47 protein-coding genes and 4 pseudogenes (1 of these 51 only partly in view) are annotated in these 56205 nt (G+C 68.5%); 30 read left to right on the top strand and 21 right to left on the bottom strand.

Going from position 1 to position 56205, the window contains the following annotated elements:
* A protein-coding gene (locus AB8P05_RS28820) for a peptidoglycan-binding domain-containing protein (RefSeq protein ID WP_472761854.1) crosses the window boundary here: on the bottom strand, positions 1 to 810 show its 5' portion. It extends 144 nt beyond the left edge of the window; only the first 810 of its 954 coding nucleotides appear in the window; the start codon lies at positions 808 to 810; its stop codon lies off the left edge, out of view.
* Positions 811 to 1107: 297 nt separating this feature from the next.
* Between AB8P05_RS28820 and AB8P05_RS28815 the strand changes: the two genes are divergently transcribed.
* Entirely contained in the window at positions 1108 to 1329 is a 222-nt protein-coding gene (locus AB8P05_RS28815; protein ID WP_455175922.1) for a hypothetical protein, read from the top strand.
* A 19-nt stretch (positions 1330 to 1348) separates the two neighbouring features.
* Here AB8P05_RS28815 and AB8P05_RS28810 read toward each other — a convergent pair whose 3' ends face one another.
* Both AB8P05_RS28810 and AB8P05_RS28805 read right to left on the bottom strand, forming a co-directional pair.
* Positions 1349 to 1762 (bottom strand): hypothetical protein, encoded by a 414-nt coding sequence (locus AB8P05_RS28810; RefSeq protein ID WP_472761853.1) that lies wholly within the window; start codon positions 1760 to 1762, stop codon positions 1349 to 1351.
* A 22-nt stretch (positions 1763 to 1784) separates the two neighbouring features.
* Positions 1785 to 3241, bottom strand: a pseudogene (locus AB8P05_RS28805) (GH1 family beta-glucosidase).
* A gap of 198 nt (positions 3242 to 3439) precedes the next feature.
* Here AB8P05_RS28805 and AB8P05_RS28800 point away from each other — a divergent pair.
* The 5 genes from AB8P05_RS28800 (at position 3440) to AB8P05_RS28780 (ending at position 7045) form a co-directional block, all read left to right on the top strand.
* The gene (locus tag AB8P05_RS28800; RefSeq protein WP_472761852.1) at positions 3440 to 3634 is read left to right on the top strand and encodes a twin transmembrane helix small protein; all 195 of its coding nucleotides are present in this window, start codon (positions 3440 to 3442) and stop codon (positions 3632 to 3634) included.
* 8 nt (positions 3635 to 3642) lie between these two features.
* On the top strand, positions 3643 to 4212 hold the full coding sequence (locus tag AB8P05_RS28795) for a cob(I)yrinic acid a,c-diamide adenosyltransferase (protein ID WP_455175919.1): 570 nt from the start codon (positions 3643 to 3645) through the stop codon (positions 4210 to 4212).
* A 151-nt stretch (positions 4213 to 4363) separates the two neighbouring features.
* Entirely contained in the window at positions 4364 to 5113 is a 750-nt protein-coding gene (locus tag AB8P05_RS28790; RefSeq protein ID WP_472761851.1) for an electron transfer flavoprotein subunit beta/FixA family protein, read from the top strand.
* Between the two features lie 16 nt (positions 5114 to 5129).
* Complete coding sequence (locus AB8P05_RS28785) at positions 5130 to 6068, top strand: electron transfer flavoprotein subunit alpha/FixB family protein (protein WP_472761850.1); 939 nt, start codon at positions 5130 to 5132, stop codon at positions 6066 to 6068.
* A gap of 98 nt (positions 6069 to 6166) precedes the next feature.
* Positions 6167 to 7045, top strand: a complete 879-nt coding sequence (locus tag AB8P05_RS28780) for a 3-hydroxybutyryl-CoA dehydrogenase (RefSeq protein ID WP_455175916.1) — start codon at positions 6167 to 6169, stop codon at positions 7043 to 7045.
* A 93-nt stretch (positions 7046 to 7138) separates the two neighbouring features.
* Here the strand turns inward: AB8P05_RS28780 and AB8P05_RS28775 are convergent, their stop codons facing one another.
* Positions 7139 to 7762 carry a glutathione S-transferase family protein gene (locus AB8P05_RS28775; RefSeq protein ID WP_472761849.1) on the bottom strand — a complete coding sequence of 208 codons (624 nt, stop codon included), beginning with the start codon at positions 7760 to 7762 and terminating at the stop codon, positions 7139 to 7141.
* A gap of 233 nt (positions 7763 to 7995) precedes the next feature.
* Here AB8P05_RS28775 and AB8P05_RS28770 point away from each other — a divergent pair, with 233 nt between their 5' ends.
* Positions 7996 to 8523, top strand: coding sequence for a BON domain-containing protein (locus AB8P05_RS28770; protein ID WP_472761848.1), 528 nt, complete (start codon positions 7996 to 7998; stop codon positions 8521 to 8523).
* Between the two features lie 178 nt (positions 8524 to 8701).
* Positions 8702 to 8911, top strand: a complete 210-nt coding sequence (locus AB8P05_RS28765) for a hypothetical protein (RefSeq protein WP_455175913.1) — start codon at positions 8702 to 8704, stop codon at positions 8909 to 8911.
* A gap of 44 nt (positions 8912 to 8955) precedes the next feature.
* On the opposite strand, the gene AB8P05_RS28760 is transcribed toward AB8P05_RS28765, so the two are convergent.
* Entirely contained in the window at positions 8956 to 9255 is a 300-nt protein-coding gene (locus tag AB8P05_RS28760) for a hypothetical protein (protein ID WP_455175912.1), read from the bottom strand.
* Positions 9256 to 9559: 304 nt separating this feature from the next.
* On the opposite strand from AB8P05_RS28760, the gene AB8P05_RS28755 reads away from it, so the two are divergent.
* From AB8P05_RS28755 to AB8P05_RS28740, 4 genes are all read left to right on the top strand, one after another.
* Entirely contained in the window at positions 9560 to 10822 is a 1263-nt protein-coding gene (locus AB8P05_RS28755; protein ID WP_472761847.1) for an allantoate amidohydrolase, read from the top strand.
* Between the two features lie 13 nt (positions 10823 to 10835).
* Positions 10836 to 12074 carry an ArgE/DapE family deacylase gene (locus AB8P05_RS28750; protein ID WP_472761846.1) on the top strand — a complete coding sequence of 413 codons (1239 nt, stop codon included), beginning with the start codon at positions 10836 to 10838 and terminating at the stop codon, positions 12072 to 12074.
* Between the two features lie 85 nt (positions 12075 to 12159).
* Positions 12160 to 12429, top strand: coding sequence for a type II toxin-antitoxin system prevent-host-death family antitoxin (locus AB8P05_RS28745; RefSeq protein ID WP_472761845.1), 270 nt, complete (start codon positions 12160 to 12162; stop codon positions 12427 to 12429).
* Positions 12430 to 12434: 5 nt separating this feature from the next.
* Complete coding sequence (locus AB8P05_RS28740; protein WP_472761844.1) at positions 12435 to 12872, top strand: growth inhibitor PemK; 438 nt, start codon at positions 12435 to 12437, stop codon at positions 12870 to 12872.
* Between the two features lie 10 nt (positions 12873 to 12882).
* Here AB8P05_RS28740 and AB8P05_RS28735 read toward each other — a convergent pair whose 3' ends face one another.
* Genes AB8P05_RS28735 through AB8P05_RS28710 form a run of 6 tightly spaced genes read right to left on the bottom strand, consistent with a single transcriptional unit; the run spans position 12883 to position 20456 of the window.
* The gene (locus AB8P05_RS28735) at positions 12883 to 14661 is read right to left on the bottom strand and encodes an alpha/beta fold hydrolase (protein WP_472761843.1); all 1779 of its coding nucleotides are present in this window, start codon (positions 14659 to 14661) and stop codon (positions 12883 to 12885) included.
* Entirely contained in the window at positions 14658 to 17132 is a 2475-nt protein-coding gene (locus AB8P05_RS28730; RefSeq protein WP_472761842.1) for a glycoside hydrolase family 2 protein, read from the bottom strand. The genes AB8P05_RS28735 and AB8P05_RS28730 overlap by 4 nt, the downstream gene beginning before the upstream one ends.
* A 6-nt stretch (positions 17133 to 17138) precedes the next feature.
* Positions 17139 to 18086, bottom strand: coding sequence for a DUF1839 family protein (locus AB8P05_RS28725; RefSeq protein ID WP_472761841.1), 948 nt, complete (start codon positions 18084 to 18086; stop codon positions 17139 to 17141).
* A gap of 8 nt (positions 18087 to 18094) precedes the next feature.
* The gene (locus AB8P05_RS28720) at positions 18095 to 19021 is read right to left on the bottom strand and encodes an amino acid--[acyl-carrier-protein] ligase (RefSeq protein ID WP_472761840.1); all 927 of its coding nucleotides are present in this window, start codon (positions 19019 to 19021) and stop codon (positions 18095 to 18097) included.
* Positions 19018 to 20211, bottom strand: a complete 1194-nt coding sequence (locus tag AB8P05_RS28715; protein WP_472761839.1) for an acyl-CoA dehydrogenase family protein — start codon at positions 20209 to 20211, stop codon at positions 19018 to 19020. The genes AB8P05_RS28720 and AB8P05_RS28715 overlap by 4 nt, the downstream gene beginning before the upstream one ends.
* Positions 20208 to 20456 carry an acyl carrier protein gene (locus tag AB8P05_RS28710; protein WP_472761838.1) on the bottom strand — a complete coding sequence of 83 codons (249 nt, stop codon included), beginning with the start codon at positions 20454 to 20456 and terminating at the stop codon, positions 20208 to 20210. Before AB8P05_RS28710 ends, AB8P05_RS28715 begins: the two co-directional genes overlap by 4 nt.
* Positions 20457 to 20889: 433 nt before the next feature.
* Between AB8P05_RS28710 and AB8P05_RS28705 the strand changes: the two are divergent.
* A pseudogene (locus tag AB8P05_RS28705) lies at positions 20890 to 23634 on the top strand (methyl-accepting chemotaxis protein); the annotation flags it as partial.
* Between the two features lie 201 nt (positions 23635 to 23835).
* Here AB8P05_RS28705 and AB8P05_RS28700 read toward each other — a convergent pair.
* From AB8P05_RS28700 to AB8P05_RS28690, 3 genes are all read right to left on the bottom strand, one after another.
* Complete coding sequence (locus AB8P05_RS28700) at positions 23836 to 24549, bottom strand: Crp/Fnr family transcriptional regulator (protein WP_472761837.1); 714 nt, start codon at positions 24547 to 24549, stop codon at positions 23836 to 23838.
* Between the two features lie 111 nt (positions 24550 to 24660).
* Complete coding sequence (locus tag AB8P05_RS28695; RefSeq protein ID WP_472761836.1) at positions 24661 to 26484, bottom strand: ABC transporter ATP-binding protein/permease; 1824 nt, start codon at positions 26482 to 26484, stop codon at positions 24661 to 24663.
* 101 nt (positions 26485 to 26585) lie between these two features.
* Positions 26586 to 27950 carry a GH1 family beta-glucosidase gene (locus tag AB8P05_RS28690; RefSeq protein WP_472761835.1) on the bottom strand — a complete coding sequence of 455 codons (1365 nt, stop codon included), beginning with the start codon at positions 27948 to 27950 and terminating at the stop codon, positions 26586 to 26588.
* A 209-nt stretch (positions 27951 to 28159) separates the two neighbouring features.
* On the opposite strand from AB8P05_RS28690, the gene AB8P05_RS28685 reads away from it, so the two are divergent.
* The gene (locus AB8P05_RS28685) at positions 28160 to 29443 is read left to right on the top strand and encodes a family 4 glycosyl hydrolase (protein WP_472761834.1); all 1284 of its coding nucleotides are present in this window, start codon (positions 28160 to 28162) and stop codon (positions 29441 to 29443) included.
* Between the two features lie 3 nt (positions 29444 to 29446).
* Here the strand turns inward: AB8P05_RS28685 and AB8P05_RS28680 are convergent, their stop codons facing one another.
* Complete coding sequence (locus AB8P05_RS28680; protein ID WP_472761833.1) at positions 29447 to 30598, bottom strand: MFS transporter; 1152 nt, start codon at positions 30596 to 30598, stop codon at positions 29447 to 29449.
* 268 nt (positions 30599 to 30866) lie between these two features.
* On the opposite strand from AB8P05_RS28680, the pseudogene AB8P05_RS28675 reads away from it, so the two are divergent.
* Positions 30867 to 32836: pseudogene (locus AB8P05_RS28675) on the top strand (PhoX family protein).
* 120 nt (positions 32837 to 32956) lie between these two features.
* Here AB8P05_RS28675 and putA read toward each other — a convergent pair.
* The 3 genes from putA to AB8P05_RS28660 all read right to left on the bottom strand — a co-directional run bounded on the left by putA (position 32957) and on the right by AB8P05_RS28660 (position 38449).
* A complete protein-coding gene (gene putA, locus AB8P05_RS28670) occupies positions 32957 to 36679 on the bottom strand; it encodes a trifunctional transcriptional regulator/proline dehydrogenase/L-glutamate gamma-semialdehyde dehydrogenase (protein WP_472761832.1) in 3723 nt (1240 codons plus the stop codon).
* A 371-nt stretch (positions 36680 to 37050) separates the two neighbouring features.
* A complete protein-coding gene (locus AB8P05_RS28665) occupies positions 37051 to 37665 on the bottom strand; it encodes a metal-dependent hydrolase (RefSeq protein WP_455175897.1) in 615 nt (204 codons plus the stop codon).
* Positions 37666 to 37861: 196 nt separating this feature from the next.
* A complete protein-coding gene (locus AB8P05_RS28660; RefSeq protein ID WP_472761831.1) occupies positions 37862 to 38449 on the bottom strand; it encodes a DUF1003 domain-containing protein in 588 nt (195 codons plus the stop codon).
* 160 nt (positions 38450 to 38609) lie between these two features.
* Here AB8P05_RS28660 and AB8P05_RS28655 point away from each other — a divergent pair, with 160 nt between their 5' ends.
* The 7 genes from AB8P05_RS28655 to AB8P05_RS28625 all read left to right on the top strand — a co-directional run bounded on the left by AB8P05_RS28655 (position 38610) and on the right by AB8P05_RS28625 (position 45215).
* Positions 38610 to 38909, top strand: a complete 300-nt coding sequence (locus AB8P05_RS28655) for a hypothetical protein (protein WP_455175895.1) — start codon at positions 38610 to 38612, stop codon at positions 38907 to 38909.
* Positions 38910 to 39308: 399 nt separating this feature from the next.
* Positions 39309 to 40649 carry a glycosyltransferase family 87 protein gene (locus AB8P05_RS28650; protein WP_472761830.1) on the top strand — a complete coding sequence of 447 codons (1341 nt, stop codon included), beginning with the start codon at positions 39309 to 39311 and terminating at the stop codon, positions 40647 to 40649.
* Positions 40650 to 40748: 99 nt separating this feature from the next.
* The gene (locus AB8P05_RS28645) at positions 40749 to 41366 is read left to right on the top strand and encodes a hemerythrin domain-containing protein (RefSeq protein WP_472761829.1); all 618 of its coding nucleotides are present in this window, start codon (positions 40749 to 40751) and stop codon (positions 41364 to 41366) included.
* Positions 41367 to 41467: 101 nt separating this feature from the next.
* Positions 41468 to 42640, top strand: coding sequence for a zinc-dependent alcohol dehydrogenase (locus tag AB8P05_RS28640; protein ID WP_472761828.1), 1173 nt, complete (start codon positions 41468 to 41470; stop codon positions 42638 to 42640).
* A 9-nt stretch (positions 42641 to 42649) separates the two neighbouring features.
* Positions 42650 to 43204: a cyclase dehydrase gene (locus AB8P05_RS28635; RefSeq protein ID WP_472761827.1), complete on the top strand. Its 555-nt coding sequence runs from the start codon at positions 42650 to 42652 to the stop codon at positions 43202 to 43204.
* Positions 43205 to 43209: 5 nt separating this feature from the next.
* On the top strand, positions 43210 to 44715 hold the full coding sequence (locus AB8P05_RS28630) for a nitrilase-related carbon-nitrogen hydrolase (protein ID WP_472761826.1): 1506 nt from the start codon (positions 43210 to 43212) through the stop codon (positions 44713 to 44715).
* Positions 44712 to 45215, top strand: coding sequence for a DprA-like winged helix domain-containing protein (locus AB8P05_RS28625; protein ID WP_472761825.1), 504 nt, complete (start codon positions 44712 to 44714; stop codon positions 45213 to 45215). Before AB8P05_RS28630 ends, AB8P05_RS28625 begins: the two co-directional genes overlap by 4 nt.
* Before the next feature lie 31 nt (positions 45216 to 45246).
* Here the strand turns inward: AB8P05_RS28625 and AB8P05_RS28620 are convergent, their stop codons facing one another.
* Positions 45247 to 45666 (bottom strand): hypothetical protein, encoded by a 420-nt coding sequence (locus AB8P05_RS28620; protein WP_472761824.1) that lies wholly within the window; start codon positions 45664 to 45666, stop codon positions 45247 to 45249.
* 233 nt (positions 45667 to 45899) lie between these two features.
* Between AB8P05_RS28620 and AB8P05_RS28615 the strand changes: the two genes are divergently transcribed.
* Positions 45900 to 46994: a mechanosensitive ion channel family protein gene (locus tag AB8P05_RS28615; RefSeq protein ID WP_472761823.1), complete on the top strand. Its 1095-nt coding sequence runs from the start codon at positions 45900 to 45902 to the stop codon at positions 46992 to 46994.
* Between the two features lie 33 nt (positions 46995 to 47027).
* Here AB8P05_RS28615 and AB8P05_RS28610 read toward each other — a convergent pair whose 3' ends face one another.
* Positions 47028 to 48338: an MFS transporter gene (locus AB8P05_RS28610; protein WP_472761822.1), complete on the bottom strand. Its 1311-nt coding sequence runs from the start codon at positions 48336 to 48338 to the stop codon at positions 47028 to 47030.
* A 182-nt stretch (positions 48339 to 48520) separates the two neighbouring features.
* On the opposite strand from AB8P05_RS28610, the gene cyoA reads away from it, so the two are divergent.
* The 7 genes from cyoA to AB8P05_RS28575 all read left to right on the top strand — a co-directional run bounded on the left by cyoA (position 48521) and on the right by AB8P05_RS28575 (position 55435).
* Complete coding sequence (gene cyoA, locus AB8P05_RS28605) at positions 48521 to 49630, top strand: ubiquinol oxidase subunit II (protein WP_472761821.1); 1110 nt, start codon at positions 48521 to 48523, stop codon at positions 49628 to 49630.
* A 14-nt stretch (positions 49631 to 49644) separates the two neighbouring features.
* Positions 49645 to 51642, top strand: coding sequence for a cytochrome o ubiquinol oxidase subunit I (cyoB, locus tag AB8P05_RS28600; protein WP_472761820.1), 1998 nt, complete (start codon positions 49645 to 49647; stop codon positions 51640 to 51642).
* A 24-nt stretch (positions 51643 to 51666) separates the two neighbouring features.
* A complete protein-coding gene (gene cyoC / locus AB8P05_RS28595) occupies positions 51667 to 52305 on the top strand; it encodes a cytochrome o ubiquinol oxidase subunit III (protein ID WP_044553647.1) in 639 nt (212 codons plus the stop codon).
* The gene (gene cyoD / locus AB8P05_RS28590; RefSeq protein WP_472761819.1) at positions 52302 to 52733 is read left to right on the top strand and encodes a cytochrome o ubiquinol oxidase subunit IV; all 432 of its coding nucleotides are present in this window, start codon (positions 52302 to 52304) and stop codon (positions 52731 to 52733) included. The genes cyoC and cyoD overlap by 4 nt, the downstream gene beginning before the upstream one ends.
* On the top strand, positions 52730 to 53500 hold the full coding sequence (locus AB8P05_RS28585) for an SURF1 family protein (protein ID WP_472761818.1): 771 nt from the start codon (positions 52730 to 52732) through the stop codon (positions 53498 to 53500). Before cyoD ends, AB8P05_RS28585 begins: the two co-directional genes overlap by 4 nt.
* Positions 53501 to 53604: 104 nt before the next feature.
* Entirely contained in the window at positions 53605 to 54882 is a 1278-nt protein-coding gene (locus tag AB8P05_RS28580; protein WP_455175881.1) for an ATP-binding protein, read from the top strand.
* Positions 54869 to 55435: a response regulator transcription factor gene (locus AB8P05_RS28575; protein ID WP_455175880.1), complete on the top strand. Its 567-nt coding sequence runs from the start codon at positions 54869 to 54871 to the stop codon at positions 55433 to 55435. Before AB8P05_RS28580 ends, AB8P05_RS28575 begins: the two co-directional genes overlap by 14 nt.
* Positions 55436 to 55454: 19 nt before the next feature.
* On the opposite strand, the pseudogene AB8P05_RS28570 reads toward AB8P05_RS28575, so the two are convergent.
* Positions 55455 to 56204: pseudogene (locus AB8P05_RS28570) on the bottom strand (CgeB family protein); the annotation flags it as partial.
* Position 56205 lies beyond the last annotated feature (1 nt).

Below are 56205 nucleotides of genomic sequence, written 5' to 3'. Positions count from 1 at the left end.
TCCGCTGCGCCACCAGGCAAAGCCGACGCCGCCCAGCGTCACTGCAAGCAGCCCGGCGACGCCGGCGCGCGCGGCGTTCGACTGCCAGACCGACGTGCCGCCGCCAACCGCCGCCGGTTCCTCCAGCGCAGCCGGCTTGCCGTCCGGCGTCGTCGCGGAAACGGCTCCCCGGGGAGCAGCCTGCGGAACCGGCCCTTCGGAGGCGCCGGCCGAGGGACGCGGCGCACTCTGGGGTGCCGCACCGGACGCCACCGCAGCGGGAGCGGCCGCCGGCACCGAGGGGCGCGGAGCCGCCGCCGGCGCGTGGCCGGCGGCCGTGGAGGATGACGTGGAGGATGACGGGCTGGACGGCGCCGACACCGGCGCGCCGCCGAACTGGGCCATGCCGCCGACGCTCTCGTTGCCGGATTCGACCCGGCCGGTGGGGGCGGCGCGCGGCGCCACTTCCTTCTCGTGGCGGGTCTGGCCGACCTGGCTCTTGGACAGGCTGCCCATGGTGGGGGCGGCCTTCTTCTCGCGCTCGCCCATCATCTTGTTGATGGTGGCCTGGTCGAGGTTGCCGGTGGCCGGCAGCCCGACGGATTTCTGATAGGCGCTGAGCGAGGAACGGGTCTCCGGCGTCATCTGGCCCTTGGCCCGGCCGCCGATGTTGTAGCCCTTGTCCTTCAGGAAGGTCTGCGCCCACTGGATATCGGCCGTCGATGCCTCCGCCCGTGCCGAACCGGGCGTCCCCACCGCGAGAACCGACACCACCACCGCCACAGCCGCCACCGCGGCGCCACCACGCACCCGCCGCGAAATCCCAGACATCGCCTTATCCCTCCGTCCGTGACGCCAGACCGATTTCAGAGCCACGACACTTCCCCGCGAATCGGGGACCTGGATCGTGTTACCAGATTGCGACGCTTTTCCGGCGGCGATTTTTGTGCGTCTGCGTTGTCCGCCGCGCAGCGTTGCCGAAAAGGCGCGTTCCCGGAAATGGTGTGCGAAAATGGATCGGAAAAGGCCGGACGTGGTAGCGTCAATTCGGGGGCAGCAATGGAGCATAGAGGCGCCATGACCGGGTTCGGGAACGCATTTCCTTGGGGCGGGCCGGCGATCGCAGCCATGCTCCTACTGTCGGGCTGCAGCAGCCCGCCGGCCTACCGCGAGTGGACCGCCAGCCCCGACGTGCCGACCATCGCCTATGACGAGTGCACCGAGCAGGTGGACCACACCATGCGCCTGCGCGGCTATCCCCTGCGCCCGCTGCCGGAAACGCCGCAATACGGCTACCGCAAGGAGATCTTCGCCCTGTGCATGCGCCGCAAGGGCTACGCGACGGAGTGAAGCGTCAGCGCCCGCCCCTTCATCTCCCACCAGCGAAATGCAGGTAGGCCAGGGCACCGGCCAGCGTGCCGATCAGGATCACCGCCAGATAGACCCGCAGCGGCAATGCCACCGGCTCCGCCGCCTTGCGCCTGTCGGCCGTCCGGCGGGGAGCCGCTGAAACCGGCTTCGGCACCGGGCGCGCCCGTCCACCCCTGGTGGGGTCGTACAGCTCGATCAGCGTCCAGTTGAACTCCATGCCCTCATAGGCGGAGTCGGCGTTGTAGTCGAGCTGGATCAGCCGGAAATAGGCCCGCGGGTTGATGCCCACCATCTGGTCGAAGCGTGCCTTGGCATGGGCAAGCTCCTCTCCCACCTCCAGCGTCTTCCATCCCTTGCCGCGCGCCTTCTGGATGGCAAATCGGGTCGGCTGGGGCGGGCGCGGGGTCGGCATGGGCCGCAGTCTATCGCCGCACTCAGCGCAGCGGAACCGCGTTGTTGCGGATGACCGAGGCGTACCAGTCGTAGCTGGCCTTCGGCTTGCGCTCCATCGTCTTGCGGTCGACCTGGACCAGTCCGAACTTGCGGCGGTAGCCCTCCGCCCATTCGAAATTGTCCAGCAGCGTCCAAGCCATATAGCCCTTCAGGTTGCAGCCCTCGTCGATCGCCTTGGCCGCGGCCAGCAGATGGTCGCGCAGATAGGCGATGCGGTCGCGGTCCTCCACCCGGCCGTTCGGGCCGACGGTGTCGGGATAATCGGCGCCGTTCTCCGCCACATAGACGGGCGGGTTGCCGTATTTCTCCTGCAGCTCGGCCAGGATCTCGGTCAGCCCGTCCGGCTCCACCGGCCAGTCCATGCCGGTCTTGCGCGTCCCTTCGGGCGCCGAGCCGTAGCCGGTGCCGAACAGCCCCTGCGGATCAGGCTGCTGGTGCATGCGGCTGTAATAGTTGATGCCTAGGAAGTCGACCGGCTGCTTGATGCGCTCCAGGTCGCCAGGCTTGGCGATGCGGGTGAACTCGGCCTCCAGCTGCGCCGGGAATCGGCCCTTGAACAGCGGGTCCAGGCAGGAGCGGTTCCACACCGCGTCCCACATCAGCGACGCCGGATAGTTCGAATCGAGTCCCCCCACCGGCCAGGACGGCTGCAGCGACAGCACGGTGCCGAGCTGCCAGTTCTTTCCGCCCACCTGCCGCAGCGCGGCCAGCGCCGTTCCCTGGGCGAGGTTCTGGTGGTGGATCGCCTTCAGGCAGTTGTCGCGGCCGGTCAGCCCCGGCGCATGGCCGCCGGTGCCGTGGCCGAAGATGGCGACCACCGACGGCTCGTTCAGCATCACCCAATGCTTGGCGCGGTCGCCCAGCCGGGCGGTGACCGCCAGCGCATAATCGGCGAACCAGCCGGCGATGTCGCGGTTGGTCCAGCCGCCCCGGTCCTGCAGGGCCTGGGGCAGGTCCCAATGGAACAGGCAGGGCCAGGGCTGGATGCCCTTCGCCAGCAGCGCGTCGGTCAGCCGGTCGTAGAAGTCGAGTCCCTTCGGATTCACCGCCCCGGTGCCCTGCGGCATCACCCGCGGCCAGGCGATGGAGAAGCGGTAGGCCTTCATCCCGGCCCGCGCCATCAGTTCCACATCCTCGGGCATCCGGTGGTAATGGTCGCAGGCGACGTCGCCGGTGTCGCCGTTGGCGATCGCCCGTAGGAATGGCTGAAGGTATCCCAGACGCTGGGACCGCGCCCGTCCTCCGCCACCGCCCCTTCGATCTGGTAACTGGAGGTGGAGACTCCCCACAGGAACCCGTCGGGGAAGGCAACCGACCTGGGGGCGACATCCGGGGCCGCCTGCACGCTCTCGCGGGTCAGTGCCGCCATCGCGCCGGTGCCGGCCGCCGCGGCCGCCGTCACCTTCAGGGCCGTCTTCAGGAAACTCCGCCGCCGCATTCCCGCCTCTCCGCTCCGCCACCCGACCGGGCCTTGGCCGTTGCCATGGCCGCCCGTCGCAGCGCACTGTATGCAGTCCAACGGCTTTGGCAACCGGGTGATAACCCGCAGCGGCGATTCTTCCGGGGGACCGCATCCACGACATCGCATTGACGAGCAGCCATAGGCGCGGGGCGAATCGCGGTCTATATTGGCGCCATGCACGATCTCTTCCCCATCCTGATGGTCCTGGCGATGCTGGCCGTGGTCGGCTCGCTGTTCGTCGGCCTCTTCTTCATGGCCCGCGGCGGCAAGGGCGACCCGCGCCGCTCCAACAAGGCGATGCGCCTGCGCGTGATCCTGCAGGGTGCCGCATTGCTGCTGTTCGTCATCGCCATCCTGATCAAAGGCTGACGGTTCCCATGGTAAAGCTGACCAAGATCTACACGCGCGGCGGCGACGCCGGCGAAACCTCGCTCGGCGACGGCAGCCGGGTGCCGAAGCACGACCGCCGCGTCGCCGCCTACGGCACGGTGGACGAGGCGAACGCCGTCATCGGCATGGCGCGCCTCCACACCCATGACTGGCCGGAAGCCGACGCGATGCTCGGCCGCATCCAGAACGACCTGTTCGACCTGGGCGCCGACCTCTGCACGCCGGAGGAGGAGGCGCCGAAATACCCGCCGCTGCGCATCGTCCAGGCCCAGGTCGACCGGCTGGAGGCGGAGATCGACGCGATGAACGCCGGTCTGGCGCCGCTGACCTCCTTCATCCTGCCCGGCGGCTCTCCCGCCGCGGCCCACCTGCATCTGGCGCGCACCGTGGTGCGCCGGGCGGAGCGGCTGATGACCGATCTGGCGCGCCACGAACCGGTGACGCATGCGGCGCTGAAATACGTCAACCGGCTGTCGGACCACCTGTTCGTCCTGAGCCGGGTGGTGAACCGCAACGGGGCGGACGACGTTCTGTGGGTTCCCGGCGCGAACCGCTGAGGAAGAGCCGCGGAATCCGGCGAAAGCCGCCGCCCGCGCGTCGGGCGCGTCATTGACAGTGGTAATGCCAGATCCTATGGTCCGTTCGCAACCACAGCAATTTTCGCGGTGTTCGCCGTAATGGGCGCGCGCTCAGCAGCCAGGGTGAGTTATGAAAGTCCTCGTCCCCGTTAAGCGAGTGGTCGACTACAACGTGAAGATCCGCGTCAAGGCGGATGGCAGCGGCGTCGAGACCGCCAACGTGAAGATGAGCATGAACCCCTTCGACGAGATCGCCGTCGAAGAGGCGGTGCGCCTGAAGGAGGCCGGCAAGGCGACCGAGATCGTCGTCGTGTCCGTCGGCCCGACCCAGGCGCAGGAGACCCTGCGCACCGCTCTCGCCATGGGTGCCGACCGCGCCATCCTGGTGCAGACCGACGTGACCACCGAACCGCTGGCCGTCGCCAAGGTGCTGAAGGCCCTGGTCGAGAAGGAGGCCCCCGGCCTCGTCATCCTCGGCAAGCAGGCGATCGACGACGACTGCAACCAGACCGGCCAGATGCTGGCGGCACTGCTCGGCTGGGGCCAGGGCACCTTCGCCTCGAAGGTCGTCGCCGGCGACGGCACGGTCGCGGTCACCCGCGAGATCGACGGCGGCCTGGAGACGGTGGAGCTGAAGCTGCCGGCGGTGGTCACGGCCGACCTGCGCCTCAACGAGCCGCGCTATGCGTCGCTGCCCAACATCATGAAGGCGAAGAAGAAGCCGCTGGAGACCGTCACCCCGGACAGCCTGGGCGTCGATGTCGCCCCGCGCCTGACCACGCTGAAGGTCGCCGAGCCGCCGAAGCGTCAGGCCGGCATCAAGGTGCCGGACGTCGCCACGCTGGTCGACAAGCTCAAGAACGAAGCGCGCGTGATCTGAGGGGGATGATCTGACCATGGCCAACATTCTCGTCATCGCGGAACACGACAACGCGTCGCTGAAGCCCGCCACCCTGAACGCCGTCACCGCCGCCTCGAAGATCGGTGGCGACATCCATGTCCTGGTCGCCGGCAAGGGCGCCCAGGCCGCCGCCGAGGCGGCATCCAAGGTAGCCGGCGTCGCCAAGGTGCTGCTGGCCGACGATGCGGCTTACGAGCACCAGCTGCCGGAAGACGTCGCGCCGCTGGTGGTCGCCACCGCCAAGAGCGGCTACGGCCATGTGCTGGCCGGCGCCACCTCGGTCGGCAAGAACCTGCTGCCGCGCGTCGCGGCGCTGCTGGACGTCGCCGCCATCTCCGACATCACCGCCGTGGTGTCGGCCGATACCTTCGAGCGGCCGATCTACGCCGGCAACGCGATTGCCACCGTGCAGTCGGCCGATGCAGTGAAGGTCATCACCGTCCGCACCACCGCCTTCGAGACCGCAGCATCCGAAGGCGGTTCGGCCTCGGTCGAGCAGGTCGCGGGTGCCGGTGCCGCCGGCCTGTCGAGCTTCGTCTCGGCCGAGCTGACCAAGTCGGAGCGTCCGGAGCTGACCGCCGCCCGCGTGGTGGTGTCGGGCGGCCGCGGCATGCAGTCGGGCGAGAATTTCCCGATGCTGGAGGCTCTGGCCGACAAGCTGGGCGCCGCGGTCGGCGCCAGCCGCGCCGCCGTGGACGCGGGCTTCGTGCCGAACGATTATCAGGTCGGGCAAACCGGCAAGATCGTGGCGCCCGAGCTGTACATCGCCGTCGGCATCTCCGGTGCGATCCAGCACCTCGCCGGCATGAAGGACAGCAAGGTGATCGTCGCGATCAACAAGGATGAGGAAGCGCCCATCTTCCAGGTCGCCGATTACGGCCTCGTCGCGGACCTGTTCAAGGCCGTGCCGGAGCTGACGGACAAACTTGGATAAGGCGCGCTGATCCGGGCCGCCATCGGGAGGGAACCGGCCTTGACCGGCGCTCCCCCGATGGCGGCCCTTCTACCCACATCCTTCGCGGGACAGCCCCCATGACCACGATCAAGAAGATTGGCATCATCGGCGCCGGCCAGATGGGCAGCGGTATCGCCCAGGTCTGTGCCCAGGCCGGCTATGATGTCGTCCTGTCCGACATCAGCGACGCGGTCCTGGAAAAGGCGCTCGCCAACATCGGCCGGAATTTCGACCGCCAGATCCAGAAGGGCAAGCTGCAGGAGGCGGAGAAGACCGCCGCCCTCGGCCGCATCGTCACCGGCACCGACCTGTCGGTGTTCGGCGACTCCGATCTGGTGATCGAGGCGGCGACCGAGAACGAGGCGCTGAAGCGCGACCTGCTGAAGAAGCTGGTCCCGCATCTGAAGCCGGAGGCGCTGATCGCGACGAACACCTCGTCGATCTCGATCACCCGTCTGGCCGCGGCGACCGACCGTCCGGCCAAGTTCATGGGCATGCACTTCATGAACCCGGTGCCGGTGATGCAGCTGGTCGAGCTGATCCGTGGCATCGCGACCGACGAGCCGACCTTCAACGCCATCAAGGAACTGACGCTCGCCATCGGCAAGACCGCCGCGGTGGCCGAGGATTTCCCCGCCTTCATCGTCAACCGCATCCTGCTGCCGATGATCAACGAGGCCGTCTACACCCTCTATGAGGGCGTCGGCGGCGTCGAGGCCATCGACACCGCGCTGAAGCTGGGCGCCAATCACCCGATGGGGCCGCTGGAACTGGCCGACTTCATCGGCCTGGACACCTGTCTGGCGGTGATGCAGGTGCTGTACGAGGGTCTTGCCGACAGCAAGTACCGCCCCTGCCCGCTGCTGGTGAAGTATGTCGAAGCCGGCTGGATCGGCAAGAAGTACGGCCGCGGCTTCTACGACTACTCGCAGACGCCGCCGGTGCCGACGCGCTGACGGCAGCGACGATCGCTTGGAGAAAGCCCGTCCTGGGAAACCAGGGCGGGCTTTTTCACGACCGGAACCGGCGGCAGTCACCCTGGCCGGCTGTTACTGGAAATATCTGCCGCCTTTGGCGAGGGCGCGCTGCCAGGCCGGGCGAGCATGCATGGCGTCCACGAAGGCGGCCAGCTTCGGCCAGCGGCCGCGGTTGCCCTTCAGCATCGCCAGTTCGATCGGGAAGCTGAGCATGATGTCGGCACCGGTCAGCTCGTCGCCGACGAAATGTCCGGACGGACGCAGTTCGGATTCGAGATATTCGAAATGGCTGTTCAGCTGCTCCTGGATGCGGGGGTGCAGCGGCGCGCCAGCCTCGCCGAGCCGTCCGACATAAAGATCGAGCAGGATCGGCGTCATCACCGAGCCCTCGGCGAAATGCACCAGCTGCAGATGACGCAACGCATCGTCGGAGCCGGCCGGCGGCAGGAAGCGTCCGCCACCGAAGGTCTCGCACAGATGCTGCACGATGGCGCCGGATTCCATGACGACCCGCCCGTCGATCTCGAGCAATGGGGATTTCCCCAGCGGATGAACGGCCTTCAGTTCCGGCGGGGCAAGATTGGTCGCCTTGTCGCGCTGATAGAACCTGATTTCGTAAGGCAGCTCCAACTCCTCAAGGAGCCAGAGGATTCGCTGTGACCGGCTGTTGTTGAGATGATGGACGATGATGGTCATGGGCAACCTTCACAGAATTGGAGAAAGCTTGGGCGATGCCGACTTTCCCGGACAGCAGACATTGGCCGGCCGCCATTGACACGCAAGGGTGCCCGCTCCTGCCCTGCCCGTAAAGTGCGCCGGAAGGATCGGCGGCCTCCGCTTCTCTCAGGGAACGGGCCCGGGAGGCCGTCTGTTGCACGGTCAGGGATCCCACCGGATCGACCGATCCATATCCGAAGACGGAGGCCGCCATGCACATGCACCGCCATCCCTGGAGCGAGGAGTTCGCCAAGATGGCCCCGGAGGCGCGATACCGCGGCGTCGGCCCGCGCAATTACCGCCGGTCCGACGAACGCATCCTGGAGGACATCAACGAGCGCCTGACCGACGACCACCACATCGACGCCTCCGACGTGGGGGTGAGGGTGGAGGGCGGCGAGGTGACTCTGTCCGGCACCGTGTCCGACCGGGCATCCCGCCGCCGGGCGGAGGACATCGCGGAAAGCGTGTCGGGCGTCGGCCATGTGCAGAACGACCTGCGCGTCGCCAGCAGGAGCGCAACGGATCGGAACGCGGCCGTCGGCCATGGTGAGCGGGTGGAGCCGGCGGCCCCGCAGGGCGAGGGCAGCGTCACCGGCCCCGGCGCCCCGGCGCGGGACGCCATGGTGGCGGCACTCGACAACAGTTCCATGGTGCTGGGCAAGCAGCCTCTGCCGGAGGACGACACACTGCGCCGCGACGACGCCATGGCCGGCTCCGCCGGTCGGGACCGCCGCTGAGCCATGACCGGATCAGGGTGGGCGGTTCCGCCCCCTGCACCGGATGCGCTGCTGCCCTGCGCGGGCATTCGAAGGACCTGAGAGGGTGCTTAACCCTCGGTTAACCGGCGGGGATCATTGTCCCGCGGCAAATCGAGTATCCCCTCTCAAGCCTTCCTGAAACAGAGCAGCTGCCATCATGGGCAACAAGACCATCAAGCTTTCCGACAAGGGCGGTTACCGCGACGTCGCCCTCGACCAACTGCCGCGCAATGTCCGCGCCGCGGTGACCGACCTGTCGACCAAGAACCCGGTCGCCGACATCATCGTCGACCAGTCCGGCATGCTCTATCGCATCCACCTGTCCGCGCCGGCCAACATGTATGTGGACGTGCTGGCCGTCGCCTGAGGCGTCGCCGCGCAACACAGTTCTTCCGGAAGGGCGGCCTGCAGCTATTGCAGCCGCCCTTCGTCGTTCCGGCCTTCCAGACGGGCCAGCGCCCGGTTCAGCAGCGGAGGCGGCAGCATCGCCACCGCGCCGTCGCGCACGGCGCGCACATCCTCCGGATCGAGGCCGGTGACGGCCGACAGTTGCCGGTCGTCCAACCCGCGGTCTTCCGCCAGCAGCGTGATCCATCCCGCCAGGGTGCGGGCCTGGGCGAGCCCCACCCGGTCGTTGAACCAAAGGACGCCTCCGGGGCGGCCAATCGGCGTTGCGTTTTCGAAAGGCATATCGGGATCGAACGACGTCATGGACGCACCTCCCCTCGCTAGTTTCTTTCGCAGTCGCAGCAAATCTCCGCTGCTTCGCAGCAGTTTTTGTTCCTCTTCATTTATGAAGTCTGCCAAACGATTCCAGAGGGTGGTAGGCAGTATTCGGCACCACCAACGCTCTTTTTCCTGTCTTTTTGCGCTGCAGTATGACCGGAAGTCGGTGACGGATCGCCTTTCCGGGATTCTTTGAAACTGTCTTCGCCGGCCGGGGGCTAGGGCGGGGTGGCGGCTTCGGCGTATAACCGGTGCCATCGTCCCGACCCCTCTGCGTTCCGGAATGCCGATGTCCGTCTTCCCGCCCTCCCCGTCGCCGCTGTCCGGGCCGGCCCTTCTCGAGCGCATCGACGCGCTGGCGGCGATCAGCGCGGAAGAAGGGCGCCTGTCGCGCCTCTACCTGACGCCGGAACACCGCCGCGCCAACGATCTCGTCGCGCAGTGGATGCGTGCGGCGGGGATGGATGTGCGGGAGGACGCCGTCGGCAACATCATCGGCCGCTACGAGGGCAACCAGCCGGGCCTGCCGGCGCTGCTGATCGGCTCCCACCTCGACACCGTGCGGGATGCCGGGCGCTATGACGGCATGCTGGGCGTGCTGAGCGGGATCGCCGTGGTCGCCGACCTGAACGCCCGCGGCCGGCGCCTGCCCTTCGCCGTCGAGGTGATCGGCTTCGGCGACGAGGAGGGCACGCGCTTCCAGTCCACCCTGATCGGCAGCCGCGCCATCGCCGGCACCTTCGATCCCGCCGTGCTGGAGACGCGCGACGCCGCCGGCACGCGGCTGGCCGATGCGATGACGGCCTTCGGGCTCAATCCCGCCGCTTGGGCCACCGCCGCCTACGAGCCCCATGCCGTGCTGGCCTATGCGGAACTGCACATCGAACAGGGGCCGGTGCTGGAAGCGCTGGGCCGGCCGGTCGGCGTCGTGACGGCAATCGCCGGCGCCACCCGGCTGGCGGTGACGGTGGAGGGCATGGCCGGCCATGCCGGCACCGTGCCGATGACCCTGCGCCGCGACGCCCTGGCCGCCGCCGCCGAGATGATCCTGGCGGTGGAACAGCTTTGCTCGGGACAGGAGCGGCTGGTCGGCACCGTCGGCCGGATCGAGGCGTCGCCCGGCGCCACCAACGTCATTCCCGGCAGGGTCCGCTTCACCATCGACCTGCGTGCCGACCGCGATCCCCTGCGGCTGGAGCGGGTCGGCGCCGTCCGCGCCCGGCTGGAGGCCATCGCCGACGCCCGCGGCGTCGCCATCGGCTTCGAGACGCTGCATGAAAGCCCCGCCGTCGCCTGCCACCCGGCGCTGATGGCGCAGTTCGCCGCCGCGGCCGCCGCCGAAGGGCTCGATGCGCCCGAACTGCCGAGCGGCGCCGGCCACGACGCCATGGCGGTGGCAGCGCTGACCGACATCGCCATGCTGTTCGTGCGCTGCGAGCGCGGCATCTCGCACAACCCGGCCGAACGCATCACCGCCGCCGATGCCGAGGCGGGTGCGCGCGTGCTCGCCCGCTTCGTCGAAAACTTCCAGCCCGCAACCTCCCTCCCGTGACGGACCGCCTGCCATGACCGACCTGTCCCCCTCCCTCGCCGCCACGCTTGACGAGGCGGTGAACGCCCGCTTCGACGAGGAGGTCCGTTTCCTGGCGGAACTGGTGAAGGTGCCGTCCGACAATCCGCCCGGCGACTGCGCCCCCCACGCCGCCCGCGCCGCGGAGCTGCTGGAAGCGATGGGCTTCACGGTGGAACGCCACCCGGTGCCGGCCGATCTGGTGCGGGCCAACGGCATGATCAGCGCCACCAACCTGGTGATCCGCCACCGCTTCGGCGACGGCCCGACCGTGGCGCTGAACGCCCATGGCGACGTGGTGCCGCCGGGCGAAGGCTGGTCGAGCGATCCCTATGGCGCGGAGATCCGCGACGGTGTGATGTATGGCCGCGGTGTCGCGGTGTCGAAGTCGGACTTCGCCACCTACGCCTTTGCCCTGCGGGCGCTGATCGCCTCGCAGGCCCCGCTGAAGGGCACGGTGGAACTGCACCTGACCTATGACGAGGAGGCCGGCGGCGAGATCGGGCCGAAATGGCTGCTCGACCAGGGCATTTCCAAGCCGGACTATGCGGTGTCGGCCAGCTTCGCCTATTCGGTGGTGACCGGGCACAATGGTTGCCTGCATCTGGAGGTGCAGGTCGACGGCAAGTCCGCCCATGCCGCCCGCCCCGACACCGGCCACGACGCGCTGGAGGCGGCGACCGGCATCCTGGCCGCCCTCTATGCCCACCGGCCGGACCTGGCGGCGCGCCGCTCCAGCGTTACCGGCATCACCTACCCGTCGCTGACCGTCGGGCTGATCCAGGGCGGCATCAACACCAACGTGGTGCCCGACCGCGTCACCTTCCGCCTCGACCGCCGCATGATCCCGGAGGAGAACCCGGCGGAGGTCGAGGCCGAACTGCGCGCCCTGATCGAGACGGCTGCGGCGGGCCGCGAGGGCATCCGTGTCACCATCCGCCGCATCCTGCTGGCCCGGCCCTTCCGCTCGGTCGGCGACGCGCCGCGACTGGCCGCGCTGTTCGCTGCCCATGCGCAGGAGGTGCTGGGCGTGCCGGTCGGCCAGAACGGCATCCCGCTCTACACCGACGCCCGCCATTACTCCGAGGCCGGCATCCCCACCATCCTCTACGGCGCCGGCCCGCGCGACCTGCTGGAAGCCAACGGCCACCGCGCCGACGAAAAGCTGGTGCTGGAGGATCTGCGCAAGGCGACCCGGGTGGTGGCGCGGTCGCTGGCGGAACTGCTGGGGTGAATAGACCGCCTGCGGCGGGATGGCCGGAAACTGGACAAATCCATGCACGCCCTCTAATTTTCAAGGCTTGCGGAGGGTGAATACCATGGATGTGATCAAGGTGTCCGACGCCGAGTTCCAGCGGAACATCGGCCGCTACCAGGACATCGCACTGAGCCAGCCCGTCACCGTCACGCGCGACGGGCGGGAAAGCACCGTGCTGATCTCCACCGAAGAGTACCGCCGCCTGAAGCGCCGGGAGCGCCGGGTCATGGGGCCGGAGGATTTCACGGAAGCGGACATCGCAGCCCTTGAGGCCACCCGCCCTCCGGCCGATGCCGGCGCCTTCGACGACGAACTGCCGCCGGCATCGTAACAGCCGTGCCCTTTCCAAATCCGGTCCCCGGCCTCGTCATCCGCTACAGCTACCTGTGGAAGGCAGAGCATCAACGCGGGCAGGAGGAAGGGGTCAAGGACCGCCCCTGCGCCGTAATCCTGATAACCGTGACGGAAGAGGGGGAGCCTTGCGTTACGGTCCTGCCGATCACGCATTCGCCGCCGGCCGATCCGGCTCTTGCCATTGAAATCCCGGCGGCGACGAAGGCTCGCCTCGGCCTCGATGCGGAACGGTCCTGGGTGGTGCTGACGGAGGCCAACCGCTTTATCTGGCCCGGTCCCGACCTCAGTCCAGCCCGGACGGGCGATATGGGAAGCGTCGCTTATGGGCTGCTGCCGGCCCGCTTCTTCAATGAACTCCGCCAGAGGTTCATTGCCCTCGTCAAGGCCCGCCGGGCCGGCACGGTACAGCGGACGGAGTAGCGCCCGCCCCCTACCCCACCCGCTCCCCCGACGGCAGCCCGAGGTCCCAGTCGGTCAGGCCGGAGGCGGCCGGATCGGTGGCGGCGGGGGTGTCCAGCGACGCCAGATGGCGGTCGATCAGCACGTTCAGCCGGTCGCGCGCCTCCCACACCGTCAGGCTGTGGTCGGAGCGGTCGAGATAGACCAGCTCGATGCCGGACAGCCCGTCCAGGGCACGGCCGCCTTCGCCCAGATGCAGGTAGAACTCGGCGAGCGTCATATCGCCGCTGCTGTAGACCAGCAGAACCCGCCGGCCTTCCGCGGACAGGCGGCGGAACATGCGCTGTGCGTGGCGGGTGAGGCCGGTGCGGATCAGGACCTTGCGGACGAAACGGCCGGCCAGCCGCTTGGCCAGCCCCATCACGCGGGCGCGCATGCGGAAGCTGGCGCGCAGCCGGGACGGCTTCAGCGCCTCCAGCAGATATTCGGTGGTGGAGCGGAAGGCGACCGTCCGCATCAGCTCCGCCACCGCCGTGCCGTCGCCCAGCTCGAACCGGCCGGGATTGAGCGCGACCTGCCCGACCACCCGGTTGTCGCCCAACCCCGCATGCAGGGCGGGGGTCCCGCCAGCGCACAGGCCGATGACGACGACGCGCGCGTGCCCCTGGGCTTCCAGCCAGTCCAGCGCCGCCCGCAAGTCGCCGATCACCCCCCTGTGGTAGAGCAGGTTGTCGGCAAGGCCCGGCCGGTCGGGACTGTCGCCGATCCCGGCCGCGTCGATCCTGAGGGAGCTGTAGCCGCGCGCCGCCAGACGCCGGGCCTGCACCACGGTGGCGCGTCCGGATCCGACATGATGAGTGGCACCGCTGTTCAGGAACAGGATGGCCGGCCGGCTACCGGCCGGGTCGGCCAGGACTGGCGTGCAATAGATGCCGAACAGCTCCGGGTCATTGCCGAAGAAGACCGGGCGTTCGACCGCGGTCGTGGTCATCAGCCCGGCCGGCCGGTCCGGCGGCGGGGTGGCGCCCGTGGCCACCGGCCCGGCGGCGATCCATGCCAGGACCGGGTCGAACACCGCGGCGGCCCGGGCGCGCTGCGGCTGCTGGACCATCTCCATCATGCCGCTGATGCCCATCGGCTCCGCCGCGGCACCCATCGTGCGCCAGCGCGCCGCCAGCTTCACCGGGGTCTTCGCGTCCGGCCGGTCGGCGATCAGGATGCGCGGCGCCGGCGGCTTCGGCTGGTCGCAGGGGGTGAGGCCGCTCAGCGCCAGCGCCGTTTCCGGCGTCAGCGGCATGCCGATCACGTTCAGCCAGGAGGCGCGCTCCGGCGGTTCCGGGTTGCAGACCGGGCGCAGCACCATGGTGGCGAGCGTCTGCAGTTCCCGCACCGCCTTGCGGCCGGAGGTGATCGGCGCCAGCAGCGCCAGCGCATCCACCCCCTGCCCCTCCTCCGCCAGTTCAAGCGCCGCCGCGGTGGCGAGCAGCGAGCCCATGCGGTAGCCGACCAGGGTCAGTTCGGTGACGCCGGTGTCCTCGCGCAGGCGGCGCACCGCCGCCTTGATGCCGTCCAGCCACGCGCGCACCCGGTCCGGCTCGCTGTCGTCCCCGGCCGAATCGCCGGAGCCCGGATAGTCGAACCGCAGGGTCGGCAGCCCCGCGGCGGCCAGCTTCTCCGCAAATGTCTTCCAGGCGCGATGCGCGCAGAGTTCCTCATGCCCATAGGGACCGCACAGCACCACCCCGCGCAGGCCCGGCGCCGGGTGCAGCCATCCGAAACAACCATCGAACACCATCGGCGTCGGCTTCATGCGTTCCCCCTGTAACGGACGGGTGCCAGCGCGTTCAGCGCATGAACCTCGCCATCCGGCACGCCATTCCCGGCGGCGGCGCGCGGCTGCAGGCGGACCACCCGCTCGGCACCGGGGGACAGGTGGAACCAAGCATCCTCGGCCCGGAACCCTTCGTCCTCCACATGCACCGAACAGGCAAGCCGACGGGTGGCCAGCCGCAACGTCCAGTCTTCCCCCTGCCGCTCCACCGCCGCCGTCAGGCCGAGATCCGCGCGCGGCAGCGAGCGGCCCCTCGGGAAATAATGAGACTCATCAATTGGTTCCGCTTCCCTTCCGGCCGACAGCAATTGCGCCGACACCACATCGTGTGGGGCCGGCCCGAACCTGTAGGTGTAAGTCGTGTCAAAAAAGCGGTCGGTCATTCCGGCGGCGGGGAGCATGACCGCTGTCCGCGCCGGCAGGGTCACCGGCCGCTCCGCCTTCAGCACCGGAACCGAACCGTCGCGCCACGCCGTCAGCCGCAGCAGCGCCTCCACCGGCCGGGCAGTGTCGTTGACCAGATGCACGGCCAGCCCGTTCACCCCCTCGTCGGTCAGGATGACGCGCAGCGGGCGGAAGGCGCGCTTCAGCGCATGCCAGGCCGGCTTCGGCGTGCCGTCGGCGGCGACCACGCCCCAGCCGGCGCCCGGCCAGGGATCGCGCCATTGCCAGACCAGCCCGCCGGCACAGCCCGATCCGGCGCGCCGCCACTCGTCGAACACCGCCTGCATCACCTCCCCCGTCACCGCGCGGGACAGGCGGCGATAGCGGTCGGGGTCTTCATAGCGCAGGCGCCGCGGATCGACACCGTAGAGCGCCTCCAGATAATGCTCCCGCACATCCTCGAAATCCCAGGAGGCGCCGGGATCGCGCGGCACCCGCTCCTTCCAGCGGGGATGGTGGAACGCCGGGACGCCGAGCGAGTCGTCCTCCGGCAGGTTCGAGAAGGCGAGGCATTCGGCGGCGAAGCGCACGCCGGCACGCCGGGCATCCTCCAGCGGCCTCAGATATGCGCCGACGCCGTAATAATGGGTCACTCCGGCATCGGCGACGAAGGGCAGCGGCCCGCCGCTGGGCGAGTTGGTCAGCTGGATCAGGTCCGGCCGGCGCGCCGTCGCCTCCTCCATGACCACGCCGATCAGCGCCCCTTGCGTCCAGGAGGCGCGGGGAAGGCCGAGCATGGCCGCCTGCTGCTCCATCTCGCTGCCGCCGCACAGCACCGCCAGCGACGGGGAAACCTGGGTGCGATCGAGCAGCTGCGCGATTTCCGCCCGCACGCTGTCGAGAAAAGCCGGATCGTTGGGGTAGTCGAAGTTGGCGAACATGGCGTCCTGCCAGACCAGGATGCCCAGCTCGTCGCACAGTTCGAAGAAGGCGTCGCCCTCATACAGCATGGTGCCGCCGACGCGGACCATGTTGGCTCCGGCCTCGCACATCCGCCGCAGTTCGGGTTCGTAGGCGGCGCGGTCCGCCGACAGGCCGACAGGATCGACCGGCACCCAACAGCCGCCGCGGCAGAACACCCGCTCGCCGTTCACCAGCAGGGCGAAGCCGTTGCCGTCGGCGCCCCGGTCCACCGCCAGGGAACGGAAGCCGACGCGGCCCAGATCGACCTCCACGACGCCGCCGGGTGCGGCGATCCGCGCAGTCACGCCATGCAGCACCGGCTCGCCATGGGTGTGCGGCCACCAGGGCTCCACCCCCGGCAGAGTCGTGTCGGCGTGGAAGCGGTCGATGCCGTCGAAGCCGAGCGGAGCTGTCTGCCCGGCCACCTCGACCGAGCCAGTCATGCCGGAAGACGCGCCCTCCACCGTCAGGCACAGCGACAGCCGACCGTCCCGCCCGTCATGGCCGCTGCGCAGGTCGGCATTCAGCACGCGGACCGGGCCGGTCTCCTCCACCAGTTCCACCGGGCGGTAGGGGCCGACCGCGTGGACCGGCGGACACCAGCCCGGCATATGGCCCAGCAGGGTCGTGCGGACGAAGCGCAGCGCCGCCGGCTCGGCCAGCTTCGGACGCCAGCGGGCACGGCCCTTCTTCGCCGCCAGGGCCGGATGCAGGGCGTGGAAGCGGATGGACAGCTCCGCCTCCCCGTTCAGCGTCACCGGCACCTCATGGGCCAGGAACATGCTGTCGGAGGTCAGGATGCGCTCCCCGTCCAGCCGCACCTCCGCGATGGTGGCGAGGCCGTGGAAGCGCAGGGTGCGCGGACCGTGGCCCCTCAGCCGGGTGCGGTAGACGACATCCTTGTCGTGAAGCGGCAGCGGATCGTCCAGCGACCACCGACCGGCCGCCTGCAGCGCCTGCGCCGCGGTGCCGGGCACCGGAGCCGGCACGCCCTCTCCCAGTTCTCCAGCCTCGTCCGCGCCGCCGGGCGGCAGCAGGGTCAGGCTCCATCCCTCCGTCAGCGCGGTGATCCGCCGTCCCGTGACCGACCGGATGCGCGCCATCGCCGGTCACCCGTAACGCTGGGCCAGCGCGCCCAGGGCTGTGTCATAAGCCCGTTCCATCCGGTCGAAGCCCTCGCTCAGGTCGGGCGCCTTGCGCCGGGCCACGGTGCGGGCCAGCTGGAACTGCATCGCCTTGGCCCCCTCGGCGATGGTCCGGCAGGCTTCCTCCGCCTCCGCCGGCCCGTCGAGCCAATGGACATGCGCACCCAGCAGTTCGAAATTGGCGCCGAGCTGCCGCAGCAGGTTGAAGGCGTAGAGGTGGAAATACTCCATCGGCCGCGACAGCAGCCGGTCCAGATGCTGCGGGAAGGCGGCGCGGTAGGCCGCGACGGGGTTCTCCGCCGGACGGCGGGCGAGGTGGCGGCGCAGCAGCGCCAGCGACGCCTCCATCAGCGCCCGGCCCTCCAGCGCCGGTTGCGCCGGCTTCACGAATTCCACATAGGGGAACAGCGGCCCGGCCGCCGCCGCCGCGACGCCCTCGTAATCGGCCCCGTCCAGCCGGTGGAAGCCGGCATTGTGGAAGTAGTCCATGGTCCGCGCCGCCGGGTCGATGCGGACGATGCCGACCGTCGTCTTGACATGGGTGGTGCCATAGGAGGTGCCGCGGGTGTCCGGCAGATGGAAGCCGTCGACCTCCACCAGCACCAGACCGCCGTCCGGAGCGCGCGCCAGTTGCGCCGCCACATGGGCCTCGACACTGTCGTAGATCGCCAGTTCCTGCACGCGCAGGCCGTACAGCGTTTCCAGGTCCTCCAGCGGCACCTTGAAGAAGGTGAACTGGTCGCCCTCGAAATCCTGGGTGACGGTGAAGCCCAGCATCGCCAGCGGATCGAGCCCGCGGGCATGCAGAGCCTCGATCCACAGATCGACGTAGCAGTTGGTCTCCAGCCAGATCCGCTCGCCCCGGTGCAGGGGATGGCGGCCGTGGCCGTCGGGCTGGTGCCGCGTCCACATGGCGCCCGTCACCCCCACAGCACCTTGCGGACCGCCGCCGGCCAGCCGGCCGGGTCGAAGCCGTGGTGGCGGAACAGCGCCAGCGCCACCCGCTCCATCCCGAAGCCGACGCAGGCGGTGTGGGCGACGCCGCCATCGGTGGTCCGGATGTCCCAGATATGGCCGAAATGGTCCTGGTGATAGTTGAAGCTGAGGCAGGCGGTCGGTTTCGCCGTGCTGGTGACGGGGATCAGCAGCTCGAACTTCAGCTTCTGCTCGCGCTGGCTGCTCGACAGCATGGCGCCGGCCCGGCCGAAGAAGGGATCGTTGGCGACATCGATCTCCAGTGGCACTTCCAGCGAGGCCATCATCTCGCGCCCGCGCTCCAGCCACGTCTCGCGGAACGCCACCACCTGCTCCGGCGTGCCGATGCGGATGTATTCGCGCATGCGGAACAGCTGCATGCGGGCGGGGTCGATCGACGGCTCGTGCCGGAAACAGTAGGAAAAGACGTCGATCAGTTTTCCCTCGCCGGGCAGCGCGCCGCGCCGGGCGATGGTCGGATAGACGGGATAGCAGGCGGCCGGCGTCATCACCACGTCGGTCGCGGCCTGCTCCTCGGTCCAGTCCTGCCCCTCCTCCAGCCGGCGCAGCAGGGTGCGGTGCGCCTTCTCGTCGCCGGCGAAGCTGTGGATGGTGCCGGCCAGATGGGGGAAGCTCTTCAGATACTCGCTTTCCTCGAAATACTGGCGGTTCAAGGCCGGGGGAAAGCGCATCACCTCCGCCCCGTCGGCGCCGCCCCAGCGGGTGACCAGCGCGTCGAAACGCTCCACCACCTCCTCGAACAGGCCGCTGCGGCCATAGAGGCCGTCCACGCCGGTGGGGATCAGCAGGCCGGCCGCCACCAGCTCGTCGCGATAGGCCGCCTGGGCGGCCCCGATGTCGACCATGTTCATTCGAATGGCCCCGATCCGTCCCGCTGGACGAGAAGCTGCGTGGCGATGTGCGACATGATGCGGTCGTTGCCGATCATGAGGGCGGCGGAATGGGCATCGCGCAGGTGGCGGCCCAGGCTGTAGGGCGTGTCGTTGCGGTAGCCGGCCAGCCCGCAGGTGCGGATCGCCGCCTCCACCACCTCGCGCACCAGCTCCGACGTGGTGACCTTCAGCGTGGCCATCGCCGTGGCGAAGGACAGTGTGGTGAGCAGTTCCGGCGAGCCGCAGGCCAACTCGTACTGGCGGATGGCGGTCAGGATGACGGTCTTCATCTGCTGCAGCTTCGCCGTCGCCTCCGCCAGCCGCACCGCGCAGGGCGGGGTGGTGCCGGGCTTGCGCCTCGCCTCCGACCGGACGAAGGCGCGGGCGCGGCTGACCGCGTCGGCGGCGATGCCGAGCCATGTGCTGCTCCACAGGATGTGGGTCACCGGCAGCATGGTCTGGGCCGACAGGTCGGCGTAGGGCAGCGGCAGGATCTGCTCGGTGACGCCCGCCGCCTCCAGCCGGTAGCCGTCGGAGCAAGTGCCGCGCATCCCCATCGCGTCCCACAGCGCGGTCTTTTCCAGCCGGTAGTCGTCGCGGGTCAGCACCACCAGCACCTGATCGGACGAGGGCGCGTCGGGATGGCGGCGGGCGGTGACCAGGATCACGTCCGACTGGTCGCCATAGGAGATGACGGAGGCGTTCTTCGCCAGGGTGAAGCGGCCACTCGCGCCCCCCTGAGCCGCCGTGACGGCGCAAACGCTGTTGCGGATGTCACCGCCGGTCTCCGCCTCCGTCGTGGCGGAGCCGAGAAGCAGCTGTTCGGCGGCCATGCGTGTCATCAGCTCGCGATGCCAGCCATTGGTGCCGTGATTGACCAGACAGGCGACCTGGATCTGGTGCATGGCATAGATCATGCCGGTGGCGGCGCAGCCGCGCGCCAGGGCATGGCAGGCCGCCGCCACCTCGAACAGCGACGCGCCGCCGCCGCCGAGATCCGCCGGCACCATGGCCCCCAGCAGCCGGTCCCGGCGCAGGGCGTCGAAAGCCTCGACGGGGAAGCGGCTTTCCCGGTCCACCGCCTCGGCATGGGCGGCGGCGATGTCCGCCCCGATGGCGCGCGCGCGGGCTGAAAGGTTCGGAGCCGCGCCGGCCGGGGCGGCGTTCACGCCTCGCCCCCGTCGATCAGGCCGCGCACGGCGTCGCGGATCGCCGCGATGCTCTCGAAGGTGCGGCGGTTCAGCAGCTTTTCCGGAAATTCGACGTCGAACTGCTCCTCCAGCCCCAGCATCAAGCCGACGCAACCATGAGAGGTAAGACCGGCGGCATAGAGATCGTCATTCACGGCGAGCGTGCCGGCATCGACCGCCAGCCCGCCGCATTCGGACAGGACCGAACGGATGCCGGCGATCATCCCGTCATCGCTTCCGCCACCGGCGGCGGGGGTAGCCCGGCGCTCCCGGCCGCTTGGTACGACGGGGTGGGGAAAGGCGGGCTGGCGTCCTGCGGCATTCTCGAAATCCCTCGGAAACTTGCTGTCCCCAAGCTAGCCACGCCACCCCGGTGCTTCCACTCGGCATCGGTATGGCCGTCGGGCTATCCAAGTGATCGCTTTTTCTCCGGTGGGGGTAAGCACAGGGATAACGTTGGTCGAAGGTCCAGACGCCTTTGGTGTTGCCAGTTCGGACCATGACCCACCGGCCTAGGCCTGAGCTTGGCCGGTGACGGATTTGTGCAGTCTTCATTGCTCCGATACCGGCAGCCGAGTCCGAAGGGATATATGACCCGTGGGCAATACACTTTCTCGCCTGCGAAATTTTTCCACTTTCGTAAACCCGCAATTCCGTATGATGGAAGCTTCTGTAATCTCTTTTCCTATTGTTGGAAAACCCATTGACGGAGAATCGCTCGGTCGAAAACCATGCAAGAGCCGGTGTGACCGATCGCCGCAAGAACCTCTCGGTACTTGCAAAACCAAGATTGCAGACAATGCAGACTTGCGGCCGATGGGAGCCGCCGGCGCCCGGGTGGAGCGCAGCCGCCGCCTCCGGGTGAGCAGCCATCACCACCCGCCCCCGAGGGGACACGACGCCATGGCCACCGCCGCACCCGCTCTCCCGCCGCATGTTTCCGGCCTGTCCGGCGATACTCCCATTCCCGGCCACCGGCGCCGTCTCGGTGTCCGGGCGAAGCTTCTGCTGGCCTTCGCCGGCATGGCGGCCATGACGGTGGCGGCCAGCGCCGTCGGGCTGATGTCCTTTTCCGCCGTCCAACGGCCAATGTCACAGATCGCCGACACCAGCCTGCCGGAGATGGAGCTGGCGACCCGGCTGGCCGGGGAGAGCAGCCGCATCGCCGCCGCCGCCCCGACCCTGGACGGCGCCGGCAGCCAGGAGGAACGCGAGCGCATCCAGGCCGACACGCGCGAACGCGCCCGAGCCTTCCTGTCCCTGGTCGACGAGTTGGCCGGACGCCGCCCGCAGGACCCGCTGCTGTCGGAGGTGCGGGACACCGGGAACGCCCTGATCGCCACGCTGGATCGCGTCAATGACGGCGTCGCCGCCCGACTGTCCCTGCGCGACCGGCGCGAGGCGGCGTCGGCTCGCCTCGCTCAGGCCTATGACGGCTTCATCAAGACGCTGGCTCCGCTGGTGGAGGGATCCGGGCAGTCCCTGCAGGACAAGGGCATGGCGCTGGATGGCGGGACCGACCGCGACATGGGGGCCCTGTCGGACGCGGTGCGGTCGATGATCGCGCTCTACGACCTGCGCGGCGGCATCGCCGCGGCACTCGACGCCATGAACCGCTCCGGCACCGCGCCGGACGCCAAGACCATCGGCGAGCTGCAGCAGGCCTATCTGGAGGCGTCCTCCCAGGTCACGGGCACGCTCGGCACGCTGGGCGACCGGCTGCCGGCCGACATGGCGGGGAAGATCGACACGCTGTTCCTCTTCGGCTACGGCAAGGACAATGTCTTCGAACTGCGCCGGGCGGCGCTGGACGGCACCGGGAACAGCGGCGAGAACAGCGGCGGGGCGGTCGACCGGCGGCTGGCGGAGCGGCTGGCTGCGGCGCGGGCTCAGGCGGCCGGCCTGCTCGACGGGCTGAAGGCGCCGCTGCGCAAGGTGCAGAGCGACATCAAGCGCGCCAATTTCGACGTGCGCTCCCGCATCCAGGAATCCACGCAGGACCTGCTGGGTCCCGGCCTGGACCGCTTCCGCACCCATCTGGAACTGTCGACCCACGGCACCGCCCTGGCCGGCGCACTGAACGAGGCGGCGCAGGCCCCCGACGCCGCCCGGCTGGCTCTGCTGGAAAGGCGCTTCATCACCGAGGCCATCGCGCTCGACCAGCGCATCGTCAAGCTGGCCGATGCCGAAAAGGGCGAAGGCGGCGAGGATGCCGCCGGCAACGCGGTCATCGCCGCCCTGGCCAAGGCGCTGGCCGCCTTCGGCCGCGGGGAGGAGGGCATCGTCGCCCTGCGCCGCGCCGAATTGGCGGCCATGGCCGACACCGAGCGGGTCCTGGCCGAGAACCGCCTGCTGTCGCAGAGCTTCGCCGCCACCGTCGACCGCCAGATCGCCGCCATGCGCGACGAGGCCAAGGCCGCCGTCGCCGGCACCGACGGCACCATCGCCGCCGGGCGCAACATGCTGATCCTCTTCGCCGTCGGCAGCCTGATCGGCGCGGTGGCCCTGGCCTGGCTGGTGGTGGGGCGCCACATCGTCGCCCGGCTCAGCGCTCTGTCGGACGCCATGCGCGCCATCGCGGCCGGCGACCTGAACGCCTCCATTCCCGCCGCCGGATCCGACGAGATCGGCGACATGACCCGCGCGCTGGCCGTCTTCCGCGACACCGCCAACGCCGCCCGCGAGGCCAACGCCCGCGCCGAGGCCGAACGCGGCCGTGCGGCCGGGGAACGCCGCCGCGCCATGGTCGAGATGGCGGAGAATTTCGAGACCAGCGTCCGCGGCGTGCTGGACCGCGTGGCCCGGGCCGCCGGCGAGATGCAGGACATGGCGGAGCGCATGACCCGCAGCGCCGACCTGACCGCCGGGGAGGCGACGACCGCCGCCGGTAGCTCCCAGCAGGCCGAAGGCAACGTGAAGGCGGTCGCCGCCGCGACGGAGGAGCTTTCGGCCTCCATCCAGGAGATCGGGACGCAAGTCCACGCCTCCAGCCAGATCGCCCGCAAGGCCGCCGAGGAGGCGGAGCGGACCGACCGCACGGTGGAAGGGCTGGCGCAGACCGCCGGGCGCATCGGCGAGGTGATCGGGCTGATCCAGTCCATCGCCGGCCAGACCAACCTGCTGGCGCTCAACGCCACCATCGAGGCGGCGCGCGCCGGGGAGGCCGGCAAGGGCTTCGCCGTCGTGGCGAGCGAGGTGAAGGGGCTGGCCACCCAGACGGCGAAGGCGACGGAGGACATCTCCGCCCAGATCGCCGCCATGCAGTCGGTGACGCAGGAGGCGGTGGACGCCATCCGCTCCATCGCCGGCACCATCCGCGAGGTGAACGAGATCGCCGCCACCATTGCCGCCGCGGTGGAGCAGCAGAGTGCCGCCACCCGCGAGATCGCCCGCAATGTGGGAGAGGCGGCGGACAGCACCCAGCATGTCCGCGGCAACATCGACTCGGTCGCCGATGCGGCGCGGGAGTCGGGGACTCCGCCAACCGCGTGCTGTCGGCCTCCTCCACCGTCCAGGACCAGCTGCGGACCCTGTCCGGTCAGGTCGATGCGCTGGTGGGAGAGATGCGGGCGGCCTGATCGGGGTGCCGCCCCCGGGGACGGGCTACGGCCCGTCCGCCAGATCCCGCAGGGCCGTCAGGTCGCAGCGGAAGCGGTTGGGCCGCAGCTCCTCCAGCATGCCCTGCCGCTTCAGCTCGGCCACCACGCGGCTGGCCGTCTCGGTGGTGATGCCAAGCACGGCGCCGACATCCTCGCGGCCGAAAAAGTCGCACTCGCCGCGCTCGTCCACCAGGGTCAGGAACAGGCGGGCGACCCGCGCGCGGGCGCTGCCGGTGCCGAGTTCGACCAGAAAGGCGTCGGCCCGCTCCACCGCCTGGTGCCAGCGCCGCATCAGCTGCTGGTGCAGGTGCTGCGTCTCTTCCGACAGGCGCTGGATCACCGCGCGCGGGATGCGGCAGGTCAGCACCGGGTGGATGGCGACGGCGGTGTGGCGGTAGGGCTCGCCCAGCGCCGCCTCCAGCCCCGCGGTGTCGCCGGCCCGCAGCAGACGGACGATGCGCTGGCCGCCGTTGGGAAGATACTGGACCAGCTTCACCAGCCCGCTGCGCACGGTGTAGAGCGCCGCCGGATCGTCGCCGACATGGTAGAGGGCGGCGCCCGGCGCCACCGTGAACTCGTCGATCGGCAGATGGATCAGGTTGAAGTCGGATTCCGTCAGGTCGGCGAACAGCGCCGATTCCCGGATGCCGCATCCCCGGCAATTGGCCAGACCCCGCCACGCCGCGTTGATGTCGGTCTTCTTCACGGTCATGTCCATGGTTATGCGGCGCGGCGATGCTGTGAATACGAACGGTGTCGGCCGCGCAGTGTGGCAGTTTTTCGGACGCGTTCCAAGGATGCGGCGATCAACTCCAGCATGGGGGGACGGTCACGCCGCGCTCTCCGCCACCGGCCGGGCCTCGCGCGCCTCCTCGCGCAGGGTGACGGCGCCGTTGGTGCGCTCCAGGATCAGCTTGCGGCTGTGATGGGCGTCCAGACCCGCATGGTGGCCGATGGTCAGCAGGGTCGCGTTCGGCAGTTCCCGCTCCATCAGGGTCAGCAGTTCCTCCTCTGCCGGGGGATCGAGGCTGTCGGTGGCGTCCTCCAGGAAGATCCAGTCGGGGCGGCGGATCAGCAGCCGGGCGAAACCCAGCCGCTGGCGCTCGGGCACCGACAGGACCTCGTCCCAGCGGTCGGTGGCGTCCAGCCGGTCGACCAGATCGGGCAAGCCGACGCTGGCCAGCGCGTCGGCCGCCCTGTCGTCGGCCACCGAAGAGGCCGGGCCGGGATAGGCCAGCACCGCCCGCAGGCTGTCGTGCGGCAGATAGGGGCGTTCCGGCATGAAGAAGACGCGGGTGTGGGCCGGCAGGGTGATGCGCCCGCTCCCCCACGGCCAGACGCCGGCCACGGCGCGGAACAGGCGGATGGTCGCCGTCGCGTCGCCGCCGATCAGCACGCGGTCGCCCGGACGGACCTCCAGGTCGAAGGCATGGACGACGGCCGTGCCGTTCGGCTCGTCGATGGAAACGCCGCTGAAGGTCAGGGTGCTGTGTTCGTCGGAACGCACGACCTGGATATGGCCGTCCGGCACGTCGCAAACCTCGCGGTCCAGCCGGACCAGCGCGTCGTGCAGGTTCAGCACACGCTCCACCGACGCCCGCCATTCGGCGACGCGCGGCAGGTTGTCGATGGGCCAGGACAGGGCACCCACCGTCTGCTGGAAGGCCTGCGCCGTCTGCATCAGAACGCCCAGCGAGATGGTCCCGGCGATGTAGCGCGGGGCGGCGACCAGGATCGGGAAGGCGGCCGACAACACCGAATAGCTGGCGCTGAACACCATCATATGGCTGAGCGCGCGGGTCTGGCCGGTCCAGCCGCGCACCACCCCGCCGAACAGGGTGGCGAGATGCCCGCGCTCCGCCGATTCCCCGTGCAGCAGCGCGATGGTCTGGCCGTTCTCGCGGATGCGGGCCAGCGCGAAGCGGAAATCCGCCTCATAGCCCTGGCGCCGGTTGACGGCGGTGACCAGCGGCTGGCCGATCAGCATGGCGATGGTCGTGCCCATGGCGGCATAGAGCAGCGCCACGAACAGCAGATGGCCGGGCACCGACAGCTCGGTCCCGAACAGCGTGACCGACAGGGTGCCCGACAGCATCCACAGGATGTTGGTGAAGCTGATGAGCAGGAGCGCGCAATAGGTCAGCGAATGGCCCAGGTCGATGGCCATCTCCGCGGTGATGCGGATGTCCTCGGCGATGCGGCCATCGGGGTTGTCGTGCTCGCCCGGCATGTAGGCGATCTGGTGGTGGCGGCCGCGGCGCAGCCAGTCCTCCAGCAGCTTGCGGGTCAGCCAGTCGCGCCAGCCCATCTGCAGCCGGCGCTTCACCCGCAGGTGCAGGACGACGATGACGATGTTGTAGACGATGATCAGCCCGACCAGACCGATCATCGTCAGGAAGCGGTCCATGGAGCGCTGTTCGAGCGCATCGAACAGCCGTTCGCTCCACAGGTTTATCAGGACCGGGATCGACACCTGCCCGACGGTCAGCACGAACAGCGCCACGGTCAGCGCCCAGACGGTCACCCGCGACCGCCCGCGCCAGTAACCGCCCGCCAGCCGGAGGAAGCGGCGGGCGAAGCCGGGCGCCCCCTCGCCGGTCGCGGGGCCTCCGGAATTGGCACCGCCGGTTGCGGCGCCTCTGTCGTCGGTCATGTCGGCCATCCCGGGCCTCCGCCCTCAGTCCCTCACCGTCCGTATTACTAACGAATAGGACGTGCCTCGACAAAAGTACAGGGGCAGGGGCGAAGAAAGGCTTAAAGCCTCCCCGTTCTCACAACCTCGGCGAGGAAGCGGTAGCTGTCCTTGGGCGTGCGTTCCAGCGTGTCGTAATCGACCCGCACGATGCCGAACCGCTTCGACAGGCCGAAGGCCCATTCGAAATTGTCCAGCAGGCTCCAGCACAGATAGCCCTTGACGTTGCAGCCGTCGGCCAGCGCCTTCGCCACCGATTCCAGATGCTCGCGGTAGAACAGCACGCGCTCCGGATCGTGGATCTGGCCGTCCGGCGTCACCACGTCGTCATAGGCGCAGCCATTCTCCGCGATGAAGACGGCGGGGTTGCCGTAATCGGTGCGGAATTCGGTCAGCAGGTCGTACAGCCCTTCCGGCTGCACCGGCCAGGCCATGCCGGTCCAGCGCCGGCACTGCGCCTCGCCCCAGCCGACATCGAAGGGCCGCCCTTCCTCATGCTTCATCGTCATGCGGGAGTAGTAGTTGATGCCCAGCAGGTCGATGGGGTAGCGGATCGCCTCCTCGTCGCCGGGCAGCACGAACTCCGCCATCCTGTCGGCCAGCAGCGCCGGGATTTGCCCGCGCATCAGCCCGTCCAGCGTCACCCGGTTCCACACCGCGTCCCAGCGGGCGGTCGCGGCCACATCCTCCGGCCGGTCGCTGTCGGGAACGGCGGGCTGCAGGTTCAGCACGGTGCCAAGCGTCAGCCCGGAATGCTCCGCCGCGATGGCGCGCAGCGCAGCGCCCTGCGCCAGATTCTGGTGGTGCAGCGCCCGCAGGATGCCCTGTTCGCCCAGCCTGTGGCCGGGGGCATGCTCGCCCACGCCATAGCCGAAGATGGCGACCACGTTCGGCTCGTTCAGCATCATCCAGGTCTTGACCCGGTCGGCGAGCCGGGCTGTGACAATGCGCGCATAATCGGCGAAGGGGCCGATGATCTCCCGCCCCTGCCAGCCGCCGGCATCCTCCAGCGGCTGCGGCAGGTCCCAATGGAAGAGGCAGGCCATCGGCGTGATGCCGGCTTCCAGCAGGCTATCCACCAGCCGGTCGTAGAAATCGAGGCCGCGCGTCTCCACCGCCCCGGTTCCCGTCGGCAGGATGCGCGGCCAGGCGATGGAGAAGCGGTAGCTGTCGAAGCCCGCCGCCTTCATCAGCGCGATGTCTTCCGGGTAGCGGTGGTAATGGTCGCAGGCGACGGCGGCGCTGCTGCCGTCCATGATGCGGCCTTGGGCGGTGAAGGTGTCCCACACGCAAGGCCCGCGCCCGTCCTCTCCCACCGCCCCTTCGATCTGGTAGGAGGCGGTGGACGCCCCCCAGCGGAAATCCGGCGGGAAAGTCAGCGGCTTGGCATCGTCGGCCTGGGACACGGGCTGGCTGAAGCTGTCCATTCATTTCCTCCCACGGGGATGGTTCGTTTTCCCCAGCATGCCCCAGCCCGCCGCCCTTCGCCATGGGACAAGCACGCGAACGGTCCGGGCGCGACGCGGTGGCGCAGCCGCAGGTGGTTGCACGCAGGCACTGTGCGGGCCTGCCCAAAAGGCGTAGCCTGTTCCGATAAGACGGCGGTCAGCCGCTCCGTTTACGGAGGAATCGCATCATGCCCAACACCACCAAGATCGTCTTCATCGGTGCCGGTAGCGCCGCCTTCGGGCTCAGCCTGTTCCAGGACCTGTTCTCCACCACCGAACTGGCCGGCAGCACCCTGACGCTGGTCGACACCAACCCGGAGGCGCTCGACCGCATGGCTGCGCTGGCCGAGGTGATGAACCGCCACGGGGACGCCGGCATCACCATCGAGAAGACCACCGACCGCAAGGCCGCGCTGCAGGGCGCCGGCTTCGTGCTGTGCGCCATCGCCATCGACCGCAACCGCCTGTGGAAGCTGGATTTCGAGGTGCCGAAGAAGCACGGCATCCGCCACACGCTGGGCGAGAACGGCGGTCCCGGCGGGCTGTTCTTCACGCTGCGTACCCTGCCGCTGATCGTCGACATCGTCCGCGACGTGGAAGCCATCTGCCCCGACGCCCTGTTCATCAACCTGTCGAATCCGGAAAGCCGCATCGTGCTCGGCCTGTCGCGCTGCACCTCCGTGCGGACGCTGGGGCTCTGCCACGGCATCTTCCTGGCGCGCTGGTTCATCTGCCAGATCCTGGGAATGGCGGAGAAGGAGGTGGATGTCTGGGGCGCCGGGCTGAACCATTTCCAATGGCTGACCGCAATCCGCGAAAAGGCGACGGGGCGCGACCTCTACCCCCTGCTGCGCGAGAGGGAGGCGACGCACGACCCGTCCTTCACCCCGCTGGCGCGGCGCCTGTTCCACGCCTTCGGCCTGTGGGTGACGCCCAGCGACGACCACACCGGCGAATTCCTGTCCTATGGCTGGGAAGCCGGCGAGCACGGCTTCGACTTCAAACATGACGAGGAGGGCCGCGTCATCCTGCGCGACCTGATGGACGGCGTCATCGACGGCAGCAAGCCGATCCCCGACGACTGGACCAAACCGTCCTGGGGCGAGCGGGCGGTGGCGGTGATCGCCGGCCAGCTGCACAACCAGAAGCGCTTCATCGAGAGCGGCATCGTCATCAACCGCGGCGTCATCCCCGGCCTGCCCGACGAACTGGCGGTGGAGGTGCCGCTGGTGGCCGACGCCGCCGGCATCCACCCGATCTCGCTCGGCCGCCTGCCCGACGGCATCGTCAAGCTGCTGTCGGTGCAGGCCAACGTGCAGCAATTGTCGGTGGAGGCGGCACTGCACGGGTCCAAGGAACTGGCGCTGCAGGCCCTGCTGATCGACCCCGTCATCACCTCCAGCACCGCCGCCATCGCCATTCTGGACGAACTGTGGGAGGCGAACCGGCCCTACATCCGGGCGTGTTTGTAGCTCTCAACCCCGCCCCCGCCGGATCAGCCGGGCCGAGGCGAAGCCCAGCCCGGCGGTCAGCGCGCCGACGCCGAGGAACAGCGGGGCGAAGCCGGTGTGGGTGGAGATATAGCCGTACAGGACCGGGCCGATCCCCTGCCCGATGAAGAAGCTGGACGCGAACAGGGCCAGCGCCGAGCCGCGGGCGGTCGGCGCCAGTTCCGTCGCCTGGGTCTGCATGGTGTTGTGCAGCATGTAGAATCCGAAGCCGGCGACTAGGAAGGCGAGGCTCACCACCGGCCAGGGCACCGGGAAGGCGATGACCAGATAGGCCAGCCCCGCCGCCAGACCACCGGCCTTCATCATGCCCCACTGGCCGAGCGAGGCGATCAGCCGCCGCACCACCGCACTGTAGGCCACGCCGCCGATGGCGAAGGCGGCGATGGTCAGCCCGGCCTGGAAGGCACCGGCCGCGCCATGCTCGATCAGCACCGGCGCCACGAAGGGGAAGACGCCGAAGATCAGCAGCCCTTCCGCCGCCACCGTGGCGAAGACGATCAGTGAGGCCGGGTTGGTCAGCACGGTGGCATAGCGCCGCTGCGCGTCCGCCACCGACAGGGGCGAGCGGGTCTCCACCTCCCGCGCCAGCCCGACCAGGGCGGCGACGCAGATCAGCGCGGTCAGGCCGGTGGACAGGCCGAACACCGCGCGCCAGCCGAAGGCTTCGGCCAGCGCCCCCGATACGGCGGAGCCCGACATCTGCCCCAGGATCACCGCCAGTAGGAAGCGGCTTATGGCGATCTGGCGCTCCTCATAGGGCACGCGGTCGCCGATCAGCGCCATGGAGGCCGGGATGATGCCGCCGGCGAAGGCGCCGGCCAGGATGCGCCCGGCCATCACCGTGCCGTAGGTCGGCGCGATGGTGGACAGCGCCAGCCCCACCGTCAGAACGGCCAGCGCCAGCCGCACCAGCCGCGACTTGCCGATGGCGTCGCCGACGGGACCCAGCACGATCTGCATCAGCGCATAGGGCAGCGTGTAGGCCGACGCCAGCAGCGCCGCCTGCCGGACCGTCACGCCGAGGTCGTCGGCGATCAGCGTCAGCATCGGATCGGTGGTGCGCAGGGAGAAGGCGCTGGCGAACCCGGCGAGGCCGAGCAGGAAGATGAGACGCATGGATGGCCCGAACGGCGACGGTGAAGGTTCAGGACCTTAACCGGATCGGCCGCGGACGTACCGCAGCACGACGGTGATGGCAGGCATGCGCATGCGGCGGGGAGGTTTGTGGCCGCCGTTACCTGCCAGGCAATCGATTAGGCCCGCTCCGTCGCGCGAGCCCGCCCCATCCTGCTCGCCTTCATTCAACACCAACATTACCGTAACATCGCTGTCATCACCCCCGCCTAAGGTGCGCTCAAACTTCCACCCCCGGGGGACAAGAGACATGAGCGACGCCAAGGGCTATCAGGCCGCCGAAGACATCGGCAGCAATCCGACCGAAAACCCCACTATGGGCGACATCATCGCCGCGCGCTTCGGCCGCCGCGACATGCTGCGCGGTGCGCTGGCGGTTTCCGCCATTTCCGCCGTCGCAGGCCCCGCCGCTCTGGCGGCGCTGTCGAAGGAAGCCGCGGCCGAAGCCGCCAAGCCGTCCTTCACCTTTTCGGAAGTCGCCTTCGGCGTCGATGAAACCCACCATGTCGCCCCCGGCTACAGCGCCGACGTGCTGATTCGCTGGGGCGACCCGGTGGTCCCCGGCGCCCCGGCCTTCGACCCGCTGAAGCAGTCGGCGGCGTCCCAGGCGCTGCAATTCGGCTACAACAACGATTATCTCGGCTTCGCGCCGCTGCCGCGGGGAGCAAGACCCCCGATCACGGCCTGCTGTGCGTCAATCATGAGTACACCGACGAAGAGGTGATGTTCCCCGGTCTGGGCGGCGAACAGCAGGAAGCCAAATTCGCCAAGATGACCAAGGAACTGGTCGATATCGAAATCGCCGCTCACGGCGGCAGCGTGGTCGAGGTGAAGAAGGTCGGCGGCAAGTGGACCTATGATCCCGCCTCCAAGTACAACCGCCGCATCACCGGCGAGACCGAGTGCGCCATCTCCGGCCCCGCCGCCGGCCATGATCTGATGAAGACCTCCTACGACCCGACCGGGACCAAGGTCCGCGGCATGCTGAACAACTGCGCCGGCGGCATGTCGCCGTGGGGCACCTGGCTGACGACGGAAGAGAACTTCAACGGCTATTTCTGGTCGGATGAGGAAAAGCCCAAGGGCGACCGCTACGGCGTGCCCGGCAAGTGGTACAACTGGGGCGTCTATCACGACCGTTTCAACGTCGCCAAGGAACCCAACGAAGCCAACCGCTTCGGCTGGATCGTCGAAATCGACCCCTACGACCCGACCTTCACCCCGATCAAGCGCACGGCGCTGGGCCGCTTCAAGCATGAGGCCTGCTCCATCGCCGTCAACAAGGACGGGCGGGTGGTCGCCTACATGGGCGACGACGAGCGGTTCGATTACGTCTACAAATTCGTCTCGGCCAAGAAGTATGTCGAAGGCGACCGCGCCCACAACATGACGCTGCTGGACGACGGCGTGCTGCACGTCGCCCGTTACAACGCCGACGGGTCGCTGGAATGGCTGCCGCTGGTGCATGGCCAGAACGGCCTGACCGCCGACGCCGGCTTCAAGGATCAGGGCGAAGTGCTGATCAAGGCGCGTCTCGCCGCCGACAAGCTGGGCGCCACAAAGATGGACCGCCCGGAAGACGTCGAGGTCAACCCGAAGACCGGCGCCATCTACGTCATGCTGACCAACAACTCCCGCCGCAAGGCCGAACAGGTGGACGCCGCCAACGACCGCGCGGGCAACCTGTGGGGCCAGGTGGTGGAAATGATGCCGCCGGACGGCGACCACGCCGCCACCAAGTTCACCTGGAGCATTCTGCTCAAGGGCGGCAATCCCAAGGACGGCGAGGTGGGGGCGATGTTCAACCCCGCCACCTCCGACAATGGCTGGTTCTCCTGCCCCGACAATTGCGCCATTGATCACCAGGGGCGGCTGTGGATCACCACCGACCAGGGCGAAGGCTGGTTCAAGGCGTCGGGCAAGGCCGACGGCGTTTACGCGGTGGAGACCGAAGGCGCACTGCGCGGCAAATCGATGATGTTCTTCCGCGTGCCGGTGGGGGCGGAAATGTGCGGGCCGGAATTCGCGCCCGACGACAAGACCCTGTTCGTCGCGGTGCAGCACCCGGCCACCGACGGTGTCGAGCTTTACAAGCCGTTCGGCCGCAAGTCGACCTTTGAAGACCCGGCGACCCGTTGGCCTGACTTCAAGCCCAACATGCCGCCGCGCCCGTCCGTCGTCGCCATCACCAAGCAGGACGCCGGCGTGATCGGGTCGTAAGGCACCGTCGCTTTCCCTCTTCCTCTGGGGAGAGGGAAAGCGACGGGTTGCTCCTCAAGGCGTGAGGCATATGCCAGCGGTCATCGATGATGACCGCTGGCATGACTTATTGGACCGTCCTCAGCTCATCGCCACCAGGCTGGCGTTGCCGCCGGCCGCCGTGGTGTTGGTGCTGAGCGAGCGCTCGTTCATCAGCCAGGCAATCTCCACCCCCTCGCCGCCGGCCGGCACGCCCTGGGTCAGGACGATGGGGCCGGGCAGTTCGGCGATGCGGCGGCTGGCGGCCAGCAGGCGGGCGGCGTCACCCTCCACCAGCGCGCCGGCCAAGGTGCCGAAGGACAGCCAGTTCGCGCTCACCCGGACCCGGGCGGCGAGTTCCGCCGGCAGGCTGGCGAGACGGGCGGTCACCGCGCCGTCGCCATCCACCACCACCTCGTTTCCGGTGGCGAGCGCCGCCCCCAGCAGCCGGTACAGCCCGTCCTCCGTCTGCGGCAGCAGCAGGATGCGACCGCGCGGGATCAGGCTGTAGACGTTGCTCTCACCCACCGGGCCGGCCAGTTCGACGCTGCCGCCGACGGGAGAGCGCTTCGCCAGCGTCCGTACGTCGGTGGCGATCTCCGCCTTGCCCTGGTCGGCCAGCCAGCCGGCGAGGGCGTGGGCCGGCGCACGTACGGCGTCGCTGCCGCGCAACCCCAGCTCCAGAGACGGACGTACGGACAGCAGGCGCGACAGGTACAGCGGGCCGCCGGCCTTGGGACCGGTGCCGGACAGGCCATGGCCGCCGAAGGGCTGTACGCCCACCACTGCGCCGATGGTGTTGCGATTGACGTACAGGTTGCCGGCCTCGATCCGGCTGGTCACCCGGTCGATGGTAGCATCGATGCGGGTGTGCAGGCCGAAGGTCAGGCCATAGCCGGTGCCGTTGATGGCGTCGATCAACCGGTCCAGATCGTCGCGGCGGAAGCGCAGCACATGCAGGACCGGGCCGAACACCTCGCGCTCCAGGTCGGCGATGCCGTCGATCTCGATGATCGTCGGAGCGACGAAGGTGCCGTTGGCGGTCTCCGCCGGCAGCGGCAGCGACTCCACCCGGCGGCCCTTGGCCCGCATCGCCTCGATGTGGCGCGTGATGCCGTCGCGGGCCTCCGCGGTGATGACCGGGCCGACGTCGATGGCCAGCCGGTCGGGGCTGCCGATGCGCAGCTCCCGCATCGCGCCCTTCAGCATGGTCAGCGTGCGGTCCGCCACATCCTCCTGCAGGCAGAGGATGCGCAGAGCCGAGCAGCGCTGGCCGGCACTGTCGAAGGCCGACGCGATCACGTCGCCCACCACCTGTTCGGCCAAAGCCGACGAGTCGACGATCATGGCGTTCTGGCCGCCGGTCTCGGCGATCAGCGGGATCGGCGCGCCTTCCGGCGACAGGCGTTCGGCCAGCTGGCGCTGGATCAGGCGGGCGACTTCGGTGGAGCCGGTGAACATCACCGCGCGGGTGCCAGCATGGCCAACCAGGGCGGCGCCGACCTCGCCTGCGCCGGGCAGAAGCTGGACCGCGCCGGTGGGGACGCCGGCGGCGTGCAGGATGCGCACGGCCTCGGCGGCGACCAGCGGGGTTTCCTCCGCCGGCTTGGCCAGCACCGGGTTGCCGGCGGCCAGCGCCGCGGCGACCTGACCGGAGAAGATGGCGAGCGGGAAGTTCCAGGGGCTGATGCAGACCACCGGCCCCAGCGGCAGATGGGTGTCGTTGTTGAAGCCGTCGCGCACCTGGGCACCGTAGTAGCGCAGGAAGTCGATGGCCTCGCGCACCTCGGCGATGGCGTTGGCGGTGGACTTGCCGGCCTCGCGGATGATGAGCCCCAGCAAGGTCGGCATGCGCGCCTGCATCATGTCGGCGGCACGGAACAGGCAGGCGGCGCGCTGGGCCGGCGGGGTGGCCGCCCAGACCGGTGCCGCCGCTTCGGCGAACAGGAAGGCGTCGGCGATCTCGGCCGGCGTGGCTTCCACGCAGTGGCCGACCACGTCGCGGTGGTCCGCCGGGTTCAGCACCGGCTGGGCAGCTCCGCGGCGCTCGCCGTCCGCCAGCAGCGGGGCGGCGGTCCAGGCGACGGCGGCGCTGTCGCGCAGCGCGGCGGACAGGTCGGCCAGCGTGGTCTCGTTCGACAGGTCGAGGCCGGCGGAGTTCGCCCGCTCCGCCCCGTAGAGGTCCTTGGGCAGGGCGATCAGCGGGTTCTTCTCGCCCACCGGCAGGGCGGCACGGGCCTGAGCCACCGGGTCGGCGACCAGATCGTCAATCGACACGCTCTTGTCGGCGATGCGGTTGACGAAGGAGCTGTTGGCGCCGTTCTCCAGCAGGCGGCGGACCAGATAGGCCAGCAGGGTCTCGTGCGTGCCGACCGGGGCATAGACGCGGCAGGGCCGATTCAGCGGACCGACCACCTCCTTGTAGAGCGGCTCGCCCATGCCGTGCAGGCACTGGAACTCGTACTGGCCGACCTTGAACTCTCCGCCGATGTGGGCGGCCATCCGGTAGATGGTGGCCAGCGTCTGGGCATTGTGGGTGGCGAACTGCGGGAACACCGCGTCGGGAGCGCCCAGCAGCCGGCGGGCGCAGGCGACATAGGACACGTCGGTGTGCAGCTTGCGGGTGTAGACCGGGAAATCCTCCAGCCCGTCGACCTGGGCGCGCTTGATCTCGCTGTCCCAATAGGCGCCCTTCACCAGACGCACCATCAGCCGGTGGCCGCTGCGCCGGGCCAGATCGACGATGAAGTCGATGACGTAGGGGCAGCGCTTGCCATAGGCCTGGACGACGAAGCCGATGCCGTTCCAGCCCTTCAGGTCCGGGTCGAAGCACAGCGATTCCAGCAGGTCGAGCGACAGCTCCAGCCGGTCGGCCTCCTCGGCGTCGATGTTCAGGCCGATGTCGTAGCGGCGGGCCAGCCGGGCCAGCTCGGTGACGCGCGGCAGCAGCTCCGCCATCACGCGGTCCGCCTGGGCGCGGGAATAGCGCGGATGCAGGGCCGACAGCTTGATCGAGATGCCGGGGCCGTCATAGATGCCGCGCCCGGCCGACGCCTTGCCGATGGCATGGATCGCCTTTTCATAGTCGGCGTAATAGCGGTCGGCATCGGCGGCGGTCGTCGCCGCCTCCCCCAGCATGTCGTAGGAATAGCGGAAGCCCTCCGCCTCCATCTTGCGGCTGTTGGACAGCGCCTCGTCGATGGTCTGGCCGGTGACGAACTGCTCGCCCATCATCCGCATGGCGAAATCTACGCCGCGGCGGATCAGCGGCTCGCCGCCGCGCAGGATCAGCTTGGTCAGGGCGGACGACAGAGCCTGCTCACCGCCGAAGCCGTCACCCAGCACGCCCGTCACCTTGCCCGTGACCAGCAGCCCCCAGGTCGCGGCGTTCACGAACAGCGACGGGCTGTTGCCGAGATGGGCGCGCCAGTCGCCGCCGGCGATCTTGTCGCGGATCAGCGCGTCGCGGGTGGCGCGGTCGGGAATGCGCAGCAGCGCCTCCGCCAGACACATCAGCGCCACGCCTTCCTGGCTGGACAGGCTGTATTCGTGGATCAGCCCCTCCACCCCGCGCCCCTGCGGCTTGGCACGCAGGGCCGCAATCAGCGACCGCGCGGTCTGGGCCGCCGCCGCGGTCACCTCGGCCGGCAGGGTCGCCTGCTCCACCAGCCACGCCACGCAGTCCGGCTCCGGCCGGCGATAGGCGGCGGTGATCGCCTGACGCAGCGGACTGGCCGGACGGACGACGGGGGCGAAGGCGGCGAAGGGGCCGGTGCCGCTGGAGAAGGACGGCTCGGAGGCGGGGGCAACGCTCGGGTCGATCATCTGGTTCATCGCGTGGCTGGCTCGGGTCGGGGGCTTGGGGCGGAAGCGTGGGAAAACTCATGGCCGGCGCTGCGCAATGGCCGGTCCGATGCCTGTCAGGCTAACCGATTTTCCCGGATCCTTGCCATCTGGTATTTTGCCGATTTTTCCGATGTTAATCCTGTATGAATAGGTCATAACAGAACTTAATTTGGGTTCTGCGGCAAAATCTCAGAACATATTGGCGGTTTGACGCCATAGGCTGGGCGCATCCGCACTCAGACCGAACAAAGTTCGGACAGCATGCGCGCTTCACCGCGAATCCATCGAGAATGGCAGGGTAAATCGGAGTTTTATCGGCGACGTGGCGAAAGCGCCCGAACGGGCGGCGCTCAGCCCTTCAGCGGCTTCGTGCGGCTGCTTTCCGGCGGCTTGCGCACGGGAACAGGGGGCGCGGACTTCTCGCCGCCCTCCCCCAGATAGGTCTGGGCCGCGGCGACGACGGAGCGCCAGGGGCGTTCCAGCGGGAACTGCGGCCAGCCGCCGGCGAACAGGCCGGAAATCATCCAGCCCGCCATCAGCGTCACCGCCAGCTGTTCGGAAAAGCCGCCGGTCTTCAGCACCGGCAGGGCGAAGTTGCGCCGCCGCTTGATCGGCCACAGCAGCGGCAGCCCGGCCGGCGTCAGCAGGTCACCGGCCAGATGGGTGAGGTAACCGACGATGAAGGGGATCAGCAGGTGTTGGTAGGCCGCATGCTCATGCAGAACCCACAGGCATCCGGCAATGGCGAGCGCCGAATGGGTGACGCCGCGATGTCCGAAGATGTTGGAGACCGCGGTGGACAGCGGCTTCACCATCTGTCCCAGAGTCGATTTCGGATGATCGATGTCCGGCGCCAGCGCCCCCAGAATCGCCGCGCCGAAGGCGACCGGGTCGAAGGCCATCCCGTACCGGCTCGACAGGTAGAACCAGGTGGCGCCACCGACGATTATGTGAGAGGACGCCATCACCGTCGGTCACCGGGGGCCTTAAGCTGGTCTCTGTCGGGACGTGGTCTGTGCCAAGCCCGAAATGGGGGTAGCGTGACCTTAGGCTATTCTTCGCCTCCAGAACAATATCGCAAGCAGGACGGAGGGATTCCCTAAACGCATAACCTCCATGCGTTCGGCAACGGTGGGTTGCCGGATGGCTCCGCGACGACCGTCATTTCCGCTCGGTCTCCGCCCGGGTGGCCTCGATCTCGTCCAGCACGGCATCGGGAGCGACGTCCTGCCGGATGACGTCCAGCTCCGCGTCGACCTCCGTCTTCACCCCCAGATGGTCGGCGATGGAAGAGACCAGCGTCACCAGCCGCGTCACCTCATGTTCGGCCAGCAGGCTGATCTGCAGGTCCAGGTCGGCACGCTTGTCCGACACCGCGGCCATGCGGTTCTGGCTGATGAGGACGAAGGTGGACAGGAAGATCGCCTCGACCGACGCGATCATCGCCAGCACGACGAAAGACGGATCCCACGGTCTGACGACCGGGATCCAACCCAGATTGATCAGGATCCAGCCGCCGAACAGCAGCAGGTGCAGATAGACGAAGCGCAGGCTGCCGGTAAAGCTGGTGATGCGGTCGGCGATGCGGTCCTGCAGCGTGGCCTCCACCTCCTCCCGCTTGCGGCGGGCCTGAAGCGCCTGGATGTTGCGCTCCAGCACAGCGCTGAGGCCGGGGGTCTGGGGTGGCGGATAGGTGGGTGGGCCGCCGCTGCGCCCGGCGCCGGCTGCGGTGTGCGAAGGATTTGCCATCGTGTTGGTCTCCAGACTCGGGGGCGGCCATCCAGGCCTGCCGCCCTCCGACAACCACGGCCCCGGATGGTCGTTCCGGCCCCACGCCGTCCGGCCATGTCCGGAACTCCCGACCGGACGGCATGTTGGCCGAAGGGCGAACACCAACCGGGAGGACAGCATGGAAAACGACACGGATAAGGATCGCGACCGGCAGGTCTCCAACGCCGACAGCCCAAATCCGGGCGCCCAGGGCGGCGGGCCCGTCACCCCCGGCCGGGCCGGCCAGGGCATGGGCGTGGGGACCGGCAGCGCCGACGAGTTGCCGCACACCGTCGGCGGCGGCCCTTCCACCACCGTCACCGTCGGCGAGGGCACCGGGCAGCGCCGCGACCTGCCCGACCAGCACGCCGCCCCGCCGACACCCAAGGACAATGCCGGCAAGCGCCCGCGCAACCGGGAGGAAGGCAAGCCGGGTTGACCGGCATCCGGTACCGGCGAGCGCACGGCACAGGCTATCAGGCGCTCGCCGGCTATTCCCGCCCGCGGCCATCCTCTCCGACGGGGTTCGAACTCATCCAGCCTGGAAGCGGCCTTGTAATGGGATACCGCAGCAGATGAGTGGACACTAAGTCCGATGTGGTCGAACCATCACCCAAGATGGCTCGGACACACGGAAATGTATCGTCAACGCAATGGCATTAATCCTGCCCACAACCGGTGGGACATGTTCCAAAAGACAGCCTCCTGACCTAGCCTTTCGCCCCGAACGTCCAACGCTGCGAAGCGTCGATGAACAGACGATCAAAGATCGGGAGCGACGGGAATGGATGCTGGTGGGTACCAGGACTTTGGCAGAGCAGATGCCAGGAATCGACTGATGCCGGCAGTCACAATCACGTCAGTATTCCTGCTCCTCATCATCCTATTGTTCGATATCGTCCTGAAGCCGTTTCTCGACTCCACCAGCCTGACAGAATGTTCGATCTCCGATGTCCTCCAGTTGATCTTCGTCGGTTCGCCCGCCCGGCTTCCGCTGGATTCCTGGGAACCGATGATGAAGGCCTTCGACTGGCTGCATCAGCATCTCGGGGAGAATGTCTATGAGGCGATCTTCTTCGTCGAGCATGTGAAGTTCCAGTATCCGCTGACCTCCCTTCTCCCGATGGAGGCGATGGCGTCGGTCGGCCTGCTGCACCTTCGGGTCTACACCCTGGTCAACCTCATCCTCACCTGCGTCACGGCACTCGGCATGGGCGTTCTCATGCTGGATCTGGCGGCTCGGCTTGGACTGTCCGGCCCGTCCGATACACCGTCCGCGCGTCTGAAGCTGGCCGGCCTCGGCGTGCTTGCGACACTGGGTTTCTTCCCGGTGGCGAAGGCATTCTCGGTCGGCCAGATCCAGGTCTGGCTGAACGCGGCGTTCGTCCTGTCGGCCGTCTTTTACGCCCGTAACCGCCGCTGGGCGGTCGGCATGCTGCTGGGCCTGTCGACGCTGATCAAGCCGCAGATGTCGCTGTTCCTGCTGTGGGCGCTGCTGCGCAAGGAATGGCGGATCGCCGGGGGCTGGGCGGTCGTCGTGGCGGTCGGCGGCACGGTGACGGCGATGCTGTACGGGGTGAAGCCGATGCTGACTTATCTGGACGTCCTGTCCTTCATCGGCGCCCATGGCGAGGGCTACTATTCCAACCAGACGCTGAACGGGCTTCTGAACCGGCTGCTCCACAACGGCAACAACGTGCAATGGCTGGGCGACGCCTTCGCCCCGCACCATCCGCTGGTTTATTGGGCAACCCTGTCCTCCGGTCTGCTGTTCATCGGCTTCGGCCTGCTGTGGCGCCGGCACGACGACAGCGGCAACGGGATCCTGTCCTTCGCGATGGCCGGCATATGCTTCACGGTCGGATCGCCGGTCGCCTGGATCCATCATTTCGGCATTCTGCTGCCCGCCTTCGCCATCGCCTTCCTTGCCGTGGCGGGGACTGCGGCGGAATGGCCGCGGGCGGCGAAGCGCAATTTCCAACTGCTCGGCGTCGCCTTCCTTCTCACCGCCGTCGACGCCTTCAAGCCGGCGAACGCCTTGGCGGACACGCCGTTCAACATCCTGCAGTCCTACATGTTCTTCGGCACGCTGATCCTCATGACGGTGCTGTGGCGTGTGGCGGCACCGGTTCGCCAGGGCCGGCCGCTATCGTTCCCGCAGGCGGCGCTGCCGGGCTGACGCGCTCCCGGGCCGCCCGGCGGAACGCCGGGGCTCACGCACCTGTTGGTGGAGCAGACGTATCAACCGTCAGGCCAACCGGCAGGAAGGAGCCCAGACATGCCACGCTACACGCCACGCTATCCGGACACAGGTCATTCGCATGAGGACGGCACGGGCTGGCTGTCGGCCCGCGGGCTGGCGATGATGGCCGGCGGAGCGGCGCTGGCCCTGGTGGCGAGCCGGTTGCTGCCGCCGGTGGTGGCGCAGCTGGCCGGCACTGCCCGCCATGCCGCCGGCCGCGACGGCATCGACGCGCTGATCGACGACCACCGCCACATCCAGGCGCTGCTGGTGGAGATCGTGCAGACGCCCATCGACGCGCCCACCCGCCGCACGCAGCTGCTGCTCCGCCTGAAGCGCCGGCTCGCCGCCCACGCCATGGCGGAGGAGGACGTCGTCTATCCCCTGCTGCACGACCAGGCGCGGAAGGAGGAGGACGCCAAGCACCTCTACGGCGAACATGCCGAGATCAAGATGCATCTCTTCACGCTGGAACAGACGCCGAAGGACGATCCGCACTGGCTGGCCGTGGCGCTCGACCTGAAGCGCATCGTCGACGGCCATATCCGGCAGGAGGAGGAGATCGACTTCCCCGCCCTGCGCAACAGCATGGACGACCGCCAGACCGCCGTCATGTCCGGCGGCGTCGCCCGCGAAAAGGCGCTGATCCTCTGACTTTCCCCTTAAGGCGCTAGGCCGGCGAGTAACGGAACGCTCCGTCCGCCGGCCCTGTTGCCAAATGGCGACCAACAGGCAGCCGATAAGGGAAGAATTCCATGAGAGCACTGGTCTGGCACGGCGCCAACGACATCCGCTGCGACACGGTCCCGGATCCGGAGATCGAGCATCCGCGCGATGCCATCGTCAAGGTGACGACCTGCGCTATCTGCGGGTCCGATCTTCACCTGCACAATCATTTCATGCCGGGCATGGAGAAGGGCGACATCGTCGGCCACGAATTCATGGGCGAGGTGATGGAGGTCGGGGCGGAGGCCAAGGGCGCGCTGAAGGTCGGCGAACGGGTGGTGGTGCCCTTCACCATCTGGTGCGGCGAATGCGACCAGTGCAAGCGCGGCAACTATTCGGTCTGCGAACGCTCCAACCGCAACAAGGCGCTGGCCGACAAGGTGTTCGGCCACACCACCGCCGGGCTGTTCGGCTACACCCACCTGACCGGCGGCTATGCCGGCGGGCAAGCCGAATATGTGCGGGTGCCGATGGCCGACCGCACCCACATCAAGATCCCCAGCGGGCTGACCGACGAGCAGGTGCTGTTCCTGGGTGACATCTTCCCCACCGGCTGGCAGGCCGCGGCGCAGTGCGACATCCAGCCGGACGACACGGTGGCGATCTGGGGCTGCGGCCCGGTCGGGCAGATGACGATCCGCAGCGCCATCCTGCTGGGCGCCAAACAGGTCATCGCCATCGACCGCGTGCCGGAACGGCTGGCGATGGCCAAGGCCGGCGGCGCCATCACCATCAATTTCGAAGAGGAAAGCGTCGTCGAACGGCTGAACGAGCTGACCGGCGGCAAGGGTCCGGAGAAATGCATCGACGCCGTCGGCATGGAGGCGCACGCCACCGCCACGCTCGACAGCATGATGGACCGCGCCAAGCAGGCGCTGATGCTGGAATCGGACCGCGCCCATGTGCTGCGCGAGATGATCTATGTCTGCCGCCCGGCCGGCACGCTGTCGATCCCCGGCGTCTATGGCGGGCTGATCGACAAGCTGCCCTTCGGCATGTCGATGAACAAGGGCCTGACCTGGCGCATGGGCCAGACCCACGTCAACCGCTGGACCGACGACCTGCTGAACCGCATCCAGGAAGGACAGATCGACCCGTCCTTCGTCATCACCCACACCGTTCCGCTCGATCAGGGCCCCGAGATGTACAAGACCTTCCGCGACAAGCGGGACGGCTGCATCAAGGTGGTCCTCAAGCCCTGAGGTGACGACATGGCCTATTACAACCGCTCCTCGACCGGAGATACCCTCGCCCGCGGGCTGGGCTGGTTCAGCATCGGCCTCGGTGTCGCCGAACTGATGGCCGGCCGCAGCATCGCCCGCTGGATGGGGATGGAGGACAAGACCAACCTGATCCGCGCCTATGGCGTGCGGGAGATCACCACCGGCGTCGGCCTGCTGGCTCTCGGCGATCCCAAGCCCTGGATCTGGAGCCGCATCGCCGGCGACGCCGTCGACATGGCGACGCTCGCCGCCGGGATGCAGGACAATCCCCGCGCCGGCAATGCCCGCATCGCCTTCGGCGCGGTGGTGGCGGCGACGGCGCTGGACGTGGTCTGCGCCCAGAAGCTGTACCAGGAGGAAGCCTATTACCGCAGCCTGCCGGTGCCGGACTACAGCGACCGCAGCGGCTTTCCCCGTTCGATCTCCGCCATGCGCGGTTCAGCCAGCGACGCCCCCATCGGCGAGGACATGCGGACGCCGAAGATCCTGCAGTTCCAGCCGGCCCAGAGCCAGGTCGCCCAAAGCCAGACGGCAAGCCCCTGACGCACATGCATCCCGCCGACCTGTTCATGGCCTTATGGCGCCGGCTGCAGGAGCATCGCGACGAGGTCCGCATCCTTGCCCAGGGGCTGGAGGCGGACCATGCGCGGGCCGGCCGTCTGGCCGGCGAGGCGGCAGGGCAGTTTCGGCAGGGGGCTGCCGCACTGGAGGCGTGGGTCGGGGACGGAACGGACCTGGAGCGCGTGCTGGCGGCGGCGCAGGCCATCGACGGGTGGTTCGCGCCGCTGGCCTCCCGCCATGACGTCCATGCCGAGGATCCGCTCCCGGCCGACCGGCTGGAGGCGCGCCGCCGCTTGACCCGCGACGGCCGCTTCAACGCCGATCCGGCTGACGGCCAGCTGATCCTGCGCCCCGGCCTGCTGGAGCGCGCCATGAACATCCGGGAGACGGCACCGCCGGGCGCCGATCCGGAGGCTTTCGACCCCGTCGACCTGTTCGCCGCCCTGCTGGCGGTGCCGCCCAGCCTGACCATCGAGGCGGAGCGCAAGGGCGACCCCGACCGCCGCATCGCCGTCGAATACCGCCGCATCGCCGCCGTGTCCGACCAGAGCCCGAGCGATCCCGCCTGGACGCCGGTCATCGGCGTCGTTCCCCTGGCGGAGGCGGAGGAAGACCTCGCCATCCACCAGTTCCGCCGCGACGGCGAGGACTGGTACGACCCCATCGCGCGCGAGCTTGGCCGCCGCGCCGCCGACGCCATCGCCGGGCTGGCGGAGCGCGGGGCGAACTTCGTGCTGTTCCCGGAGGTTTCCGTCACGGCCGGCACGCTGGACGCGATCCGGCAGGCGCTGCGAGCCCAGGCGGTGGATGGGCCGATCCGCTACGCCCTGGTCGGCGTGAAGGAGGAGGCGGAGAGCGGTGGACGGCCGCGCAACCGGGCATTGCTGCTCGACCGCTGTGGCACGGTGATCGCCGGCCAGACCAAGCTGCATTGCTGGGACCTGGACAGCGACCAGTGCCGCTCCTACGACCTGCGCGACCGCAACGGGCGGCTGCTGGACTGCGCGCGCGAGGATATCGAGACCGGCGACCGCTTCACCCTGTTCGAGCTGCCGGACCTCGGCCGGCTCGCCGTCGCCATCTGCGAGGATCTGGGGCGCTCGGAGCCCAGCGCCTGGATCGCATCGGGCATGATGGTGGACTGGCTGGTCACCCCGGTGATGGACAGCGGCCTGACCACCGAGCGCTGGCAGGCGAAGGAAGGCGGCGCCTCGTCGCGCGCCGGATACTGCCGGGTGATCGTCGCCAACAGCATGGCGCTGTCGCACCGCTTCAACCGCTACTGCCGCAGCAATGGCGAAGAGGACAAGATCATCGAGGAGTGCGGCGTCGCCCTGCTGTTCCAGCCGCGGGCCAGCCAAGCCAGCGCGCCACGCATCCGATGCCTGACCCTGCCGCTGGCCGACCCGTCCCCCGGCTTTGTCTGCGCCGGCTGGACGCCCGGCCGCTGGCCCGCCCTGCCCGATCCCGAACAGGAGGAGTGCAGCGAATGAGCGCACTGGAGCCGGCGCTGCGGTCGCTGACCGACGCGCTGCTGGAGGCCGTCGGGCGGCGGGACTGGGCGGTGGCGGATGCCGAGCTGGAAACGCTGGCGCAAGAAGCCGTCGCCGCCATGGTGGCGAACCGGACCGAGGACCTCGCCACGCTCGCCCGGCTGGTGGCGCGCTGCCACACCGCTCTGTCGCTGACCGAAGAGTTGGACGGCGAGGCGATGCACCGGCTGGGACAATTGCGGGTGCTGGCGCTGACGATCGCCGCCGCCCGCGCCCGCACCCCGCCCCGCCCGGCCGATGCGCTCCGCGCCCCCGGCACGCCGGCCGCCACGGTCCTGTCGGCGCTGGGCTCCGGCCCGCAGACCTGCCCCGCTCTGGTCGAGGCCACCGGACTGGCGGCGGAGGAGGTGGGAAGCGCCCTGCCGGAACTGCGCGCCGCCGGCCTCGTCCGCTCCTGGCCGGCGGGACGGCTGATGGTCAACGCGCTGCGGTCCGGCTGACCTGATCGACTTGGCCTCAATCCACCGGGCCTCAATCCACCTGGAACGTGTTCCGCAGCGTCCCGTCGGCGTTGACCATCTGGTAGCGGCCGTCGGGCAGCCGGTAGATCTCCATGCATTGCTGGCGGGGATCCGCGTCCAGCATCAGGCAATAGCGGTCGCCCGAGACCGTCCAGCGCCCGTATTCGTTGCCCTTGGCACCGGAAATGACGATCGACCCATCCTTGGAAAACCGGTTCATGTAGGACTTGCCGCGCGGGTTGACGATGCTCAGCGTGTGGCCGCCCAGCAGCGTGGAGACCTCCGGCCCGGTCAGGCGCTGGGCGCCCGGCTTGCGGAAGTCGGGTTCGATCCCGGCGCAGGCGGACAGCCCCGCCAGAAGGGCCAGCGCGGCGAGCGGCAGCCGCTTGCGCATCGGCGCCGGAATGGTCGCGCGGGGGAAAGCTTGCATCGGTCTGGTCGCCTTGTCCGGTTGTCGCATCCTGCAAGATTGGCGGCGCGGTCCCTGCCGACAAGCGTTGCCTCCTCCGGCCAGGGCCTTCCCCCGACGCTTTATACCCGGCGGGCGGGCCGGCACCCGGATGGCACGGCGGCCCGAACCAAATCCCGGCCGGCATGTTCTTAACCGGGATGACGGCCGGGGGCGCCACGCCCCCTCTCCTTATCACGGATCAGCAGGAACCGATGGACTCTCCGATCTCTCCCACGGTCGCCGCCTTCCTGGCGCCGGTCTTCGCCGTGACCATCGCGATTGCCGTTCACGAAGTGGTGTGGCGGGTGTTGCAGCGGCTGTTCCGCCCGACCAACGCACCGGTGCTGAGCCGGGTCGTCACGGCCGGCCGCACCGCCACCCGTTTCGCGGTGATCTTCGCCGCCCTTCTCGCCTCGGTGCCGGCGCTGCCGCTGCCCTCCGGCGCCATGGAGATGCTGGCCCGCGCCGTCGGCATCTGCTTCATCGGCGCGCTGGGCTGGGCCATCGCCGGCAAGGTCGGGGCGGTGTTCGACGCCTATCTGGACCGCAGCGGCCCGAACGAACGCGGATTTGAATGGCGACGGCGGCGGACCAAGCTGACGGTGTTCCGGCGGCTGGCCCTGCTGACCGTCATGGGCATCACCGCCGGCTTCATGTTGATGACCGTGCCGCTGGTGCGGACCATCGGCATCAGCCTGTTCGCCTCGGCCGGCGTCGCCGGCATCGTGCTGGGCATCGCCGCCCGGCCGACCATCGCCAACCTGATCGCCGGCATCCAGATCGCCTTGACCCAGCCGATCCGAATCGGCGACTCGGTGGTGGTCGAGGGCGAGTGGGGCAACATCGACGAGATCACCTCGACCTATGTCGTCGTCCGCATCTGGGACGACCGGAGGCTGATCGTTCCGCTGGGGTATTTCCTGGAGAAGCCCTTCCAGAACTGGACCCGCGACGCGCCGAACATCCTGGGCTCGGTGATGCTGTATGTCGATTACTCGGTGCCGATCCCGGCGCTGCGCGACCATCTGCGGAAGGTGCTGGACAGCACCAGCCTGTGGGACAAGCGGGTATGGAACCTGCAGGTCACCGACCTGAAGGAGCACACGATGGAGCTTCGCGCCCTGGTCAGCGCCCCCGACGCCGGCACGGCCTGGGACCTGCGCTGCCTCGTGCGCGAGGAGATGATCCGCTTCCTGACGGAACAGTATCCGGGATCGCTGCCGCGCGAACGGCTGGATCTGGCGCGGCCAGCACCCGGATCCGCCGGCGGGCGGCTGGTGCCCATGGAGGCTGACGGGCAGGCCTGAGCCCGCCCGTTGCCACTCAGCTGGCCGTCCCCGTCACGAGGACAGGGTCTTGTTGATCCGCAGCGCCACCAGCGTGCAGACCGCACCCGACAGCAGGTAGAGGCCGGACGCGACCAGCCCGAACTGGCTGGACAGGTACAGCGCCACGAAGGGTGCAAAGCCCGCCCCGAACAGCCACGCCAGATCGGAGGTCATGGCCGAGCCGGTGTAGCGGTACTGCTGGCTGAAGCCGGACGCCACCGATCCCGACGACTGGCCGAAGGACAGGCCGAGGATGATGAAGCCGACCACCATGAACACCGCCTCGCCGGTCTGCCCGGCGTCGAGCAGCAGGGGTGCGAAGCCGCTGAACACCGCGATGGCGGCGGCGCAGCTGCCCAGCAGGGTCCGCCGCCCGACCCGGTCGGCGATGTAGCCGGAGGCGACGATGGCGGCGATGCCGAAGGCGGCGGCGATCACCTCGATCACCAGGAAGGTCCCGGTCTCGTGCTGCGCGTTCAGGAAGATCCAGGACAGCGGGAAGACGGTGACCATGTGGAACAGGGCGAAGCTGGCCAGCGGCGCGAAGGCGCCGATCACCACGCGCTTGCCCTCCATCTGCAGCGTCTCCACCACCGGGGCGGGCTGCAGTTCGCGGTTCCGGAACAGCCGCTCGAACTCCGGCGTCTGGACCAGACGCAGCCGGGCGAACAGCGCCACCACGTTGATGGCGAAGGCGACGAAGAAGGGATAGCGCCAGCCCCAGGCGAAGAAATCCTCCGCCGACAGGCTGTTGACCATGTAGGCGAACAGGCCGCTCGCCACGATCAGGCCGATGGGCGCGCCCAGCTGCGGGATCATCGCATACCAGCCACGCTTGTTCTCCGGCGCGTTCATCGCCAGAAGCGAGGCCAAGCCGTCCCAGGTGCCGCCCAGCGCCACGCCCTGCCCGATGCGGGACAGCGCCAGCAACCAGGCGGATGCGACGCCGATCGCCTCATATCCCGGCAGGAAGGCCAGCGCCACCGTCGACCCGCCCAGCAGGAACAGGGCGATGGTCAGCTTCGCGCTGCGCCCGTAATTGTCGTCGATGGCCATGAAGATGAAGGTGCCGATCGGCCGCGCGACGAAGGCCAGCGCGAAGATGGCAAAAGACCAAAGCGTGCCTGTCAGCGGATCGACATAGGGAAACACCAGCTTCGGGAAGACGATCACGGAAGCAATGGCGTAAACGAAGAAGTCGAAGAACTCGGATGTTCGGCCGATGATAACGCCGATGGCGATTTCTCCGGGGTTAACCCCGTGATGCCGCGCGTTCACCAGCCTCGCATCCCGTTCGAACGCCGCGGTAGATGAATTCATCATGTCGGCTCCGGCTGCGTTATTTCGCTTGCGATGATCCGTAGATCATACAATATGTCACCGCAACATTCGGTGACCTGTCAAGCGCGCAGGAGTCGGGGCATTGGACAAATTGTCCAATGTCGCCGCTGGGGCATGGACGCTAGCTGTCTCCCCAAAGCAAACCTTATGATACAGGTCCTGCCTTGAGCCGTTATCGCGCAATCGCCCTGCTGCCAGTGATGGCGGCGTTGAGTGGCTGCAACCTGGTCGTGCTGAACCCGGCCGGCGACGTTGCCAGCCAGCAGGGAGACCTTGTGGTCATCTCCACCCTGCTGATGCTGCTGATCATCGTCCCGGTCATGGCGCTTACCGTGCTGTTCGCCTGGCGTTACCGTCAGTCCAATAACACGGCCCGCTACGAACCGGACTGGGACCATTCGACGCAGCTCGAACTGGTGATCTGGGCAGCCCCGCTGCTGATCATCATCTGCCTGGGGGCCATCACCTGGGTCACCACCCACAAGCTCGACCCCTACCGTCCGCTCGACCGCATCGCGGCCGACAAGCCCCTGCCGGCCGGCGTGAAGCCGCTGGAGGTGCAGGTGGTGGCGCTCGACTGGAAATGGCTGTTCGTCTATCCCGAATACGGCATCGCGTCCGTGAACGAGATGGCGGCGCCGGTGGACCGGCCGATCCGCTTCAGCCTCACCGCCTCGACGGTGATGAACTCCTTCTACGTTCCGGCGCTGGCGGGCATGATCTACGCCATGCCGGGCATGGAGACGAAGCTCCACGCCGTGATCAACGAGCCGGGGACCTACAAGGGCTTCTCGTCCAACTACAGCGGTGCGGGCTTCTCGCACATGCGCTTCGCCTTCCACGGCCTGTCGGACCAGGATTTCGACGGCTGGGTGGCCAAGGTGAAGTCGGCGGCCAACCCGCTCGACCGCAACGCCTACATCGCGCTTGAAAAGCCGAGCGAGGCGGTCCCGGTCCAGCATTTCGGCACCGTCGATCCGAAGCTGTTCAGCGCCGTCGTCAACATGTGCGTGCGTCCCGGCACCATGTGCATGAGCGACATGGCCGCCATCGACCGTGCGGGCGGGCTGAACGCCGGCGGCATGGCCGTTGCCAACGCCATCCTGCGCGGCAACACGCTGACCGGCTTCCCGGACACGCAGCCGACCGGCCTGTGCACCGTCGCCGAGGCGGTCGAAGCCGCCGCAAACTCGGGCGCCGTGCAGCGCCCCATCGTCACGCCGATCAGCGCGTCCGCCTCCCAGGCCGGGCCGCAGCGGCTGGCCAATCCCTGATTGGGCACACCGGCATGCTAGAGACACTGTCGACCTTCCTGTTCGGGCGCCTCAGCCTGAACTCCTTCCCCTATCACGAGCCGATCGTGGTCGCGACCTTCTTCGCGGTCATGCTCGGCGGCATCGCGCTGGTCGCGGCCCTCAGCTACTTCAAGCTGTGGGGCTACCTGTGGCGGGAGTGGTTCACCACCGTCGACCACAAGCGCATCGGCATCATGTACATGATCCTGGGCCTCATCATGCTGCTGCGCGGCTTCGCCGACGCCATCATGATGCGCGCCCAGCAGGCCATCGCCTTCAACGGCAGCGAGGGCTACCTCAACGCCCATCACTACGATCAGGTCTTCACCGCCCACGGTGTGATCATGATCTTCTTCGTCGCCATGCCGCTGGTGACGGGCCTGATGAACTATGTCGTGCCGCTGCAGATCGGCGCGCGCGACGTGTCCTTCCCGTTCCTGAACAATTTCAGCTTCTGGATGACCGTCGGCGGCGCCGTGCTGATCATGGCCTCACTGTTCGTGGGCGAGTTCGCGCGCACCGGCTGGCTGGCCTATCCGCCGCTGTCGGGGATCGAGGCCAGTCCCGACGTCGGGGTCGATTACTACATCTGGGCCTTGCAGGTGGCGGGCGTCGGAACGACGCTGTCGGGCATCAACCTGATCTGCACGATCGTGAAGATGCGCGCCCCCGGCATGACCATGATGAAGATGCCGGTCTTCACCTGGACCTCGCTCTGCACCAACGTCCTGATCGTCGCCTCCTTCCCGGTCCTGACCGCCGTGCTGGTCCTGCTGTCGCTTGACCGCTATGTCGGCACCCATTTCTTCACGAGCGACATGGGCGGCAACCCCATGATGTACGTGAACCTGATCTGGATCTGGGGCCACCCGGAAGTCTACATCCTGATCCTGCCCTGCTTCGGCATCTTCTCGGAGGTGACCTCCACCTTCTGCGGCAAGAGGCTGTTCGGCTACACCTCGATGGTCTACGCGACCGTCGTCATCACCATCCTGTCCTACCTGGTGTGGCTGCACCACTTCTTCACCATGGGCTCCGGCGCCAGCGTGAACTCGTTCTTCGGCATCACGACGATGATCATCTCGATCCCGACGGGTGCGAAGATCTTCAACTGGCTGTTCACCATGTACCGCGGCCGCATCCGGTTCGAGCTGCCGATGATGTGGACGGTCGCCTTCATGCTGACTTTCGTGATCGGCGGCATGACCGGCGTGCTGCTGGCGGTTCCGCCGGCCGACTTCGTGCTGCACAACAGCCTGTTCCTGATCGCCCACTTCCACAACGTCATCATCGGCGGCGTGCTCTTCGGCCTGTTCGCCGGCATCTACTACTGGTGGCCCAAGGCCTTCGGCTTCCGCCTGGATCCGTTCTGGGGCAAGGTGTCCTTCTGGTTCTGGGTGATCGGCTTCTACGTCGCCTTCATGCCGCTCTACGTCCTGGGCCTGATGGGCGTCACCCGCCGCCTGCGCGTGTTCGAGGACCCGTCGCTGCAGATCTGGTTCCAGATCGCCGCGGTCGGCGCCGTCCTGATCGCCATCGGCATCGGTGCCTTCCTGGTCCAGATCGCCGTCAGCGTCCTGAAGCGCCGCCAGCTGGTCGACGTCACCGGCGACCCGTGGGACGGCCGTACCCTGGAATGGGCGACCTCCTCGCCGCCTCCGGGCTACAACTTCGCCTTCACGCCGGTGATCCACGACAATGACGCGTGGTGGGACATGAAGAAGCGCGGCTATGCCCGTCCGCTGGACGGCTACCGCCCGATCCACATGCCCAGCAACACCGGCACCGGCGTGATCCTGGCCGGCATCAGCACCGTGCTCGGCTTCGCCCTGGTCTGGCATATCTGGTGGCTGGCGGCGCTGAGCTTCATCGGCCTGCTGGTGGTCGCCATCAGCCATACCTTCAACTACAACCGCGACTTCCACATTCCGGTGGAGGAGGTCGTTCGGACCGAGAACGAGCGGACCCGTCTGCTCGCGGGACAGGTGTAAAGCATGACGACGACCGTTGAAGCCATGCATGGCGGTCACGCGGGGCACGATGCCCCGCGCGACGCCACCCCGCCCGTCTTCTATGTGAGGGACGAGCACGCCCACGAAGCCGCCAGCACCGCGCTCGGCTTCTGGATCTACCTGATGAGCGACTGCCTCATCTTCGCGGTCCTGTTCGCGACCTACGGCGTGCTGGGCACCAGCTACGCCGCCGGTCCGACGCCGAAGGAGCTGTTCGACCTGAATCTGGTGGCGCTGAACACGGCGATGCTGCTGTTCTCCTCCATCACCTACGGCTTCGCCATGCTGGCGATGGAGAAGGGCCGCACCGCCCAGACCCAGGGCTGGCTGGTCGTGACGCTGCTGTTCGGCCTCGCCTTCCTCGGCATCGAGCTGTACGAGTTCGCGCACCTGATCCACGAAGGGGCCGGCCCCGGCCGCAGCGCCTTCCTGTCGGCCTTCTTCACCCTGGTCGGCACCCACGGCCTGCACGTCACCTTCGGCTGCATCTGGCTGGTGACGCTGATGGTCCAGGTCGCCCGCCGCGGCCTGATCCCGGCCAACCGCCGGCGCCTGATGTGCCTCAGCATGTTCTGGCACTTCCTGGACGTGATCTGGATCGGTGTCTTCACCTACGTCTATCTGATGGGAGTGCTGCGATGAGCACCCACGCGCACGGCGACCACCACGCCCATCAGGGCCACGGGCATCAGGGCCATGGTCACGGCCACGACGATCATGGCCACGGCCACCCGGAAGGCGCCCACGGCACCTTCGGCAGCTACATGATCGGTTTCGTCCTGTCGGTCATCCTGACGGTCATTCCGTTCTGGCTGGTCATGAACGGCACGCTGGACAAGGAAACCACCACCGTCGTCATCCTGGCGCTGGCCGTGGTCCAGATCGTCGTTCACATGGTGTATTTCCTGCACATGAACGGCCGCGTCGAGGGCGGCTGGTCGATGCTGGCGATGATCTTCACGATCATCGTCGTGGTCATCATGTTCGCCGGTTCGCTGTGGGTGATGTACCACATGAACCACAACATGATGCCCGGCATGAACACCCCGGACATGAGCAAGCTGCCGTGACCGGACAGCCGTCCGCGCCCCGTGCGGGCGGCACGGCCAAGGGGGCCCGCCCGGTCTGGGCGCTGGCCCTCTTCGGCCTTCTGGCGCTGGCCGGCATCGCCGGCCTGACCGCGCTCGGCGTCTGGCAGCTGGAGCGGCGGGCCTGGAAGCTCGACCTGATCGAGCGGGTGGAAACCCGCATCCACGCCTCTCCGGCCCCCGCTCCGGGGCCGGAAGCCTGGCCGGCCGTCTCCGCCGCGTCGGACGAATACCGCCGGGTCGCCGTCACCGGCCGCTTCCTGCACGACCGCGAAACGCTGGTGCAGGCGGTCTCCGACCTCGGCGGCGGATTCTGGCTGCTGACGCCGCTGGTCACCGACCGCGGCTTCACCGTCCTGGTCAACCGCGGCTTCGTGCCCCCGGAAAAGCGCGATCCCGCGACCCGTGCCGAGGGACAGCCGCAGGGCGAGGTGACCGTCGCCGGCCTTCTGCGCGTCACCGAGCCGAAGGGCGGCTTCCTGCGCAGCAACGACCCGGCCGCCGGGCGCTGGTATTCCCGCGACATCGCCGCCATCGCCTCGGCCAAGGGGCTGGAGCGGGCCGCCCCCTATTTCATCGACGCCGACTCCGCCCGCAATCCCGGCGGCTGGCCGGTCGGCGGGTTGACCGTGGTCAGCTTCCCCAACAGCCATCTCGGCTATGCGCTGACCTGGTTCGCGCTGGACCTGATGCTGATCGCCGCCGTCCTGTTCGTGATCCGCAGCGAGATGCGGCGCAGGCGGGCGTAACGCGGGCATAAAGGAAAAGGACGTCCTAAAACTCCCCTCCCGCCGGTAACTCTCTATATAAGTCGGTGGACTGATGAACCGCGGCGAGGAACAGGACGTCTTTCGTGCGTGACACCACCGACCGCAAAAACCTGTTCCTGCTCGTCCAGCTGCGTTGGCTCGCCGTCGTCGGGCAGATCGTGACGATCCTGATCGTCCATCTGCAGATGGGCATCCGGCTGCCGCTGCTGCCGATGGCGGCGGTGATCTTCGTCCTGGTCGCGCTGAACATCGCCAGCCTGATCCACATCCGCCGCAGTTCGGCCGTGTCCAACACACAGCTGTTCCTGGAACTGCTGATCGACGTCTGGGCGCTGACCCTGCAGCTCTATCTCAGCGGCGGCGCGTCCAACCCCTTCATCTCGCTCTATCTTCTTCAGGTGGCGCTGGGTGCCGTGCTGCTGGAGGCATGGTCGGCCTGGGCGCTGGTGCTGGTGGCGACCGCCGGCTTCACCTGGCTGACCGGCACCTACCAGCCGCTTCCCCTGCCCCATGCCCATGAGGGCGAGCTGTTCAGCCTGCACATCCAGGGCATGTTCATCTGCTTCGTGCTGGCGGCGAGCCTGCTGGTCCCCTTCCTCACCCAGATCAACCGCAACCTGCGCGCCCGCGACGCCTATCTGGCCGAACTGCGCCAGCGCTCGATGGAGGAGGCGCACATCGTCCGCATGGGCCTGCTGGCCTCGGGTGCGGCGCACGAGCTGGGCACGCCGCTCGCCACCCTGTCGGTGATCCTCAACGACTGGCGCCGCATGCCATCGCTGAAATCCGACCCCGACCTGGCGGACGAGATGGCGGAGATGCAGAACCAGATCGACCGCTGCAAGGCCATCGTGTCGGGCATCCTGCTGTCGTCCGGCGAGGCGCGCGGCGAGGGCACGGTGCGCACCACGGTGAAGAGCTTCCTCGACGATCTGGTGCAGGACTGGCTGTCCAGCCGCTCCCCCGGCCGGTTCGAGTACGACAACACCGTCGGCCCGCAGGAGCGGATGATCGCCGACCTCGCCCTGAAACAGGTGCTGTTCAACGTGCTGGACAACGCGCTGGAGGCGTCGCCGGGCTGGATCGGCGTCGCAGCGCTGCGGCAGGGTGACAATCTGGTGGTGGCGGTCAACGATTCCGGCCCCGGATTCGATCCCGCCATCCTGGAGGAGCTGGGCAAGCCCTACCGCTCCACCAAGAAGCGGCCGGGCAGCGGGCTCGGCCTGTTCCTGGTGGTCAATGTGCTGCGCAAGCTGGGCGGCACCGTCTCGGCCAAGAACCGGGCCGGCGGCGGCGCCACCGTGACGCTGACCCTGCCGCTGGCCGCCCTGTCGCCGGGAGGCGCCGATGGAGACGACTGAGCAGGAGATGCCCGAGCTGGACGGCGGCCCCCGCACCCTGCTGATCGTCGAGGACGACGCCGCCTTCGCCCGGGCGCTTCGCCGGTCTTTTGAGCGCCGCGGCTACGAGGTGCATGCCTGCGCCGGTCTGGAGGAGATGCGCGAGCTTCTGCAGACGATGCAGCCCGACTTTGCCGTGGTCGACCTGAAGCTCGCCACCGGCTCCGGCCTGGAATGCGTGAAGGAACTGCACGAGGCGGACGAGGACACCCGCATCGTCGTGCTGACCGGCTTCGCCAGCATCGCCACGGCGGTTGAGGCGATCAAGCTCGGCGCCTGCCACTATCTGGCCAAGCCGTCCAACACCGACGACATCGAGGCGGCGTTCGACCGCACCGAAGGCGACACCTCCATCGCCCCCGCCGCCCGCACCACCTCGATCAAGAACCTGGAGTGGGAGCGCATCCACGAAACGCTGGTGGAGACCAACTTCAACATCTCGGAGACGGCGCGGCGGCTGGGCATGCACCGCCGCACGCTGGCCCGCAAGCTGGAGAAGAAGCGGGTGCCGTGAACCGTCGATTTGCCCCCACCTAACCTCCCCGCTGGGCGGGGAGGGACTGCCGCCGCTCTCCAATCAGGCGCCTGCCCCTCCCCCGCCCAGCGGGGAGGGTTGGGGTGGGGGCAAGCCCCCGCTCCACCGCCGCAACCAGCTCCGTCTCCAGCGTCTCGGCCCGATGCGCCGCGGTGTGCGCCGCCAGGATCCGCCGCCGCGCCTGTTCGCCGATCTCGCCCTCCGCCGCGGGCCGGCACAGCACCTCCAGCACCTCGTCGGCGCTTTCCGCCAGGATGATCTCCCGCCCTGGCTCCAGCAGCGTGTCGATGCCGTCCCAGATGTCGGAGATGATCGGCGTGGCGCAGGCCGCCGCTTCGAACAGGCGGACACTGGGGCTGTAGCCGGCGCGGATCATGTCCTCGCGCGTCACGTTCAGGGTGAAGCGGCTCGCCGCGTAGAAGGCGGGATGGTCGGCCGGCGGCACATGGTGCAGCCGCTCCACATTGGCCGGCCAGACGATGTCGTCCGGGTACTGCGGCCCGGCGACGACGAAACGCAGCTCCGGTGCCCGCCGCGCCGGCTCCAGCAGCAGGCGGTCCAGCGTCGGCTGGCGGTCGATGCTGTAGGTGCCGAGATAGCTGAGGTCCCAGCGCTTGGGCACCGGCAGCGGCGCGTAAGCCTCCGCATCCACCGAGCAATAGAGCGCGCGGGCGGCCGGCGAACCATACTGCTCCATCAGCCGGTCGAGCGTCGGCCCGCCGGTGAAGGAGAAATACACATCAAAGCCG

This window comes from Azospirillum sp. VT-I1 (genome assembly GCF_055698305.1).
This window is presented reverse-complemented; position numbering and strand designations above follow the sequence as displayed.

What these genes read in the sequence shown, in the direction of transcription:
- AB8P05_RS28720 (WP_472761840.1), bottom strand. Translation starts at nt 19,021, where the DNA reads ATGAACATGGTCGACATCGGGGCCGCCCAGGCGGCCTATCGCGACGAG.
- AB8P05_RS28790 (WP_472761851.1), top strand. Translation starts at nt 4,364, where the DNA reads ATGAAAGTCCTCGTCCCCGTTAAGCGAGTGGTCGACTACAACGTGAAG.
- AB8P05_RS28700 (WP_472761837.1), bottom strand. Translation starts at nt 24,549, where the DNA reads ATGGACATGACCGTGAAGAAGACCGACATCAACGCGGCGTGGCGGGGT.
- AB8P05_RS28640 (WP_472761828.1), top strand. Translation starts at nt 41,468, where the DNA reads ATGAGAGCACTGGTCTGGCACGGCGCCAACGACATCCGCTGCGACACG.
- AB8P05_RS28815 (WP_455175922.1), top strand. Translation starts at nt 1,108, where the DNA reads ATGCTCCTACTGTCGGGCTGCAGCAGCCCGCCGGCCTACCGCGAGTGG.
- AB8P05_RS28695 (WP_472761836.1), bottom strand. Translation starts at nt 26,484, where the DNA reads ATGACCGACGACAGAGGCGCCGCAACCGGCGGTGCCAATTCCGGAGGC.
- AB8P05_RS28660 (WP_472761831.1), bottom strand. Translation starts at nt 38,449, where the DNA reads ATGGCAAATCCTTCGCACACCGCAGCCGGCGCCGGGCGCAGCGGCGGC.
- AB8P05_RS28650 (WP_472761830.1), top strand. Translation starts at nt 39,309, where the DNA reads ATGCCGGCAGTCACAATCACGTCAGTATTCCTGCTCCTCATCATCCTA.
- AB8P05_RS28615 (WP_472761823.1), top strand. Translation starts at nt 45,900, where the DNA reads ATGGACTCTCCGATCTCTCCCACGGTCGCCGCCTTCCTGGCGCCGGTC.
- AB8P05_RS28630 (WP_472761826.1), top strand. Translation starts at nt 43,210, where the DNA reads ATGCATCCCGCCGACCTGTTCATGGCCTTATGGCGCCGGCTGCAGGAG.
- AB8P05_RS28755 (WP_472761847.1), top strand. Translation starts at nt 9,560, where the DNA reads ATGTCCGTCTTCCCGCCCTCCCCGTCGCCGCTGTCCGGGCCGGCCCTT.
- AB8P05_RS28785 (WP_472761850.1), top strand. Translation starts at nt 5,130, where the DNA reads ATGGCCAACATTCTCGTCATCGCGGAACACGACAACGCGTCGCTGAAG.
- AB8P05_RS28575 (WP_455175880.1), top strand. Translation starts at nt 54,869, where the DNA reads ATGGAGACGACTGAGCAGGAGATGCCCGAGCTGGACGGCGGCCCCCGC.
- cyoD (WP_472761819.1), top strand. Translation starts at nt 52,302, where the DNA reads ATGAGCACCCACGCGCACGGCGACCACCACGCCCATCAGGGCCACGGG.
- putA (WP_472761832.1), bottom strand. Translation starts at nt 36,679, where the DNA reads ATGATCGACCCGAGCGTTGCCCCCGCCTCCGAGCCGTCCTTCTCCAGC.
- AB8P05_RS28680 (WP_472761833.1), bottom strand. Translation starts at nt 30,598, where the DNA reads ATGCGTCTCATCTTCCTGCTCGGCCTCGCCGGGTTCGCCAGCGCCTTC.
- AB8P05_RS28760 (WP_455175912.1), bottom strand. Translation starts at nt 9,255, where the DNA reads ATGACGTCGTTCGATCCCGATATGCCTTTCGAAAACGCAACGCCGATT.
- AB8P05_RS28645 (WP_472761829.1), top strand. Translation starts at nt 40,749, where the DNA reads ATGCCACGCTACACGCCACGCTATCCGGACACAGGTCATTCGCATGAG.
- AB8P05_RS28620 (WP_472761824.1), bottom strand. Translation starts at nt 45,666, where the DNA reads ATGCAAGCTTTCCCCCGCGCGACCATTCCGGCGCCGATGCGCAAGCGG.
- AB8P05_RS28625 (WP_472761825.1), top strand. Translation starts at nt 44,712, where the DNA reads ATGAGCGCACTGGAGCCGGCGCTGCGGTCGCTGACCGACGCGCTGCTG.
- AB8P05_RS28665 (WP_455175897.1), bottom strand. Translation starts at nt 37,665, where the DNA reads ATGGCGTCCTCTCACATAATCGTCGGTGGCGCCACCTGGTTCTACCTG.
- cyoC (WP_044553647.1), top strand. Translation starts at nt 51,667, where the DNA reads ATGCATGGCGGTCACGCGGGGCACGATGCCCCGCGCGACGCCACCCCG.
- AB8P05_RS28775 (WP_472761849.1), bottom strand. Translation starts at nt 7,762, where the DNA reads ATGACCATCATCGTCCATCATCTCAACAACAGCCGGTCACAGCGAATC.
- AB8P05_RS28730 (WP_472761842.1), bottom strand. Translation starts at nt 17,132, where the DNA reads ATGGCGCGCATCCGGTCGGTCACGGGACGGCGGATCACCGCGCTGACG.
- AB8P05_RS28685 (WP_472761834.1), top strand. Translation starts at nt 28,160, where the DNA reads ATGCCCAACACCACCAAGATCGTCTTCATCGGTGCCGGTAGCGCCGCC.
- AB8P05_RS28635 (WP_472761827.1), top strand. Translation starts at nt 42,650, where the DNA reads ATGGCCTATTACAACCGCTCCTCGACCGGAGATACCCTCGCCCGCGGG.
- AB8P05_RS28765 (WP_455175913.1), top strand. Translation starts at nt 8,702, where the DNA reads ATGGGCAACAAGACCATCAAGCTTTCCGACAAGGGCGGTTACCGCGAC.
- AB8P05_RS28810 (WP_472761853.1), bottom strand. Translation starts at nt 1,762, where the DNA reads ATGCCGACCCCGCGCCCGCCCCAGCCGACCCGATTTGCCATCCAGAAG.
- AB8P05_RS28725 (WP_472761841.1), bottom strand. Translation starts at nt 18,086, where the DNA reads ATGTGGACGCGGCACCAGCCCGACGGCCACGGCCGCCATCCCCTGCAC.
- AB8P05_RS28800 (WP_472761852.1), top strand. Translation starts at nt 3,440, where the DNA reads ATGCACGATCTCTTCCCCATCCTGATGGTCCTGGCGATGCTGGCCGTG.
- AB8P05_RS28745 (WP_472761845.1), top strand. Translation starts at nt 12,160, where the DNA reads ATGGATGTGATCAAGGTGTCCGACGCCGAGTTCCAGCGGAACATCGGC.
- AB8P05_RS28735 (WP_472761843.1), bottom strand. Translation starts at nt 14,661, where the DNA reads ATGAAGCCGACGCCGATGGTGTTCGATGGTTGTTTCGGATGGCTGCAC.
- AB8P05_RS28710 (WP_472761838.1), bottom strand. Translation starts at nt 20,456, where the DNA reads ATGATCGCCGGCATCCGTTCGGTCCTGTCCGAATGCGGCGGGCTGGCG.
- AB8P05_RS28750 (WP_472761846.1), top strand. Translation starts at nt 10,836, where the DNA reads ATGACCGACCTGTCCCCCTCCCTCGCCGCCACGCTTGACGAGGCGGTG.
- AB8P05_RS28610 (WP_472761822.1), bottom strand. Translation starts at nt 48,338, where the DNA reads ATGATGAATTCATCTACCGCGGCGTTCGAACGGGATGCGAGGCTGGTG.
- AB8P05_RS28690 (WP_472761835.1), bottom strand. Translation starts at nt 27,950, where the DNA reads ATGGACAGCTTCAGCCAGCCCGTGTCCCAGGCCGACGATGCCAAGCCG.
- AB8P05_RS28795 (WP_455175919.1), top strand. Translation starts at nt 3,643, where the DNA reads ATGGTAAAGCTGACCAAGATCTACACGCGCGGCGGCGACGCCGGCGAA.
- AB8P05_RS28770 (WP_472761848.1), top strand. Translation starts at nt 7,996, where the DNA reads ATGCACATGCACCGCCATCCCTGGAGCGAGGAGTTCGCCAAGATGGCC.
- cyoB (WP_472761820.1), top strand. Translation starts at nt 49,645, where the DNA reads ATGCTAGAGACACTGTCGACCTTCCTGTTCGGGCGCCTCAGCCTGAAC.
- AB8P05_RS28655 (WP_455175895.1), top strand. Translation starts at nt 38,610, where the DNA reads ATGGAAAACGACACGGATAAGGATCGCGACCGGCAGGTCTCCAACGCC.
- AB8P05_RS28780 (WP_455175916.1), top strand. Translation starts at nt 6,167, where the DNA reads ATGACCACGATCAAGAAGATTGGCATCATCGGCGCCGGCCAGATGGGC.